The organism is uncultured Campylobacter sp. (genome assembly GCF_938017775.1).
In the GTDB taxonomy this organism is placed as follows: Bacteria; Campylobacterota; Campylobacteria; order Campylobacterales; family Campylobacteraceae; genus Campylobacter_B.
In genome coordinates this window covers 1-57404 of record NZ_CALIIU010000041.1, presented here as the reverse complement: position 1 = coordinate 57404, position 57404 = coordinate 1, and the positions used below count along the sequence as shown (strand labels likewise).

54 protein-coding genes and 1 pseudogene (1 of these 55 running past the window's edge) are annotated in these 57404 nt (G+C 48.6%); 25 read left to right on the top strand and 30 right to left on the bottom strand.

All coding sequences use genetic code 11. The annotated features are described in order from the left end of the window. A protein-coding gene (gene plsX, locus Q0537_RS06700) for a phosphate acyltransferase PlsX (RefSeq protein ID WP_177388473.1) crosses the window boundary here: on the top strand, positions 1-612 show its 3' portion. It extends 387 nt beyond the left edge of the window; the window shows 612 of its 999 coding nt (coding positions 388-999); its start codon lies off the left edge, out of view; its stop codon occupies positions 610-612. Further along, positions 609-1607 (top strand): beta-ketoacyl-ACP synthase III, encoded by a 999-nt coding sequence (locus tag Q0537_RS06695; protein ID WP_299226293.1) that lies wholly within the window; start codon positions 609-611, stop codon positions 1605-1607. Before plsX ends, Q0537_RS06695 begins: the two co-directional genes overlap by 4 nt. A gap of 969 nt (positions 1608-2576) precedes the next feature. Here Q0537_RS06695 and Q0537_RS06690 read toward each other — a convergent pair. After that, on the bottom strand, positions 2577-3500 hold the full coding sequence (locus Q0537_RS06690) for a methylenetetrahydrofolate reductase (protein ID WP_299226290.1): 924 nt from the start codon (positions 3498-3500) through the stop codon (positions 2577-2579). Between the two features lie 94 nt (positions 3501-3594). On the opposite strand from Q0537_RS06690, the gene Q0537_RS06685 reads away from it, so the two are divergent. From Q0537_RS06685 to Q0537_RS06655, 7 genes are all read left to right on the top strand, one after another. Further along, positions 3595-5886: a DUF87 domain-containing protein gene (locus tag Q0537_RS06685; RefSeq protein ID WP_299226287.1), complete on the top strand. Its 2292-nt coding sequence runs from the start codon at positions 3595-3597 to the stop codon at positions 5884-5886. 9 nt (positions 5887-5895) lie between these two features. Continuing rightward, entirely contained in the window at positions 5896-6552 is a 657-nt protein-coding gene (gene plsY / locus Q0537_RS06680) for a glycerol-3-phosphate 1-O-acyltransferase PlsY (protein WP_299226284.1), read from the top strand. Then, complete coding sequence (locus Q0537_RS06675) at positions 6549-6866, top strand: dihydroneopterin aldolase (RefSeq protein ID WP_298834727.1); 318 nt, start codon at positions 6549-6551, stop codon at positions 6864-6866. Before plsY ends, Q0537_RS06675 begins: the two co-directional genes overlap by 4 nt. A gap of 76 nt (positions 6867-6942) precedes the next feature. Continuing rightward, entirely contained in the window at positions 6943-7614 is a 672-nt protein-coding gene (gene hsrA, locus Q0537_RS06670; protein WP_005871260.1) for a homeostatic response regulator transcription factor HsrA, read from the top strand. A 38-nt stretch (positions 7615-7652) separates the two neighbouring features. Beyond that, positions 7653-8900: a HAMP domain-containing sensor histidine kinase gene (locus Q0537_RS06665; RefSeq protein ID WP_299226281.1), complete on the top strand. Its 1248-nt coding sequence runs from the start codon at positions 7653-7655 to the stop codon at positions 8898-8900. 49 nt (positions 8901-8949) lie between these two features. Further along, a complete protein-coding gene (locus Q0537_RS06660) occupies positions 8950-9195 on the top strand; it encodes a YfhL family 4Fe-4S dicluster ferredoxin (protein WP_005871264.1) in 246 nt (81 codons plus the stop codon). Next, positions 9196-10638 (top strand): Ppx/GppA phosphatase family protein, encoded by a 1443-nt coding sequence (locus Q0537_RS06655; RefSeq protein ID WP_299226278.1) that lies wholly within the window; start codon positions 9196-9198, stop codon positions 10636-10638. A gap of 97 nt (positions 10639-10735) precedes the next feature. Here the strand turns inward: Q0537_RS06655 and Q0537_RS06650 are convergent, their stop codons facing one another. The 4 genes from Q0537_RS06650 to Q0537_RS06635 form a co-directional block, all read right to left on the bottom strand. Then, entirely contained in the window at positions 10736-11824 is a 1089-nt protein-coding gene (locus tag Q0537_RS06650) for a hypothetical protein (protein WP_299226275.1), read from the bottom strand. A gap of 74 nt (positions 11825-11898) precedes the next feature. Further along, a complete protein-coding gene (locus Q0537_RS06645) occupies positions 11899-12204 on the bottom strand; it encodes a metal-sulfur cluster assembly factor (protein WP_299226272.1) in 306 nt (101 codons plus the stop codon). Then, on the bottom strand, positions 12201-13376 hold the full coding sequence (locus Q0537_RS06640) for a peptidase M50 (RefSeq protein ID WP_299226269.1): 1176 nt from the start codon (positions 13374-13376) through the stop codon (positions 12201-12203). Before Q0537_RS06640 ends, Q0537_RS06645 begins: the two co-directional genes overlap by 4 nt. 17 nt (positions 13377-13393) lie before the next feature. Further along, entirely contained in the window at positions 13394-13738 is a 345-nt protein-coding gene (locus Q0537_RS06635; protein ID WP_299226266.1) for a hypothetical protein, read from the bottom strand. A gap of 144 nt (positions 13739-13882) precedes the next feature. On the opposite strand from Q0537_RS06635, the gene polA reads away from it, so the two are divergent. After that, complete coding sequence (gene polA / locus Q0537_RS06630; RefSeq protein ID WP_299226263.1) at positions 13883-16699, top strand: DNA polymerase I; 2817 nt, start codon at positions 13883-13885, stop codon at positions 16697-16699. A gap of 639 nt (positions 16700-17338) precedes the next feature. Here the strand turns inward: polA and Q0537_RS06625 are convergent. The 18 genes from Q0537_RS06625 to Q0537_RS06540 form a co-directional block, all read right to left on the bottom strand. Next, complete coding sequence (locus Q0537_RS06625) at positions 17339-18475, bottom strand: PLP-dependent aspartate aminotransferase family protein (protein ID WP_297882923.1); 1137 nt, start codon at positions 18473-18475, stop codon at positions 17339-17341. Between the two features lie 25 nt (positions 18476-18500). Beyond that, on the bottom strand, positions 18501-19235 hold the full coding sequence (locus tag Q0537_RS06620) for an amino acid ABC transporter ATP-binding protein (RefSeq protein ID WP_297882925.1): 735 nt from the start codon (positions 19233-19235) through the stop codon (positions 18501-18503). Then, on the bottom strand, positions 19235-19903 hold the full coding sequence (locus tag Q0537_RS06615; RefSeq protein ID WP_005871287.1) for an amino acid ABC transporter permease: 669 nt from the start codon (positions 19901-19903) through the stop codon (positions 19235-19237). Before Q0537_RS06615 ends, Q0537_RS06620 begins: the two co-directional genes overlap by 1 nt. After that, positions 19900-20649, bottom strand: a complete 750-nt coding sequence (locus Q0537_RS06610; protein WP_297882927.1) for an amino acid ABC transporter substrate-binding protein — start codon at positions 20647-20649, stop codon at positions 19900-19902. The genes Q0537_RS06615 and Q0537_RS06610 overlap by 4 nt, the downstream gene beginning before the upstream one ends. A 93-nt stretch (positions 20650-20742) precedes the next feature. Further along, entirely contained in the window at positions 20743-21486 is a 744-nt protein-coding gene (locus tag Q0537_RS06605; RefSeq protein ID WP_297882929.1) for an amino acid ABC transporter substrate-binding protein, read from the bottom strand. Positions 21487-21871: 385 nt separating this feature from the next. After that, positions 21872-23131, bottom strand: a complete 1260-nt coding sequence (locus Q0537_RS06600; protein ID WP_299226258.1) for a glutamate-5-semialdehyde dehydrogenase — start codon at positions 23129-23131, stop codon at positions 21872-21874. A 9-nt stretch (positions 23132-23140) separates the two neighbouring features. Beyond that, complete coding sequence (locus tag Q0537_RS06595) at positions 23141-23896, bottom strand: CAAX protease (RefSeq protein ID WP_299226255.1); 756 nt, start codon at positions 23894-23896, stop codon at positions 23141-23143. A gap of 531 nt (positions 23897-24427) precedes the next feature. Continuing rightward, positions 24428-25549, bottom strand: coding sequence for a glutamate 5-kinase (gene proB, locus Q0537_RS06590; protein WP_299226253.1), 1122 nt, complete (start codon positions 25547-25549; stop codon positions 24428-24430). 282 nt (positions 25550-25831) lie between these two features. After that, positions 25832-26494, bottom strand: a complete 663-nt coding sequence (locus Q0537_RS06585; protein WP_297883246.1) for a NapC/NirT family cytochrome c — start codon at positions 26492-26494, stop codon at positions 25832-25834. Beyond that, complete coding sequence (locus tag Q0537_RS06580; protein ID WP_298022049.1) at positions 26491-26931, bottom strand: cytochrome c3 family protein; 441 nt, start codon at positions 26929-26931, stop codon at positions 26491-26493. The genes Q0537_RS06585 and Q0537_RS06580 overlap by 4 nt, the downstream gene beginning before the upstream one ends. A 274-nt stretch (positions 26932-27205) precedes the next feature. Then, positions 27206-28756, bottom strand: coding sequence for a flavocytochrome c (locus Q0537_RS06575; RefSeq protein ID WP_297963064.1), 1551 nt, complete (start codon positions 28754-28756; stop codon positions 27206-27208). A gap of 262 nt (positions 28757-29018) precedes the next feature. Next, positions 29019-29846, bottom strand: a complete 828-nt coding sequence (locus Q0537_RS06570) for a radical SAM protein (protein ID WP_297883247.1) — start codon at positions 29844-29846, stop codon at positions 29019-29021. After that, positions 29846-30622: a 4Fe-4S binding protein gene (locus tag Q0537_RS06565; RefSeq protein ID WP_297883238.1), complete on the bottom strand. Its 777-nt coding sequence runs from the start codon at positions 30620-30622 to the stop codon at positions 29846-29848. Before Q0537_RS06565 ends, Q0537_RS06570 begins: the two co-directional genes overlap by 1 nt. Further along, positions 30615-31472 (bottom strand): substrate-binding domain-containing protein, encoded by an 858-nt coding sequence (locus Q0537_RS06560; protein ID WP_299226249.1) that lies wholly within the window; start codon positions 31470-31472, stop codon positions 30615-30617. Before Q0537_RS06560 ends, Q0537_RS06565 begins: the two co-directional genes overlap by 8 nt. Before the next feature lie 71 nt (positions 31473-31543). Then, complete coding sequence (locus Q0537_RS06555) at positions 31544-32653, bottom strand: double-cubane-cluster-containing anaerobic reductase (protein ID WP_299226246.1); 1110 nt, start codon at positions 32651-32653, stop codon at positions 31544-31546. After that, the gene (locus Q0537_RS06550) at positions 32654-33421 is read right to left on the bottom strand and encodes an acyl-CoA dehydratase activase (protein ID WP_299226243.1); all 768 of its coding nucleotides are present in this window, start codon (positions 33419-33421) and stop codon (positions 32654-32656) included. Positions 33422-33575: 154 nt separating this feature from the next. Next, positions 33576-34508, bottom strand: a complete 933-nt coding sequence (locus tag Q0537_RS06545; protein ID WP_299226240.1) for a DMT family transporter — start codon at positions 34506-34508, stop codon at positions 33576-33578. Positions 34509-34514: 6 nt separating this feature from the next. Then, on the bottom strand, positions 34515-35420 hold the full coding sequence (locus Q0537_RS06540) for a DMT family transporter (RefSeq protein ID WP_299226237.1): 906 nt from the start codon (positions 35418-35420) through the stop codon (positions 34515-34517). 519 nt (positions 35421-35939) lie between these two features. Here Q0537_RS06540 and der point away from each other — a divergent pair. The 10 genes and pseudogenes from der to Q0537_RS06490 all read left to right on the top strand — a co-directional run bounded on the left by der (position 35940) and on the right by Q0537_RS06490 (position 43570). Beyond that, complete coding sequence (der, locus tag Q0537_RS06535; RefSeq protein WP_299226234.1) at positions 35940-37325, top strand: ribosome biogenesis GTPase Der; 1386 nt, start codon at positions 35940-35942, stop codon at positions 37323-37325. Continuing rightward, positions 37312-37806: pseudogene (locus tag Q0537_RS06530) on the top strand (shikimate kinase); the annotation flags it as partial. The gene der and the pseudogene Q0537_RS06530, both read left to right, overlap by 14 nt. Before the next feature lie 487 nt (positions 37807-38293). After that, the gene (gene trpS / locus Q0537_RS06525) at positions 38294-39265 is read left to right on the top strand and encodes a tryptophan--tRNA ligase (protein WP_299226232.1); all 972 of its coding nucleotides are present in this window, start codon (positions 38294-38296) and stop codon (positions 39263-39265) included. Positions 39266-39275: 10 nt separating this feature from the next. Then, complete coding sequence (locus Q0537_RS06520; RefSeq protein ID WP_299226229.1) at positions 39276-39776, top strand: DUF2628 domain-containing protein; 501 nt, start codon at positions 39276-39278, stop codon at positions 39774-39776. A gap of 51 nt (positions 39777-39827) precedes the next feature. Then, complete coding sequence (locus tag Q0537_RS06515) at positions 39828-40094, top strand: ACT domain-containing protein (protein WP_298956716.1); 267 nt, start codon at positions 39828-39830, stop codon at positions 40092-40094. A 9-nt stretch (positions 40095-40103) separates the two neighbouring features. Then, positions 40104-41441 (top strand): PFL family protein, encoded by a 1338-nt coding sequence (locus Q0537_RS06510; protein ID WP_299226226.1) that lies wholly within the window; start codon positions 40104-40106, stop codon positions 41439-41441. 24 nt (positions 41442-41465) lie between these two features. Then, positions 41466-41879: a hypothetical protein gene (locus Q0537_RS06505; protein WP_299226224.1), complete on the top strand. Its 414-nt coding sequence runs from the start codon at positions 41466-41468 to the stop codon at positions 41877-41879. Between the two features lie 480 nt (positions 41880-42359). Then, entirely contained in the window at positions 42360-42551 is a 192-nt protein-coding gene (locus tag Q0537_RS06500; RefSeq protein ID WP_299226221.1) for a hypothetical protein, read from the top strand. Then, the gene (locus Q0537_RS06495) at positions 42509-42718 is read left to right on the top strand and encodes a hypothetical protein (RefSeq protein WP_299226218.1); all 210 of its coding nucleotides are present in this window, start codon (positions 42509-42511) and stop codon (positions 42716-42718) included. Before Q0537_RS06500 ends, Q0537_RS06495 begins: the two co-directional genes overlap by 43 nt. 648 nt (positions 42719-43366) lie before the next feature. Continuing rightward, positions 43367-43570, top strand: a complete 204-nt coding sequence (locus tag Q0537_RS06490; protein WP_299226215.1) for a hypothetical protein — start codon at positions 43367-43369, stop codon at positions 43568-43570. 426 nt (positions 43571-43996) lie between these two features. On the opposite strand, the gene uvrB is transcribed toward Q0537_RS06490, so the two are convergent. Then, positions 43997-46015: an excinuclease ABC subunit UvrB gene (gene uvrB / locus Q0537_RS06485; protein WP_299226214.1), complete on the bottom strand. Its 2019-nt coding sequence runs from the start codon at positions 46013-46015 to the stop codon at positions 43997-43999. A gap of 27 nt (positions 46016-46042) precedes the next feature. On the opposite strand from uvrB, the gene Q0537_RS06480 reads away from it, so the two are divergent. The 3 genes from Q0537_RS06480 to Q0537_RS06470 are packed head-to-tail and all read left to right on the top strand — an operon-like array spanning position 46043 to position 47000. Further along, on the top strand, positions 46043-46303 hold the full coding sequence (locus Q0537_RS06480) for a hypothetical protein (RefSeq protein WP_005871316.1): 261 nt from the start codon (positions 46043-46045) through the stop codon (positions 46301-46303). Next, positions 46300-46536, top strand: coding sequence for a hypothetical protein (locus tag Q0537_RS06475; RefSeq protein WP_005871317.1), 237 nt, complete (start codon positions 46300-46302; stop codon positions 46534-46536). Before Q0537_RS06480 ends, Q0537_RS06475 begins: the two co-directional genes overlap by 4 nt. Beyond that, on the top strand, positions 46533-47000 hold the full coding sequence (locus Q0537_RS06470; RefSeq protein WP_299226213.1) for a hypothetical protein: 468 nt from the start codon (positions 46533-46535) through the stop codon (positions 46998-47000). The genes Q0537_RS06475 and Q0537_RS06470 overlap by 4 nt, the downstream gene beginning before the upstream one ends. A 475-nt stretch (positions 47001-47475) precedes the next feature. On the opposite strand, the gene Q0537_RS06465 is transcribed toward Q0537_RS06470, so the two are convergent. The 6 genes from Q0537_RS06465 to ispF form a co-directional block, all read right to left on the bottom strand. Beyond that, positions 47476-47958 (bottom strand): hypothetical protein, encoded by a 483-nt coding sequence (locus tag Q0537_RS06465; RefSeq protein ID WP_299226210.1) that lies wholly within the window; start codon positions 47956-47958, stop codon positions 47476-47478. Between the two features lie 57 nt (positions 47959-48015). Then, on the bottom strand, positions 48016-48198 hold the full coding sequence (locus Q0537_RS06460) for a hypothetical protein (RefSeq protein ID WP_299226207.1): 183 nt from the start codon (positions 48196-48198) through the stop codon (positions 48016-48018). A 498-nt stretch (positions 48199-48696) separates the two neighbouring features. Then, positions 48697-49233, bottom strand: a complete 537-nt coding sequence (locus tag Q0537_RS06455) for a phosphatidylglycerophosphatase A (protein ID WP_299226204.1) — start codon at positions 49231-49233, stop codon at positions 48697-48699. A gap of 701 nt (positions 49234-49934) precedes the next feature. After that, positions 49935-51848 carry a hypothetical protein gene (locus tag Q0537_RS06450; RefSeq protein ID WP_299226201.1) on the bottom strand — a complete coding sequence of 638 codons (1914 nt, stop codon included), beginning with the start codon at positions 51846-51848 and terminating at the stop codon, positions 49935-49937. Beyond that, positions 51826-52689: a response regulator gene (locus tag Q0537_RS06445; protein ID WP_299226198.1), complete on the bottom strand. Its 864-nt coding sequence runs from the start codon at positions 52687-52689 to the stop codon at positions 51826-51828. Before Q0537_RS06445 ends, Q0537_RS06450 begins: the two co-directional genes overlap by 23 nt. Continuing rightward, complete coding sequence (gene ispF, locus Q0537_RS06440; RefSeq protein WP_299226195.1) at positions 52686-53939, bottom strand: 2-C-methyl-D-erythritol 2,4-cyclodiphosphate synthase; 1254 nt, start codon at positions 53937-53939, stop codon at positions 52686-52688. The genes Q0537_RS06445 and ispF overlap by 4 nt, the downstream gene beginning before the upstream one ends. Before the next feature lie 217 nt (positions 53940-54156). Between ispF and thiC the strand changes: the two genes are divergently transcribed. Together thiC and Q0537_RS06430 are read left to right on the top strand one after the other, a co-directional pair. Then, on the top strand, positions 54157-55464 hold the full coding sequence (gene thiC / locus Q0537_RS06435; RefSeq protein ID WP_299226192.1) for a phosphomethylpyrimidine synthase ThiC: 1308 nt from the start codon (positions 54157-54159) through the stop codon (positions 55462-55464). Beyond that, positions 55461-56555 carry an Mrp/NBP35 family ATP-binding protein gene (locus tag Q0537_RS06430; protein ID WP_299226189.1) on the top strand — a complete coding sequence of 365 codons (1095 nt, stop codon included), beginning with the start codon at positions 55461-55463 and terminating at the stop codon, positions 56553-56555. The genes thiC and Q0537_RS06430 overlap by 4 nt, the downstream gene beginning before the upstream one ends. Positions 56556-57404 lie beyond the last annotated feature (849 nt).

Below are 57404 nucleotides of genomic sequence, written 5' to 3'. Positions count from 1 at the left end.
CCAAATTCCATAGGCGGTCGCACGCTTGTGCTGGATGTGGGCGCTTATGTGGATTGTAAGCCTGAGAATTTGTTTCAATTCGCGATTATGGGCGAAGCATACGCCAAGGAGATTATGGGCCTAAATGCACCACGCATCGGCTTATTATCCAACGGCGAGGAGGATAGTAAAGGCAACGAGGTAACAAAAGAAACCTTTCATATGCTTAAGAAGATGCAAAATTTTATCGGTAATGTCGAAGGCAATCAAATTTTTGACGGCTCCGTGGATGTCGTAGTTTGCGACGGATTTATCGGTAACATTATGCTAAAATCCAGCGAAGGCGTCGCGAGCGCTATCGGCAAACTTATCAAAAACGAAACAAAAAAATCTCCGATTGCTATCGCTGGCTCCATTTTGATGAAGCGCGTCTTTAAGATAATCAAAAAAAGCACAGACTACGACGAATACGGCGGCGCGCCGCTTTTAGGCGTCAAAGAGTGCGTCATCATAAGCCACGGCAAAAGCACTCCGAAAGCCGTTAAAAACGCGATCTTTCAAGCGCTTAAATTTGCAGATTCTAAAATCAACTCCGCGATAGAAAGCGAAATTTCTTCAAACGAGCAAAAATGAAAAAAGCCTCGATGATCTCGATCGCAGCATACGCGCCGAGTCAAATTTTAACTAATTTCGATCTTGAAAAAATGGTTGAAACGACTGATGAATGGATCGTCAAGCGCACAGGCATTCACGAACGCCGCATCGCAAAGGGCGAGACCACTAGCGATTTGGGTATGAAGGCTGCAGTGCTTGCGATCGAGCGTAGCGGTTTGCAAAAAAACGAGATCGATGCGATAATCTGCGCCACGATCTCGCCCGATTATTTCTGTATGCCCTCGACTGCGTGTGTCATCGCAGATAAACTGGGCTTAAATTTCGGTATCACGGCATTTGATATAAATGCCGCCTGTACTGGCTTCATCTATCTTTTAGAACTTGCAAAATCCCTCATCGAAAGCGGCGCCAAAAAACACGTGCTGATAATCGGCACGGAAAAGTTAAGCTCGATAGTCGATTGGAGCGACCGCGCTACGTGCATACTTTTCGGCGACGGCGCGGGCGCTGCGGTTATCGCGGCACGCGACGATAACGAAATCATTGACGTTCATACCGCTAGCGACGGCAGCAAGGGCGATCTTCTCATCACCGCAGCCCCAGGTAGCGTCAATCCACTCAGCCAAAAAATCATCGACGAAAAGCTGGGCTTCATGCAGATGGCGGGACGCGAGGTCTTTAAAATCGCGGTGCCGACGCTCAGCAACGACGTCGTGGAGATTTTGGAGAAAAATAAAATTTCGCCCGAGCAGGTTGATCTTTTCATCCCGCATCAGGCTAATTTGCGCATTATCGAGGCGGTCAAGGCGAGATTAGAATTTAGCGACGAGCAGTGCGTGCTTACGATCGGCAAATACGGCAACACGAGCTCGGCGTCGATTCCGATGGCAATAAATGACGCTTATGAGAGTGGCAGGCTCAAAAACGGCTCGCTTATGCTTTTAGATGCGTTCGGTGGCGGCTTTACGTGGGGCAGCGCGCTTTTGAAATTCGGTGGCAAGAGCATAAACTAGTGCTTTTTAAATTTCATTATCTTTGAATTTCGCCATATTTAAGAGTTAAAATTCCAAGCTTATTTACAAAACTAATTTCAAATTTATATTTATTCCGAGTTAGGTTTCAAAATTTTAAAATGAAGCGTTTGCGATTGAAAGCATATTATAATCTTGCGCAGTTTGCATATCGGCTTCTGCGTGAGATAGTAAAACGATGTTAGTCTTAGGTCTGCTGCTTTTTGGTGGTGGGCTTTTAGAATATAAAAGAAATCAAATATGCAATAGCTTAAATGGGCGTTAATTTCAGCCGTTCTGCATTAATGGCTTTTAATTAGCTGAAAAGCTCGGCAAGTATTTTTACGGCGGCGTATGGTGGATCTTTTGAGCGACCTACACATAGGCTGTAGAATAAAATTCAAATACCAAAACGCTCACAACAGCAAGCATTAAATTGCCTTAGATTTGAAATTTAGCATAAACGCCGGTAAATTTAAATCAAATACTACGAATGGAACAATAAGGGAGGCTATGTCATGAGTGCAGGAGCGTCGTATCTATATTGGGTTCGTTAAAACCTCCAGTTATCCCATCTCTCCGCTATACAATATTCTCTAAAAAAGGATAGGATATTAAAATTATCCCTGTGTAGATAGCGGCAAGCCGGAAGGTGCGGTCGCGTCGGCTGCAGACTAAAGGCGGTTAATGCACTTAGTTTTAGTGTGAAAACTACAGCGATTTATAGGTTTGATGATATGCCTAGCTCAATGCCATTGTAAGCATTGGGAAATTTTGCACGAAATATCATCTTGCAGTTATGGATGACAGTTATTAAAGCATATTATTGGGGCAATTTTTTATAAATTTTAAGTTCAAATTCCATTCGGATAAAATTTCGATTTATTTTTCAGAAAGCGATCTAAAATTATTTAAAATTCCTCCGCTAGCTTAGACTATCTAGCGTTTTGTTCGTGTACCCGATTTAAAATTTTAAATAACGTAAAATCCCAAATTCTCGTGCTTAAGGATAATTTTTTTGATCTCTTTTAGTAAGCTGAGCGAGGCTTCGATTTCTACGCGGCGGGTGCTTACGCTCTCGACGTTTGCGCCTACGCTTACACCTTTTGCGAGGGCGTATTTGTAGATGAAATCAAACATCTCTGCGCACAGCGCTGTTGAACTTTGCAAGATATCGACGCTGCTTTGCAGTCGCTGCTGCAGAAAATCTGGCACCGAGATGCCAAGCCATTTCATAAACTCAAGCGTCTTTAGGCTACCGCACGGCGTAAAAGTAAAGATTATCGGCACCTTTTTGCACTCCAAAGCGGCGTAATCGTCGATGAAATCTTTGGCATTTTGCACATTATAAACCGCCTGAGTGATAAAAAATTCGCACCCGTCTGCAGTCTTTTCTGCGATTTTAAGGTGCTCGTCGCGGCTCTTTTCATGGCGCTCGGGTATGCAGATGCCGCCTAGGCAAAGATGCGGCGCCACGAGTCGCTTGATCTCATAGGCGCGGCTTAGATGTAGCTTGCATTCTTCGTTTCTAGAGCTCGCCCCCACGAAAACACCCAGCCCGCTTGCGGCATGCCTTAGAATTTCGCAAAATTCCGCTTCATCATATTTGCCTACCGCGCGGTAGATGATCGCTTCTTTATCGGTGTGTAGATACTGCGTGTAATAGCGCGCAGGATCGATCGTATGCACAAAAGGGAAGGTCCGCTCATCTTTCGTGCGCGCACTTTCGTCTTGTAGATCGTAGATGACGATGCCGTCGCATTCGCATTCGCCTAGGCGCTGCGACCACGCCGTACCTAGGCGCTCGAGCTCGTCTTGAGAGGACGTGATTTTAGGCGGAACGATGCCGTAGAGCAAAATTCCGCTTTTTCCGTTTCTAATTTTTTCTTTTAACACTTGCCATTCCTTGATTTTTCGCACATTTTAGCAAATTTAAATTTAAAAATTTAAATGATATAATGCCGAGCAAATTGCAAATTTAAGGAACGCAATGAAAACGCTTCAAGAAAATTTAAAGCTTTTTTATCTGGGGCTTGAAAACAGCGAGCCGTTTTTGTATAAAAACAAGGATCTGACGACCCACGCGCTTATCATCGGAATGACCGGCAGCGGTAAAACTGGACTTGGCATCACGCTGCTAGAGGAAGCCGCGATCGATAATATCCCATCCATCATCATCGATCCGAAGGGCGATTTAACGAATTTGGCTCTTACCTTTCCGCAGATGAGGGCTGAGGATTTTGAGCCCTATATCGACGAGACCGAGGCGCAAAACAAAGGTCTTAGCGTGCGCGAGTACGCCGAACAGACCGCGAATACTTGGCGCGAAGGGATCGAGGGCTCATATCAAGATCTGGCGCGAGTACAGCTTTTGAAAAACAGCGCCGATTTTAGAATTTATACGCCCAAATCAAGCGCAGGGCTTGGGATCAGCCTACTAAGCGACTTTGAATCGCCGAAAGGCTTAAACGAAGAGGATCTGAATAACTACGTCGGCGGTATCGCCACTAGCGTGCTAAGCCTCGCAGGGATTAGCAGCGATAATCTCAGCTCGCCGGAATTTTTACTAATCAGCCAAATTTTGTCTTATCATTTCGGCAGGGGTGAGGGGGTGAGCGTGGTGGATCTCATCGCGCAGATCGGCAACCCCCCTTTCGATAAGATCGGCGTTTTTGACGTTAATACCTTCTTTCCGAGCGATAAGCGAATGGCGCTTGCGATGAAGATTAATGCGCTCATCGCAAGCCCGAGTTTTAAGCTTTGGTGCGAGGGCGAGCGGCTAAATATCGCCAAGATGCTCTTTGACGAAAACGGCAGGGCAAGGGCGAATATATTTTCCATCGCGCATCTAAACGACGATGAGAGGATGTTTTTCGTCACGCTGCTTTTGGGCGAGATGATCAAATGGATGCGCACCACCAGCGGCACGAGTTCCTTGCGCGCAGTACTTTATATGGATGAAATTTACGGCTTTTTCCCTCCAAACGGCAATCCGCCGAGCAAAACCCCGATGCTTACGCTGCTGAAGCAGGCTCGCGCATTCGGACTTGGCTGCGTATTATCGACGCAAAACCCGGTCGATCTCGATTATAAGGGGCTTAGCAATATCGGTACGTGGTTTATCGGGCGCTTGCAGACCGCGCAGGATAAAGAGCGCGTCATCAGCGGCTTAAGCGGCATCGGCTCAAATCCGATCGACAAAAGCGTGCTGATGGAGAAAATTTCAAATCTCAAAAAGCGAAGCTTTTTGGTAAAAAACATCAACGAGGACGTGCTGCGAGTGATCGAGACGCGCTTCGCGCTAAGCTATCTAAAGGGTCCTTTAAGCAATGAGCAAATTTCAAATTTAATGAAAGACAAAAAGGCTGAAATTTCATCCGTGCCGGGCGCCGCGCAAGGCGTCAAATCCGCCGGCGCCGCCAAACCCGTAGTTTCTGCTGAAATTTCGCAGCTTTACAGCTATGGCGCGAGCCTTGAGCTAAGCCCGTATCTTTATGCAAGCGCAAAGATGCGATTTTGCGACAAAGGAGTCGATTTTACGCAGCAGCGCTTCTTTTTGCTATCGCTTTCGGACGTAAGCGAAATAGATTGGGACGAGGCCAGCACGCGAGAGGTCGCAAATTTAAGCGGACATGAGCAGGCGGGCTCGCTCTACGGCGCGCTTCCTAGCTTCATCGCGGGCGCAAAAAATTTAAACGCTCAGCTTAAAAGCTTTAAGGAGTGGCTATATCGCAATGAAAAACTCGAGCTTTTTAGCGCGCTTGATCTGCTCTCAAAACCGGGCGAGAGCAGGGAGGAGTTTTTCGTGCGCCTAGGCGATAAGGCAAATGAAGCTCTAGAGGCTAAAACTGATGAGATTACGGCTAAATTTGAGAAAGAAAAGGCGCGCCTTGAGGATAAAATTTTGCGCGCTAGCGAAAAGTATGAAAAGGAAAAAGGCGACGTGCTAAGTCGCGGCGTGGATGCCGCGCTAAACATAGGCGGAGCGATCTTAGGCGCGTTTTTAGGTCGCTCGCGCAGCGCTAGCAATATCTCTAAAGCGATCAGCGGCGCCAAGAGCGCGCATAAAATTTTAAACGAACGAAGCGAAGCCAAAAATGCCGAAAATAGCCTAAGCGCGCTACAAGAGGAGCTGGAGGTGCTTACGCAGAAATTTGAGGCTGAAGTGGACGCGCTAAAACAGAGCCTGGATCTAAAAAATATTAAACTCGAAACGAAAGAAATTTCGCCGAAGAAAACCGACATCTACGACGAGAAAATTTCGCTACTTTGGAAGAGTTAAAGGGATTTTATGAAAAAATCGGGAATTTTAGAATTTTTACTTAGCATCGTTACGGCGCCTAATTTTTGGTGCTACTTCGCGGCGTATCTGATCGCTGCGATCCCCTTTGGGCTGCTGATCGGCAGATACCTAGGCGGCGTGGATATCAAAAGCGAAGGCAGCGGCTCCATAGGCGCTACCAACGTCCTTCGCGTCTTAAAAACTCGCGATCCGCAAAAAGCAAAAAAACTCGCGATCCTCACCGTCGCTTGCGACGCGCTAAAGGGCGTCCTGCCAATACTGATCGCGCGGGCTTTAGGCTTTGATGAAAACGTGCTATGGAGCATGGCTGTCTTTGCAGTGCTTGGGCATTGCTTTAGTCCGTATCTGAAATTTAACGGCGGCAAGGGCATTGCGACGGGAGCCGGCGTGCTTGCTTGCTTCATCCCTATCGAGCTTATCATCGCGCTTGCAGTTTGGTTTGTAGTCGGCAAGACGGTTAAAATTTCATCCGTAGCCTCGCTTTCAGCGGCGCTTGCGCTAGTCGTAGCAAGCTACGTGATCCATCCGCAGATGCCAGCGATCAACACTCATGCGCCGATCTTTCTGATAGTTTTCATCGTATTTTATAAACACGCGCCTAATATCGCTAGGCTGCTTAAGGGCGAGGAAAAGCGCGTAGTATGATTAAAATTTTAATCGAAAAGCTGGAATTTGGCGCGATAATCGGGACGCTGGATTTTGAGCGCAAGCGCGAGCAGCGCGTCTGGGTGTGGGCGAAGTTCGGAGCGGAGGAATTTATCGACTATGCGCGGGTTTGCGAATATATCAAAGCGGAGTTCCGCGAGAAAAAATTTCGCCTCGTGGAGGACGCGCTAAGATACTTCGCGCAGGAGTTTCACTCAAAATTTCGATCGATGGATTATTTTTATATGAAAATTTTAAAACCCGAAATTTTACAAGACGCGAGCGTCGGCGCAGAAATAGAGATAAAATTTTAAAATTTCTTTAAAAAATCTTGAAATTTTGCTTAAAATATGTTAAAATCGCCGCAAAATTTTAAGGCAAGGAAATTAAATGAGAATTTTAATAGTCGAGGACGAGGTGACTTTAAACAAGACGATAGCGGAGGGCTTGATGGAGTTCGGCTATCAGACGGATACTTCCGAGAGTTTTAAGGACGCAGAGTATTATATCGGCATTAGAAATTATGATTTGGTGCTAACCGATTGGATGCTAGCTGACGGCAACGGCATCGATCTCATCGCATTGGTTAAGCAAAAATCCGCGCGCACCTCCGTCGTCGTGTTATCTGCAAAAGACGATAAAGAAAGTGAGATCAAAGCGCTTCGCGCGGGCGCGGACGATTTTATCAAAAAACCTTTCGATTTTGATGTTTTAGTAGCGCGCCTTGAGGCTAGACTTCGCTTCGGCGGCTCAAATATCATCAAAATCGACGATCTTATCATCGATCCGGACGAGGAAAAGATCACATATCTAGGTCAAGAGATCGAGCTTAAGGGCAAGCCGTTTGAGGTGCTAACTCACCTAGCGCGCCACAGCGATCAGATCGTAAGCAAAGAGCAGCTGCTAGACGCCATCTGGGAGGAGCCCGAGCTCGTTACGCCAAACGTCATTGAAGTAGCGATAAATCAAATTCGACAGAAAATGGATAAGCCTCTAAATATCTCTACGATCGAGACCGTTCGCAGACGCGGATATAGATTTTGCTTTCCACAAAAAGCCTAAGAGTCCGCTTTGTAATACAATTAGCATCCGCTTCGTTGATGCTAATTGTTATTTTTTCGGTAATGCTCTATAATTATATGAGAATTACCATCTTCGAAACTCCAGTTCAAAATTTAATCCAAAGAGCACAAAAAATCGTAGATGCCTCCGTGCCGTCTGAGAGAATTTCATCTTTTTTACAAGACGCATCCGGCGAATACGAAAGCAAAATCATCGAAAACGAAAGTATCAATAAGCCTAAATTTATCGAAAGCTCCGAGGATGGCAGGAGCTATTTGCAGCTGCACTATCCCTACGACAAGGATAAAATTTTAAGCATCAAAGCAGATGTGAGCGTTTATGCAAACATTGTAAATCAAATACTCATCGACATCATTTTGGTAAATTTGACTATGATATTTTTAGTGGTATTTTACGCGATGTTTCTCTCGCGTATGCTGCTGATGCCGATTAAGCTGATCAGCCAAAGGCTCGCTTCGGTGGATGAAAAATTTTTAAAACCTATCGACGGAGCCGAAATTCCAAGCGAATTTAGCCCGCTTTCAAACAGCATAAACCGCCTACTTGAGCGCATTGAAACCTTCATTTTATATCAAAAAGAGCTTTTTATCGGTATCGCGCACGAGCTTAAGACTCCGCTTGCGGTGATGAAAACCAAAAACGAAGTTACGCTTCTTAAGCCGCGCGAGAGCGAGAAATATATCGAGGCGCTTAGAAACAATAATGACTCGATCGATAGTATGAATAAGATGATCAGCTCGATCCTGGAGATCGGGCGGCAGGAGGGGGCGCAGTTTGAGGCGCCCGAGCAGACCGATATGATCGCGTATCTACGGGAGCTATGCGTGGGCTTTAAAATTTTAGCGCGTACGGCGGGCAAGGACTTGACGATGGATCTTAAGCCCGAACAGCTTGAAATTTCGGTGCAGAAAAGCCTTTTTATGCACGTGATTCAAAATTTTATCCAAAACGCCATAAAATTTTCTCCGGACGGCGAAAAGGTGCTGATCGAGAGCGAAATTTCGGATGGGAATTTCATCGTGCGGGTAGCAAACAAAGGCGAGCCGCTTAACGAAGAGATTGATTATTTTGCCCCTTTTAAGCGCTACGGCGGCAAACCGGGAGCCGGGCTCGGGCTATTTTTAGCCAAAAATGCTGCTCAAGCGATGGGCGCGCAAGTAGATCTTAAAAACGACAAAGGGCGCTCGCTAATTGTCGCGATTTTCAAACTTCCGCTAAAAAATTTAAGAAATAGCCCGAAATTCCGCTATTTTAAAACAAAATGAAGCTTTTTATGGTATAAACGCCATAAATTTTTTCGTAAGGTAAAATTATATGTCATTGTTGATTACAAAAGAATGCATCAGTTGCGACGCGTGCCGCGAGGAATGCCCTAATGAAGCGATTTTTGAGGATGAGCCGATATACATCATAGACGCCGATCGATGCTGTGAGTGCGTAGATGATTACTCCGAGCCCGCTTGCATCGTGGTTTGTCCCGTCGAGTGTATCATCACCGATCCCGATAATATCGAGACGGCGGACGAGCTGAAATACAAACACGTCCATATGGAAATTTAAATGCCCAAGCGCGTCGCAGTCATAGATCTGGGCTCAAATTCCGCCAGAGCCGTGATTTTCGAGCGCACAAGTAGGCTCGGATTTTTTATCTTAGCAGAGCACAAGATCAAGATCCGCCTAGGCGAGGGCGCTTACGAAAACGGCGGAATTTTAACCAAAGAAGCGATGCAGAAATGTCTGCTGGCGTTTAAAAAATTTAAAACCCTCGTATGCAATTACAAGGTCAAGCGCGTGCTTTGCATCGGTACATCCGCGCTTCGCGATGCGCCAAACGGGAGCGAGTTTATAAATCTCGTCCGCAAGCAAACGGGCATTACGATCCGCAAGATAGACGGGCAGATGGAGGCGTATTTGGGCGCCTATGCCGCGCAGAATTTGCTTAGCGACTTTTCCGAGGGCGTTACGCTGGATATCGGCGGCGGCTCGACCGAACTTGCTTACATAAAAAACGGCAGGATAGAAAATAAAATTTCTCTAAATTTAGGCACGGTGCGGCTAAAGGAGCTGTTTTTTGACCGCGGCGACACAAAGGGGCTGGAGAAATACATAAATAGCGCGATCTCGCAGCTCGGCGCCGAGTTTCGCACGCAAAATTTAATCGTAATGGGCGGCTCTGCGCGAGCGCTATCGGGCGCCGTGATGAGCCTGCAAAACCACCCACTAAAAATCGTGCATAATTTCAGCTACGATTACGAAAAATACGCGCCGTTTTTTGCCAAGCTGATGAGCGCAAAGACGCTTGATTTGGCGAAATTCCCGATCAAAAAAGACCGCTACGACACGATAAGAGAGGGCGCCATTATCTTTGATAAGATCGTAAGGCGCCTGGGGGCGAAAAAGATCATTACCAGCGGCGTGGGAGTGCGAGAGGGGGCGTTTTTAAGCTCGATCCTGCGCGGCGCAAACCTGCCTCGAAGCTTTAATCCGAGCCTAAGAAGCCTCAAAGATCGCTTCGCTTCCGAGCCCAGCGAGGCCCCGAAGTTCGCAAAAGCGCTGTTTTGCGCGCTATCGCCTCTACACGGCTTGGGCGAAAAATATATTAAAATTCTACAAACCGCAGCATCGCTTTGCGAGATCGGGCGGGCGATCGGCTTTTACGCCAAGCACGAAACCAGCGCGGATATGGTGCTCGGCGGGCTGAACTACCGCACGACGCACAAAGAAAAGGCGCTAATAGCCGCGATCATCTCGATGCACGGAAAGCGCGAGCTAGGCGCTACGTTTGCGCCTTTGAGCGCGATTTTGCCTGATTCCGCCAAGCTTGCCTGGCTGAGCTATATTTTGGAGCTTGCGCGCCTCTTAAGCGAAAACGAGCTAAAAAATTTAGAATTTAGCTTTGAAAACTCCACTCTTAAAATTTCCGGCGCGGATAATTTGATAATGCTTAAAGGAAGCCTTAAAAAGCTCGCAAAACCCGCAATTTTTGCGATAAAATTTCTTTAAATAGCCACCTCTGCTTGTCGCGCAAGCTTAAGGCGGGCGGAGTTCGTTTAATTTTATGAGCTTGAAGCGGGCGATAAATCCCTATCAATAGCGTTTTTTAAATTTTAATTCCATTCTCGGCTAAAGAATAAATGCTAAAAAATCCGTAGTCGGTGCGAACATAAAGGCGCTCGCTCGAGATTTCAATAGCAGCAGTTTTGACGCAGTGCTCGCACTCAAACTCGCCTAAGAGGCGAAAATCCTCCAAGCTGAATGCTTTAAATCTACCGTAAAAGTATGTAAGAAAAATTTGATCGTTTGCGGCAAACCTCATTGCGCTTCTTGGCAAGCTTTTTGGTGCGATTAGACGCTTTTTGCTTGCTACGTTCCAAAAATACAGCTCATCAAAGCCGTTATTTAAGACCAAAATCGCGTCATTTTTGATAAGCCCCACGTTTAGGGAGTGGATATAGCCTACGTCGCATTCGATACGGCAAAGCTCGACGAAGTCTTTTAGGCGGTAGAGCCTAGCGATATTTTTGCCGCCTTCATCCCCACAGGCTACGCAAATTTTATTGCCGAAGCCTATGGCCTTTGCCGAAAAATCTGTTTTAAAATTTAGCTTCTTGTCGCTTCCAAAAGCTAAAATTCCATCCGTGCCGCAGGCTAGAATTTCGCCGTTGCCGCTTAGAGCAGAGCTAAAGCCTCCTCCTGTGATACCCCAGGCTTCAAAAAGCCTGCTGAATTTCTCTCCATCAAAAAGAAAGAATTCGTGGTCCAAATCAAGCACCAAAGCTTTTTCGGTGGCGGTCATTTTCCATGCTAAAATTTTTGGTAGCTTAATTTGCGCAAGAGTTCTTAGCTCGCCGTCCAACACGATTAAATAATCGCAGCCGTGCTCGTCAAAATTACATTTATAGACGTAAAATTTATCCTCAAACTCGGTAAATCCAAGCGCCCCGCTGTATCCGCCGCCGATATAGGCATGCGCTATTGCCTCGCCGAATTTTGCTTCTTTGTTTTCGTAGATGAAGCCCTTTTTTAGGGCATCAACTTGCTTTTTTACGAAAGCTTTTTGCAGAGCATCGTGGTTTGCGAATTCTTTAGAGCTTAGCCTTTCTTTGCCGTTTTGTAGCGTCTTTGAAATCAAACTAAGCCCTTGCGTTTGAAGTAGAATTTCTTTCTTGCCGTTGGTAAATTTTTTCATAGCAGCCCTAGGTATAAATTTGAAGTCTAATTTTAGAATTTTAGAGCTTAAACTACGGGGTGCGGCAAAGCTGTTTAAAATCTACCGAGCGCTTCTTTGACGTGATCTTCCGCCATATCGATATTCCACATCGGCTCAAAGACGAGATTGATCTCTACCTCGCCTATGCCCTCCACGCTCTCGGCACCCGCGCGCACCCATTCTACCATCATCTCATGCAGCGGGCACGACTGAGTCGATAGCGTCATCGTGATTTTGGCGTTGTTCGCCTCATCTACCGCTACGTCGTAGATGAGCCCCAGCGACACGACATCAAAGCCCACCTCAGGGTCCACCACGGCGCGAAGTGCGTCGTAAATTTGCTCCTTCGTTACTTTCATTTTTCCTCTCCAAATTTTATGTAATTAAAGATATTTACGGTGTTGATTAGCACCAAAATTATGCTTGCCGCTTGCAAGATAACCGCGGGCGTTAGCGCTCCAAAGCCCGCGCACGCAAGCGCTAAGACGTTCGGCGCGCAGGCTGCATAGGCGATCTTTTTGATTATCATATCCTCAAGCATAGGGATTTTGCGCTTGCCGACGAAGGGCGAGACGTAGTGATACCAGATGAGAAAGGGCGCGATTTTATAAAGGTGCGCGACGATGAAGGCGAACAAAAAGCCGTATAGCAGCCCAAACGCCGCCGTATCCGCGCGACCCATTAGCCAAAATGCCGCGCTAAATCCCAAGGCCGCCAGCGAGATATAGACGTTTAAATTCCAATAATCTATCGCTTTTCGCACGCGCCTGGCTAGGATATAGATCGCCTGAGCCGCAAAGCTCGCAAGCGCGGCAAAGGCGATGAAAATTCCAAAGTCTTTTAGTAAAAACGGCCCCGCGAGCAGATACAGCGCCAGTGAAGCTTTTGCTAACGCGAAGCTTAGATCGTGCGCCAGACTAAACATCGGCAGCAGCACGCACGCAGCGCCTACGATGACGAAAAACACAAAACCCAGCACGAAGTATATGTGATAGGATAAAATTTCTGAAAAATATACTCCGAAAACCTCCACGCCGCTAAGCGCTAGCACGAGCGCAAAGCCAAGGCTGATCCCTACGGCTAAAAACGCAGCCGAGATCGCAAGCGCAACGGCGGGGAAGCTCCATTTGGGCGTGCCGATGAAGCTTAGCGCGTAGCAGATCGTAAAATAAAATAGGCTAAGCAGCAAAACGGCGCCGCCTGCGTGCATCAAAGGGATGCTTGAAAGCAGCAATCCCGCGCTTAGCAGCGCCACGCCCGCGCCGTAGGCGAGGAGATTTAAAAACGCAAATTTGACGGTGAAAAATTCCTTTTGGATGATGACGGAGGTAAGCTGATAGAGCGCTCCGATGATTATGCTGATTACGAAACCCAGCAAAAATACGTGAAAAAAGCTCGCCGTCTGCGGCGCCTGGATCGCGCCGAAATCGGCCTTTAAAAAGCTCGCCGCGCTTAGCAGCAAAAAGATAAAGCCGCAGATGAAATAGCCGCCTACGATGCGAAACGGCGGCGAAAAGGTCGTGATATTCATCTAAATTTTAAAGCCCTTTAGCCGTGGCACTTCGCGTCGGTATCAAAGCCCTCATTGACCGCGCCGGGTTTTAGGCTGATGGTGAGCTTGACCGCGTCGCCGTCCAGATCCTCGCGGGCAATGTCAAATTTAGACTCGATTTTCGGGATCAGCCCCATTGGGAATTTATGATTGACCATAACGACCTTTTTGGTGCCGTCTTTTACGAAATTTAACGCCACCAGCGCATTTACCATCGGCTCGGGCGGGATGCATTTGCGCGAATCAAAGCCGATGTATTCCACGCCGCCCTGCGATTTTTTATAAAATTTCACCGTAGCACCCGCCGCGTCGAACTCCTGCCAGTCTGTGAAAAAATCCATACTTGATCCTTTTTTAAAATTTCGCGCGATTATATAGTAAATTTTAAAATTTTGAAATGAGGCAGATCAAGTCCTATTCGGAATTTGTAAATTTAGCCGAATTTTAATACACTACGCGTTAAAATTTTAAATCCGAGGACCATTATGCAGACCATCACGATCATCGATACGTTCGGCTTTTTTTTCAGGCTCTATTACGCTATGAGCGGGCTTAAAACCAAAGACGGCAAACCCAGCGGCATGGTGAGCGGATTTGCGAGCTTCATCGCAAATCTTTCGAAGGAATTTAAGAGCGATTATATAATTTTCGCTCTGGATAGCAAGGGCAAGACCTTCCGCTCGGATATCGATCCGAACTATAAAACTAACCGCCAAGCCCCGCCGCCCGCGCTTTTGCAGCAACTGCCGGTTTGCATCGAGATGATCGAAAAGATGGGGCTTTACTCGCTCGGATGCGAGGGCTATGAAGCGGACGATCTCATCGCAAGCGTCGTTAAAAAGCACGGCGCCACGCATAAAATCAACATCGTTACCTCCGACAAGGACCTCTATCAGCTCATCGGCGAAAACGTTAAAATTTACAGCCACGGCAAAAAGATGCTTTACGGAAGGGAGGAGTGCTTGCAGCGCTACGGCGTCTATCCCGAGCAGATCGTGGATTTTTTGGCGATCTGCGGCGACAGCGCCGATAATATCCCGGGCGTGCGGGGTATCGGCGATAAGGGGGCGAAGAAGCTTTTAGACGAGTGGGGCTCGCTCGATGAGATCTATTCAAATTTAGACCGCCTGCCGCAAAACAAACAGCGCGAGTATCTGATAGAAGGCAAGCAGAGCGCCTACATAAGCAAGCGCCTGGCTACGCTTTACGACGAGCTGGAAATCCCGCCTTTAGAGGACGCGAAATTTCCGCAGCAAAATCCGCTTTTTAAAATCCGCGAAATTTTAAAAGATTACGCGCTAAATAGGCTTCTTTCGGCGCTAAACCTGCAGGAGCAGAACGGACTTGATCTTTGGAGCGAGGACAAAGGCGCGGGCGCAAAAAGCTCCGTTTTGGGCGCGGGAGGCAAAGGCTCCGGCGCAGAGCCGTCTTGCGGCGGCTCTATCTTGGACGCTTCCGCAGGGGGGTTAGACGGGCAAAATTCTATCCCGGGCGGTTCTGCTTGCGGCGGACAAAGCTGCGAGAGCGCTTTTAAAACGCCCTTTGAGCCTATTTGTATCACTGATGCAGCGGAGCTTGCGAGGCTGTGCGAAGGCGTCAGCGCCGATACCCTAGTGAGCTTCGATACGGAAACCACTAGCATCGATAGCAAAAGCGCCAAGATCGTGGGCTTTTCATTTGCGTTTAATGAGGAGCGCGCCTACTACGTCCCGCTCGCGCATAGCTATTTGGGCGCTCCGGCTCAAATTTCTTCGGACGCCGCAAAGGCCGCGATCGGCTCTCTGTTTCGCGGATATGTCGTGGGGCAAAATTTAAAATACGATTTTGAGATCGTGAAAAATAATTTTAACATTGAGCCGCCTGCGCGCTTTGCCGATACGATGGTGCTAGCGTGGCTGCTCGATCCCGCAAACGCCGTGGGAATGGACTCTATCTCGCCGCGCTATCTTGGGTACGAGACTGTGCATTTCGGCGACGTCGTCAAAAAGGGCGAGACCTTCGCCTCCGTGGAGCTGGACGCCGCTACGATCTATGCGAGCGAGGATGCGTGGGTGACGCTGAGGCTGTATTTTAAGCTAAAGGAGCTGCTCGAACCCGCGCTTTTTAAGCTCGCACAGGATCTTGAGTTCCCGTTCGTGCGGGTGCTTTGGCAGATGCAAAGATGCGGCATCAAGATCGACGTAGAGATGATAAAGCGCCTTATCGCGCGCAACGAAAAGTCCCTGCGAGTGCTCACGGATGAAATTTACGAGCTTTGCGGCGAGCAGTTTAATATCAACTCTCCCGCTCAGCTTGGCGCCGTGCTTTTCGAGCGGCTCGGGCTTCCTGCAGCCAAGCGCACCAAGACGGGCTACAGCACCGACGAAAGCGTGCTGAAGGATCTTACGGCGCTGCATCCCGCGGTGGGTAAAATTTTAGACTACCGCGAGCTGTTTAAGCTGCAAAGCACCTACTGCGAGCCGCTGCTACAGCTTGCCCTTGCAGATCCGCAAAATCGCGTCAGATCGAATTTCTTACAGACCGGCACGGCCACCGGGCGGCTAGCGAGTAAAAATCCGAACCTACAAAATATCCCCGCGCGCGGCACGTTTGCGAAGGACGTGCGGGACTGCTTCCTAGCAGAGGGGGGCTACTCGCTGATTTCGCTTGATTACTCGCAGATCGAGCTGCGCCTGCTCGCGCACTTTTCGCGCGATCCTGCGCTTTTGGCGGCGTTTAGGGCGGATGAGGACATTCACGCGCGCACGGCGATCAGCATCTTCGGCGACGCGCAGCCCGCGCACCGCACGATCGCAAAGAGTATAAATTTCGGCCTCATCTACGGCATGGGCGCGGGCAAGCTAAGCGACAGCCTAGGTATCGCGCGCGCCGAGGCGAAGGGCTATATCGAGCGCTATTTCGCGGCGTTTTCTACGATCAAGGAGTTTTTGCAAAGCATAAAATCGGACGCGAAAGCGCACGGCTATGTAAGCACGCTTTTTGGGCGCAGGCGCTATTTCGACTTCGCAAATGCGCGCAACAACATGGTCTATGCGAGCTACGAGCGCGAGGCGGTGAATACGAAATTTCAAGGCTCCGCCGCCGATATCATCAAAAAGGCGATGGTTGAGATTTCGCCGCTGCTAAGCGGCGAGGCGCGGCTGATATTGCAGATCCACGATGAGCTGATCTTCGAGGTGCGGGACGATTTGGCGCAGAGCTTCGGCGAGCGCGCGCAGGAGATAATGCAAAGTGCGGCGAGCCTAAACGTGCCTTTAAAGACGAGCCTAAACATCGCCAAGCGCTGGGGCGAGCTGAAGTAACTCTGCCAAATTTAAAACGCGGCTAAAATTTAAGCGGAATTTAAACGGCGCGCAGAATTTTAAATTTTGAGCAAGACGGAGCCTAAATTTGTCCAGTTTAAAATTTGGCTCATCAAATTTTAAACCGAGCGATTGCAAATAGCTGGCGTGGTGCGGCACAGATCGTCGCCGTCTTTAAATTTTTGATTAAATTTAAGCTCTCCGCTTAGCAATATCAAACGGCGGTTAGATAGATTTATCCGAATTAAATTTAAACGATGCGTTTTAGCAAGAGGTCTGGGTAAATCTTGTCGTGCGTATAAATTAAAATTTCATTTCAACGGCGTAGTGGCAGAATTTTTAAATTTTACGCAAAGCCGCGCGCTTCGTAAAATTTAACGAGTGAAAATTCATACAAAATTTAGCCCGCGAGAAAATGGACATAGGTTTTGCAAAAAGAGATTTTTGTAAGATGAGATGATCGGCGGCGGGTCTTTTTAAACCCGCCCTGCGCGCCAGTTTGTAAAGACCGCTCCCTTATAGCCTCACGAGCGAAGCTATAAGGATTTCGGATTAAATTTTGGCATGAATTCTACCCGCCCGCGTAAATTTTACAAGCCTGCGTAGAAATTCCGCGAGCTTGCGCAAATTTCGCGCCGCCTATTTTTTAGATTTTTCTAGCGCGGCGGTAAGGTCGGCTATGAGATCGTCAGCGTTTTCGATGCCTATGGCTAGGCGCAGCAAATTTTGACTGATGCCGATGCGCTCTTGCAGCTCGCGCGGATAGCTCTCGTGCGTCATCGACGCGGGGTGGCAGATCAAGCTCTCTACGCCGCCCAGGCTCACGGCTAGATCAAATAGCTCAAGGCTGCGCGCAAAGGTTTTATAGTCGTATTGCGGCTTAAGCACCAGTGAGATGACCGCTCCGATGCCGCTAGCTTGGCGATTTTGTATCTCTTTTTCGTTAGCCGAATGCGAGCCTGCAAAATTTACCGCCTCTACCGCAGGATTGCTGCGTAAAAATTCTATTATCTTTAGCGTATTTTCACTCTGGCGGTCGAAGCGCACGCTTAGCGTTTTAAGTCCGCGTATTAGCGAATACGCGTCGGTAGGCGATAGCGTAGCGCCCAGAGTGTTTTTCATAAACTGAATTCTTGCGGCAAGCTCATCGTCGTTCGTCGTAACAATGCCGGCGATCAGATCGGCATGCCCGCCTATGTATTTGGTCGCGCTATAAACTACGACGTCTGCGCCGTGCTCTAGCGGGCGCTGATAATATGGGGTTAAGAAGGTATTATCCATCACCACAAGCGCGCCGTTTTTATGCGCGAGCTCGCTGATACGCTCAATGTCGGTTACGCGCAAAAGCGGATTTGAGGGCGTTTCGATGAAGACCATTTTAACATCGCTTGGAATTTCGGTGATCAAATTTAGATCGTCCACCAAGTCGTAATTGATCCCTTGATTTTTAAAAATCCTGCTTACGTAGCGATAGGTACCGCCGTAGACGTTGTTATTTAACAGCACGCGATCTCCGCTTTTAAGCAGCGCAAATGCAGCGCTCGTAGCCGCCATGCCCGAGGCTAGCGCGAAGGCGTATTTGCTGCCTTCAAATTTTGCAAAAAGCTCTTCAAAGGCGTTGCGCGTAGGATTTGCGCCGCGCGAATAGGCGTATTTGCCGAAATCATCCAGGCTTTCTTGCACGAAGGTGCTGGCTAGATATATCGGCGGAATCACCGCGTTGTGGGGGTTGGACTTAGCCTCTATGCCCTTTACGATTAGGGTATCTATTTTCATCTTTTCTCCTTAAAATTTAATGGATTTAAAAGCTCATCGCTCCGATAAATTTAGCTATGCGCTCATCGCTGCTACCGAAGAATTCCTCTGCGTCGCCGTCGAATGCGATAACTCCGCCGTCTAAGAATAAAATTCTATCTGCGATCTTGCGCGCAAAGCCCATATTGTGCGTGACGATGATAAGCGAGCGATCCTCTGCGGCAAGCTCGGCGATAGTCTTTAGCACCTGTGCCTCAAGCTCGGGATCAAGCGCGCTCGTAGGCTCATCCAGCAGCAAAAACTCAGGCTGCATCGCAAGAGCCCGCGCGATCGCCACGCGCTGGCTCTGACCGCCGGAGAGGCGAGCCGGATACGCGCCAGCTTTATCCGCCATACCGACTTTTTTTAGCAGCGTCATTGCATTTGCCTCGGCAAGCTCGCGTGGCTGCTTTAGCACGTGCACGGGTGCTTCGATGACGTTTTGCAAGACGTTGAGGTGCGGAAAGAGATTGAAGCTTTGAAAAACCATGCCCGTATGCGCGCGGAATGGATGATATTCGCTTGTTTTATGCTGAGCGTCGAAATTTATCTTAAACTCGCCTAGCTGTAGCTCGCCGCCGCTTGGAATTTCGAGCAGATTTATGCAGCGCAGCATCGTGGATTTGCCGGAGCCAGAGCTTCCTAAAATCACTGTCGTTTGCCCGTCGCGAAATTCTAAGCTTAGCCCATTTAGCACGACATGATCGCCGAAGCGCTTAGTTAAGTTCGTAAATTTTATCATCACACGAACCTTGAAAATCGTCGCTCTAGCTTGGATTGTAAGAACGTAAGAAGGGTGCAGACCGCTAGATAAAATAGCGCCGCCAGCACGTATAACGTGAGCGGATCGAATGCCCGCGCAGCAATACGTTGAGCGACCATAAACATATCGACCATCGTAATCGAGGCTACGAGCGAAGTGTCTTTAAGCGTAGAGATAAATATATTTGATAGCGGCGGCAGCGATATGCGAGCGGCTTGCGGAGCGATAATGCGGCGCAGAATTTGAGCGTAGCTCATGCCTAGCGAGGTAGCCGCCTCCCATTGCCCCTTTGGCACCGATAGGATCGCAGCTCGCACCGCCTCTGAAGCGTAAGCGCCGATATTTAGGCTAAAGGTAATGATCGCAGCAGCCCAAACATCAAGTGTGATCCCAACGATTGGAAGTCCGAAATAGACGATAAAAAGCTGCACCAAAAGCGGAGTGCCGCGAAAAATCCAAATATAAATTTCGCTTAGCTGCTTTAAAATTTTAAAATTTGCGATGCGTGCGACCGCCGTCAGCACCGCAAGCACGAGCCCAAGCAGAAATGAGATTATCGTAAGCGGGATCGTAACTTGCAGCAGGGCTAGCGCCATCGGCTCTAGCGAGCTGCTAACAAGCTCTAGAATTCTGCTTGTTTCGTTCATTCACTCACATCTTTGCCGAAATATTTAAGCGAAATTTCTTTTAGCTTGCCTTCGGCTTTGAGTTCGTTTAAGGCTTTGCTGATTTGATCTGCGAGCTCTTTATTGCCCTTCTGCACGATTGCAGCGCTATAATCGACATCTTTTAGCTTTGCGGCGATCTTAATCGGAGCGTCCGGGCGCTGCTTTAAAAAGTCGTAAAATACGGTATTATCGCGCACGACGGTATCTACGCGGCGAGCGATCAGCAGCTCCATACTTTTGGCAAAACTATCGACGGTTACGTTTTGCGCGCCGTATTTTTTAGCGACTTGTGCCCAGTTGCTGGTAGCGGAGTCTGCATTTTTTTTGCCTTTTAAATCCTCGAAGCTTTTAATGTCGTTGTTATCTTTATGCACGATGATAGCTCCGTAAACGACGGTGTAGGGCACTGAATATTCATATTTTTTCTTGCGCTCATCAGTAATGCTTACTTGATTAAACACAGCGTCTGCCTTGCCTGCATCAAATGCTGCAAGCATCGCATCCCAAGGCGCGGTTAGAAATTCTATTTTTAGACCAAGTTTTTCGGCGACTGCGCGCGCGACATCTACGTCGTATCCTACGAGCTCATTTTTGTCGTTATAATACGAAAATGGCGAAAAGGTGCCTTCAGTAGCTACTTTAAGCGTACCTTCGCGTAGCGTTTTGGAGTTTGCGACGCATATTAAAAGCGCGCACGCAAGCAAAGTTTTTATTAAATTTTTCATAATTCCTCCAAAATTTTATGAGCGAAATTTAAAATGCGAAATTCCGCCCAACCAAGTTTAAAATTCCACGCTTCAACTAAGCGGTTGTAGAATTTACTCCGTAATGTCTTTGCCAAAATATTTAAGTGAAATTTCTTTCAGCACGCCTTTTTGCTTTAGCGATTTTAGCGCGGAATTTATCTGCGCCGTCAGCTCGTCGTCCTTTTTAAGAAGCACAGCTGAATAGATCGGCTCATTGCCTTGAGCTGCGATCTTTAGCGGGGCGTTCGGGCGCTGCTTCATATAGTCGAAAAATGTGATGTTGTCGTTGATCGTAGCGTCTGCGCGACGAGCTATGATGAGCTCCACGCCCTTGCTAAATCCGTCTGCTGTAACGACCTCGGCGCCGTAGCTGCGCGCCATGTCCGCCCAGTTACTGGTAGCGGAGTGGACGCTTTTTTTGCCTTTAAGATCCGCAAAACTCTTAATCTCCTCGTTATCAGCTCGCACTACCAGCGCAGCATAAGCCACAGTATAAGGCTCGCTGAAATTATATTTTTTCTTGCGCTCCTGTGTGATGCTTACTTGATTCATCGCTATGTCCGCTTTGCCTGCGTCAAATGCCGCGAGCATCGCATCCCACGGCGCGGTTAAAAATTCCGCCTTTAACCCTAGCTCTTTTGCTAGTGCGCGAGCGATATCGACATCAAAGCCGGTAAGATTATTTTTCTCGTCATAGAAAGAATACGGCGAGTAAGTCCCCTCCGTGGCTATTACGAGCGTGCCCTCTTTGAGCGTCTTAGCGCTTAGGGTGGCGGTGATCAGCGCTGTTGCGAGCAGGGCTTTAAATATTTTCATTGCGTCTCCTTGAAATTTAGCTATCGCTCGCGTTGCGAGCAGATGCGCGATTATATCGTGCGGAATATATAATTTTTATTAAAAATTTTAAATTTTAGTAAGACGTGATACAAAATTTCGCCTGCATGACAAAACTTTAGCTCATATATTTTTAAAATTTTGACAGAGGTGATTTATAAAATTTCAAGTTTATTAGGTAAAAGTATCGCAGACCAAATTCAGCCTGCGATATAAAATAAAATTTGCAAGTATTTCGAGGCGATTTTTTTAGTTAGAAGCTAAAATTTTGCGCAAGCTAGACTTCTGCTTGCAGTTGCGAGCGCAAGAGAAGCAAAATTTCTCTCAAAAGCGCTCGCAAGATGATCCTTTTGAAAAAGACGAGCCGCTAGCGAATTTGCCCGCCTCCGCGGACGACGTATTTATAGGTCGTGAGCTCTCTCACCCCCATCGGCCCTCTGGCGTGCAGCTTTTGCGTGCTGATGCCGATCTCGCCGCCGAATCCAAACTCGCTGCCGTCGCTAAAGCGCGTCGAGGCATTGGCGTAGACGATCGCGCTGCCGACCTCGTTTAAAAACCGCTCGACGTTTGCGTAGTCCTCACTTAAAATCGCGTCCGAATGCCCGCTGGAATGCGCATTTATAAAGCTGATCGCCCCACCCGTATCCCGCACCGCGCGCACGGCTAGCACGAGATCCAAAAACTCGGCGCCAAAGTCGCTCTCGCCGGCAGGCTTGATGTTTTTAGCGGCGCGCAACTCCGACTCGCACGCATCTAGCAGCCGCTCGCTCACGCGAAACTCGACCTCGGGCATTTCGCGCACCAGCTCAGGTAAAATTTCGCCCGCCACGCGCTCATGCAAAAGCACGCACTCAACGGCGTTGCAGACGCTTGGGCGCTGGGTTTTGGCGTTTTTGATTATCTTTACCGCCTCGCTTAAATTTGCGCTCTCATCGACGAAGATGTGGCACACCCCCGCGCCCGTCATGATGATCGGCACGGTCGCGTTTTGGGCGATAAAATCTTTTAAGCTCTTGCCGCCGCGCGGTATCAAAACGTCGATATACTCGCTCATTTTCGCCATTTGCGCCACTACTTCGCGATCTGCGCTCTCCACGAGCTGCACTGCGCCCGTCGGTAAGCCGAATTTCGCCCCCACTTCGTTAAATAAATTTACTAAAAAGATGTTTGAATTTAACGCGCTAGCACTGCCTCGCAGGATCGCTGCATTGCCGCTTTTTAGCGCCAGAGCCGCCGCGTCGATGCTGACGTTTGGACGGCTCTCATAGATGATACCAAGCACCCCCAGCGGCACGCGCACGCGGCTGATTTGCATGCCGTTTGGATGGCTCCAGCCGCCTAGATTCTCGCCCACAACTTCGGCGAAGCCCGCCACATCGCGCACGCCCTGCGCCATAGCCTCGGTGCGGGCGTCGGTTAGCCTTAGGCGGTCCAGCAACGCCGCACTCAAGCCCGATTTCTCGCCGTTTGCAAGGTCTTTGGCGTTTGCCGCTTTTATCGCGTCCTTTTGCGCGAGCAGCTCATCCGCCACGGCGTTTAAAATTTCAAATTTAGCCTTGCTACCAAGTCTCAAAAGCTCGCCGCAAGCGGCCTTTGCGCGCTTACAGATATCTAAAATTTCGTTCATTTTCGCTCCTTAATCATATTTATATTTTAAGTTTACCATATGGTTTAAATTTGATATATTTTTAAATGCATCATTTAGGTTAAACCCCAGTCGTAATAGCAAAATTTCAATATTTACAGTTATTGATTTTGCTTTTGTTTTTGGCGGATTATTGTGAAAGATATCATTGCGTGCCTTACGAATCATAGAAAATACATTTAAAAGACTATTTTTTGTGCCGTATTCTGGCAACTTTTGCCCCTTGTATTCGCACATGCTTGCAAAAATATCTCTGAAATCGCTCCAATTCGAGTCTATGACGTTTTGCAAATCACCTAGCGTAAATAAATCAAGCACCTCAAAGCTATTCATTTGCTCTGTTAGATTAACCTTTTTGGTCTGCGCTATGTGGGCAGCTTGTTTTATTAGCTTCGCATTTTTTCCGTATAAAAACCAGTCGTCGGCGTTAGAATTTGAACTATAAATTTCAGATAGTACTAGTGCAACTTTAGAACGCAATGCCGTTTCAAAAATATGGATGATTAAAAACATTTCGTGGTGCGATTTTATGCGTTTATTATAGATTGAAATGACTAAATCAAAGATGTCAACATTATTTTTGCAATATTTTTTAATAATGACGGCAGCTTCTTTGCAAGCACCCAACAAATACTTATTGTGAAGTAGTGCAATAGAATTTTTAAGTTTACCAAAGCCCGGCATTTTCGTTGCATCACAGTCTAAGTTTTCACATAGTTTTTTACAGATTACACTTTCAAGATACATTTATCATCTTTTGTTATAATAGTACCAATTTGGAGGTCTCATCGCTATGAATTAAGCGAGTATCCGAAAGGAAAGACACTCCAAATTCTATATTTTCATTCAAAATTTCACTCATTGTGTTTCCTTGACTTATAAAAAATCGCAAGCTACGCGGGCTAGTCTAGCAAAGAATATCGCCACTGCCGTATTTGTGGCAGTATTGTAAAGTATGCTTTTATTCATTTTCTCAAAGATTTCTCCCTATGCTGTAAATTTACTATCAGCCAAACTCATGCCATAAATCCCTTCTTTAGCTATTTCTCGGCATTACGCCCAACCTTCTCATTTCAATTCGCGCATAGCGCTTTTACGTAATCCGCCGGCTCATATCCGCGCGGTTCAAAAACGTCTAGCTCGCCGTTTTTATCGGCGTCCGGTTCGTCAAATTTTGCCGTCCACGCCGCACCCGCCAAGAGTAGTGCAAAAAAATATAATCTTTTTCATCTACGCCTTCCGTTTGAAATTTTAAACGCACAGAACACGGCTAAAATTTCATTGTAGCGCTATATTATCCGCGTGGATCGCGTCATCGTCGCTTTTGTAGCCTAAAGCATGCTCTATCTCATCGCTTTTTGCGCCTGCTATGCGCGCAAGCTCGCAGCTTGAATAGTTGCTAATGCCGTGCGCCAGCAGCTTGCCGTCGGTCGCGTAGACGTTTACGATCTCGCCGCGCTCAAACTCGCCGCGCACCTCGGCAATCCCGACCGCAAGCAGGCTTTTGCCCGATTTTATCGCCTCTGCCGCACCCGCGTCGATAATCACCGCGCCTTTGCTAATCGCGCCGTATGCGAGCCAGTATTTACGCGAGCTAAGCCGCGCTGCGCCCGCGCTAAAGAGGGTGCCGACCTCGTCGCCCGCCGCTATTTTAAGCAAAATTCCGTCCGTACGCCCGTTTGCGATGATCAGGCTAGTGCCGATCTGATTTGCCATTTGCGCCGCCGCGATCTTGGTCGCCATGCCGCCCGTGCCGAATTTACTGCCCTCGCCGCCTGCCATTTTGACGACGTGCTCGTCGATTTTTTCGATAAAGCTTAAAAGTTTTGCGTCCGCGTGCTCGCTCGGATTTTTGTCGTACAGCCCGTCGATATCGCTTAAAATCACGAGCAGATCAGCATCGATTAGCCCCGCTACTAGTGCACTTAGAGTGTCGTTGTCGCCCACTTTCAGTTCATCTGCTACGACGGGATCGTTTTCGTTTATGATCGGCACGATGCCGCGCGAGAGTAGCTCCGCGCAGACGTTTCGCACGCTAAGATAGCGCACCCTGTCGCTAAAATCGCCTCGGCTTAACAGCAGCTGCGCGATAATGCGGTCATGCGCCCAAAACAGCCGCTCGTAAAGATGCATCAGCGCGACCTGTCCGACCGCCGCCAGAGCCTGCTTGCGGCTTAAAATTTTGGGTCTTTGCGCGATACCTAGCAGCCCCATGCCCGCGCCCACGGCGCCCGAGCTTACCAAAGCCACGCAAAAGCCCGCATCTTTTAGCTTGCAAATTTGCGCGACTAGACTTTTGATGAGCCGCTCATTTAGCGAACCGTCCGCATTGGTAAGCGTTGAGGTACCGATTTTTACGACGATACGTTTTGCGCCGCCCAGAAGCTCTTTTCTACCCATTTTCCGCTCCGAAATTTTTGAAAATTATATCGAAAACGGCTTATTTTAAATTTTATGTTTTGAGCTGAGTAGATGCGAGCTTTTGGTTTAAATTTATTCTCGAGTAATTCTAATAAAGCGTAGAGATAGTCTGTTTACGAAGATCGTAACGGGAGATAAACTCCCGTTATCGCGCGAAATTTTACTGACTTAAAATTTACCGGATCCTTGCTAAAGCGCGGCGTTGAGCTTTAGTTGCATCTCCACGTCGTCGCTAACGAGCAAAATTTTCTTCATTTTAGCCTACTTTTTGGTGACGTTATCCTCTTTGTTCTCTACCTTTGATGCTACATAATCCTCCCCGAAATATGCCTTCTTTATCTCTTCTTTTTTGATTGCGGCTTTCTTTTCGTAGATTTTGTATTCAGGCTTCCAGTAGTTTAGCATGTTGTTTAGTCCGCTGTGGCCTACCTCGGCGTGACAGCTAGCGCAGGTTAGTTGCTTATCCGTATTTAGCAAGCTTTGATAGTGAGCGTGCATCTTTTGAGCCTGTGCTGAGGTTAGCTTATTATCCACCAAATTCGTATGGCAGCTAACGCAACCGTTATCAAATACGAAGTGCTCTCTTTTCTCTCTATTTTTATGCCAATCTATAGCCTCCGGATCTTTGAAGAAATGAATATATCCCTCCATCAATCCGTTTTTGGCTTTAACTAGGACGTATTTGGCTAGGTTGTCGTGAGGTATGTGGCAGTCTACGCATTTAGCCCTTACTCCGCTTTTGCCTTTACCGCTATGTACGTCGTTGCTATAAGCTATAACCATAGGATCCATCTCGTGGCATACTACGCAAAACTTCTCTCCGCTAGTTTCTTCTAGGGCGTAATGCACGGGCAGTACAACTAAAAACCCTATAATGCCGCTTACTAATATAATAAGCGCTAGTACTTTCTTTGAAATTTTCATGGCGTTACCCCCATCCATTGCGGAACTTCGTGTTCGTGGCACTCCGTGCACATATTGGTTGATTTTTTATGCTCGTTGTGGCACTCGTCGCAGTATAGCGTAGGGCCGTCGTGAACCGAGTTGTGGGGATTTGCTTTTAGCAGATCCATGTATTCTAGTCTTTTAGCTATCTTTTTCTTGTCGCCGTGACAGGACAAACAGCCTTTATCGCCTATGGATTTAAATTTACTAGCGTCGTTTCCTTGTCCTTCGTGACAATCAAGACAGGTGAAGCTTAGCTTTTCGTGATGAGGTTTTAAAGGGTGTTTGGCTCGCAGCTCGTCGGTGACGTTAAGATCGACTAAAGACGTTATCTTTGCGCCTAAGGCTTCTGCGCTAAATGCAAAAGAGCATAGCAGCATAGATGCGCACAAGGCGAGAAACGCTTTATGTTTCATGCGAATTCCTTTCGGATGTCAAATTTACAAATTTAACTGCAAATTCGGCTTTAAATTTAAAAGTACCGCAAGCCGAATTTTCAAATTTAACTTTAAATTCAGCCTGCGATTAAAATAAAATTTGCAAGTATTTCGAGGCGATTTTTGGGGTTTTCTGCTTCGCAAGCTCGCAACTGCAAGCAGAAGAAGTTAAAATTTGACGAAGATAAGGCATGTAGCCCATCAAGTCAAATTTTAACGAAACCCACAAAAAGCGTCCGAAAGACGCCTCAAATTAGCCTATATTCTCACCAGCTATCATACCAAACGTTAAGCAATCAGCTATCGCCACGCTACCTAAGCGGCTAGCTCCGTGTACGCCGCCCGTGATCTCGCCTGCGGCAAATAGGCGCGGGATCGGCATCTCTGTTTGTAGCGAGATAACCTGAGCTTTGGTATTGATGTCGATACCGCCCATGGTGTGGTGGAGTTTTGGCGTACCTCGCATAGCGTAGAAAGGCGGTTTCGAGATATCTACGCCGTTTGTAGTGGTTTTATCCATAGGTTTGCCGAAGTCCTCGTCTTTGCCCGATTTAACGAAGCTATTATATCTCTCGACAGTCTTTTTTAGCTCTGCGGCAGGGATTTTATAAAAAGCCGCTAGTTCGTCTAGGGTTTCAAATTTCTTTAGTACGCCTGATTCTAGCGGTTTAGTGTAGTGCTCAGGTATGACCATATTTTTTACGCCATCACTATCGCAGAAGTTGATCGGATAGATATCGGCTTTTGCGTCTATTACTTTAAACATAGCTTGAGAGCGGGTGCGGCGGTCCGCTAGCTCGTTCATATAGCGTTTGCCGGTTCTTGGATCTACTGAAATTCCGTAGCGGAAGCTTCCGTTTACGTTAAACATAGAGCCTACGCCAAAGCCTTTTTCATCAGGGCATGCCCATGGACCAAACTGTATCCAGCTTAGCTGCACCGGAGTTGCGCCGATTCTAAATGCCTCTTTCATAGCGCCTGCGGTTGCGCCAGGGTGGTTGGTGCTATCTGTGGTTGGCAATATAGATGGATCTTGGACTTGTCTAAAAAATACGTCGCGGCAAAATCCGCCCGCAGCTAGTACTACGCCTTTTTTAGCTTTTATAGTCTTTTTAGTTCCGGTAGTGTTTTCGGCGTCGTCTTTTTGGCTTTTTGGATCAAATTTATAATCCTCTCTGATGATCACGCCGTCTACGCCGCCATCTTCGCCTAGGACAAATTCGTCAAATTTAGCTCTTTGTCTTAGCTCGCAGCCTTGTAGGTTTTTAAAGTATTCTACCATCGGCTGAACGATACCTGAGCCCGAGCCGTTAGCGGTCTGAAGCGATCTAGGCACGCTGTGTCCGCCTGCGTGAGTAACTTTATCTATGTATTTAGCGCCGCATTTTAGAGTTAGTTTATATGCATCTTGCGCGCGAGTAGCGATGGTGTCGATTAGATCTACGTGGTTTAGGCCGCGGCCGGCTTTTAGGCAGTCTTTGATAAATAGCTCGTTGCTATCTTTGATGCCTTCTGCTTTTTGTTTGTCGCTGTTTGGAACGGCAAATATTCCGCCGTTAATTACGGAGTTACCGCCTACGCGTCCCATCTTTTCTAGGATTAGGACTTTATTGCCCTTTTCGGCTGCAGTGATACCGGCTGCAAGTCCTGCAAAACCGGAACCAACGATAACTACGTCCCACTCTTCGTCAAATTTGACGTCTTTAGCGTTAACCGCAGCATTTGCGTTTACGGAGCCGAGCGCTAAAGCACCCGCGCCAACTAGGCTCATTTTGAGCAGATCACGTCTTGAAACGTTTTCCATGATGTCTCCTTTATTTTACCGTTATACGGTTTTTTTGATGCCTAATTTTGGAGTTATTGTACCAAAAGTTAAATAAAAGCAAAATAATATTATTTAAAAATTGTCTTTAAATTTTAGAAAACCGCCGCCGCTAAAAAGCCGCTTATCGGTTGCCTACTAGCTCTAAATTTAGACAAATTTTAAATTTAAATCTCTACATAAAATTTTGTGCGCTATGAGAGTGTGTATCCTGCGCCGGATAAAGACCTGCAAAAGCAGGTCTTTATTTCTCGCAAAGCTTGCCGCACGCATCGGCGCGGCATCTGCTGCAGTGAGTCATTTGGTGAATGGAGCCGCCGATTAGCTTTCGCATGCTGCGAATTTCTTCGTTTGAGGGCGATTTGATATTTGCAAAAGGGGTGCCATGCACGGGGATCATCGCCATGCAGTTCATGATATCGGCCTGCCACTCTTTGGCCTTTTTCGCGATTTGCGGGACGTGATCCATATTTACGCCAGGCATTACGACCGTATTGATCTTTACGATCATGCGAGCTTCTTTTAGCTTGCGAATCCCTTCCTCTTGGCGCTCCGCAAGAATTTTAGCGCCCTCTTCGCCGCGATAAATTTTGTTTTTGTAGCGCACCCACGCATAAATTTTGCCGCCCACGCCCGGCGTTACGGCATTAACGGTCACCGTCACGTGGCTCACGCCGATACGCACGATATCGTCCACATGCTCGGGCAGAGCTAGGCCGTTTGTGGATAGGCAAAGTAGGGCGCGAGGGAAGCGGGCTTTGCATTTTTCAAAGGTAGCTAGGGTCTTGTCGGCATCGCACATAGGATCTCCGGGCCCTGCGATACCGATGACCGAGATATCCTGTCTAAATTTAAATAGATTTTCCACGTATAGCGCGGCCTCGTCCGGGCTTTGCACCCTCCCCGTTACGCCGGGTCGATTTTCGTTTGCGCAGTCGTAGATGCGGTTGCAAAAATTGCATTGGATATTGCAATTCGGCGCTACGGGAAGGTGCACGCGCCCGTAGGCGGCGGACGCTTTTTTGCTAAAGCAGGGGTGATTGTCGAAGGAGGGTTTGGCGAAAAAATTCATCAATCTTTTTTCCTTCCGAATTTGATGGCATCCGCGTGGCAAACATCCATACAATCGCCGCAGTTCGTGCAGTTCATCTCGTCCGGTCTCGTGCCCATTTCGCATTTGCGCAAACAGGCGTTGCAGTTATCGCAGGCGCTCGTTTTATAAACGCGAAATATTGAAATTTTACGCAGCAGCTCCATTATGCCGCCGCTAGGACAGGCGAAGCGGCACCATAAATTTGCGACGATCAAGGACGCAGCGATGAGGGCCACGACTACGGCAGTGCGAACCGCCCAGTACCAGTCGGAAAATTTAAAGGACATGATAACGGCGTTTAGATACTCGTCGCTGGTGCGGATAGGGATCATAACTCGAGGGTTGCCGTAGATAAAATACACGCCCGCGCTAAGCAAAACGGCTAGAACCATGCCTATCTGCGCATATCGTAGCTTTCTGTTATTTTTTAGCTTGAGCTTAAAAGCGGCAAATTTGCCGAGCATTTGATTGACGAATCCGCCCGGGCAAATCCAGCCGCAAAACGCGCGCCCAAGGAAAATAACCAGCACGGGTACAAACAGCCAAAAGCCGAAAAACACGGTCGCGATCCGCCCCCAGCACGTAACGATCGGACAGGATTGGCAGTTTACGAAAGGCACGATAAATGGGCATCTAAAAATCCCGTAATACGCCCATTGTCCGATCGCGCCTATAAAAATCAGCTGCACCAAGCGACGAATTTTAGTTAGCCTAGAGACTTTTTTCATCTTTGCCATATTTACTATACTAAACATCTTTTACACCAAACCTTTCTATGAGTTCAAGCCCGCGCGCTGAATGGATGGAGGTAAAGCCGTGTCGCTCGAAAATTTCCTGCCCGTCCGAGCAGACGAAGTCTGCAAAGTCATCGGCAAGCTTCTCGTCTTTTACGTATTTCATGATATTTAGCGTAAAGGTAAGCGGCCCCGGCGGGATGAGTTTCTCGTCGATAGGCATATATTCGATTTTGTCTTTAAATCTATCGTGCGTCGTTAGGCGCTTTTCGATGATGGACGCATCACCCTTGCCATCTAGCAGATCGCACATCATGGTGATTACGCATGAACCGTTGGCGACCATATTTTTCATGACCGGCTCAGTAAGGCCGGAATTTTTCAAAATTCCCTTTACCGGTCCGCTACCCGGAGGCGATGCCCTTAGCGGCAGCATCACCCGCACGCCGGGTTCTGCTAGATCTTTTAGATCGCGAATGCCCGCGGGATTTCCTTTCGGCACCACTAAGACGTAGTCGGTAAAACACAGCGGTCTAAAGCGAAGGCTAAGGCCAGCCTTGCGTAGTTTTTGGCTTAGCTCCAAAACGCGAGCTCCGAAAACCTCTGTCTTGCCCTGCAAGGCCAGTAGCGACTTTCCGAGCGCACCCGCAAAGGCGCCGGTGTACTGGATATTATGCCCCGTTTTGGACTCGTACGCTGCGTTTATCTGCGCAAAAGCCTCAGATAAACCTCCGCACGACCAAACTTGCAGCGAATCAGGCTTAAACGGCGTGAAGCCGGCGAGCATCGATTCGGGTCTGGCGATGGCTGCCGCTGCCAAAGCTCCTTTTAAAAAGCCGCGACGAGATGCGTCTACTTCTTTAAATTTCATCTAACCTCTCCTTTCTTTGGTTTGTTTTTAAATTTAGAAAATTCTTCATTTTAAAATTTCGAGCCACCCGCTTAAAGCAGTTCTATAAACGCTTCTAGACGCGTTCGGATTTGCCCCACGTCCTGTTTGGAGTAGTCGGTCTCCAAGCTCATATAGTTCGCTCCCGCTTCGCGGCTCGCCTCTTTGATCCTGTTCGTTTCGATCGCGTAGGTGTGGCAGCCGCTTAACACGACGTCAACGACGCCGTCTGCTTGATACTCGCGGATAAATTCCTTGATAATATCGCCTCTGGCGTCGTTTTGATACATCACCGAACATGGAATTTTAAGGTAACGCTCGGCGATATTTGCGACCAGATCGCCCTTTGTTTGCACTTGGTTTTGATAGCCTTTGGTGCCGGAGCAGTTTTCAAAGGCTACCACGTCCGCGCCCAGCTCCTCTATCTGCTTGATAACCTTCTCATACACGCCCCCGCTTGGACAGCCGGTGATGATGATCCGCTTTTTGTGCATTTTAGGCGGCGTCATATTCTTCGCGGCGGCTATGTAGGCGCGTATCATTTTAAGCTTCTCCTGCTTGTCGTATATGAAGTCGCTCGCAAATGAAATTTGATGAATTTCGCTGCCTGCTACCGGCATCGGATTTAGTTTGCCAAGCTCTAAAAGCTCCAACATCACCTTGCGCTCTTCGTTGTAAATTTGCACCGCATCGAGCAGCGCTTCATCGGTGATTTTCGTATCAAATTTTTGCTCTAAAACTTTACGAAATTCCCTAAGCTCGTCGGTAAAAAGCTCCAAGCTCTTGCCGTCTCTCATATTCGGCAGTTGCAACACGTGGACGTCCTTGTGCTTTGCCAGCAGCTCATACATCTTTTTCTTGCCGTCGCAGGTCGTTTCGCCTATGACGAGATCGCTGGCGTTCATATAGGGGCATTTTTTCGTAACCGCGTAGCCGTAGCTTGCTTTGATTAGCGGGCAAAGATTGCGCGGAAGTTTGGCGTGAGCGGCGTCTATCGGGCTCTCGTCATAGGCGCAAAGCCCAACCGGCACGGCGCCCGCGGCGTAAATAAGCTCCTTCGGCGAATAGGTGCAAAACATTCCCACTACGTGTTTGCCTTGCTCTTTTAGATCGTGCAGAGCCATTGCGTTACGCTTTTTAAGCGCGTCAAAATCCATCTTCATCTATTTTAAAATTTCGTTTGCTTTGCGTGCACCGATAAGCGCAGCGCCCATCGCGCCGCAGTAGATTGCGTTTTCGCAAGTAAAAATTTCAGCCCCCAGATGCTCGCCTAGAAGTTGTTTAAAGAGCGGTGCGTTGCTAAGTCCGCCGCTTAAAAAGTAAATTTGATTTTCCAGCCGTTTGATGAGTGAGGCGACCTTGTGCGCGGAGGAGTCGAGGGTATCGTAGGCGATCTCGCTAGTTTCAGCTCCGTTTGCGCTTAGCGAGACGATCTCGCTTTCTGCAAAAACAGTGCAGGTCGAGCTAATTTTAATCGCGGGATTTTTTCGAGCGGTCTTGTAAATTTCGCTAAGTTCAAGCCCCAAGCGGTCTGCGCTAATCTCTAAAAATTTGCCCGTGCCCGCCGAGCATTTGTCGTTCATGATAAAATCCACGGGCTTGCCGTTTTCTATTTTGATAGCCTTGGTGTCCTGCCCGCCCACGCCCTCTACGGTGCAGTCTTTCTCGAACAAAAAGTGCGCCCCAAGGCCGTGGCATGAAATTTCGCTCATGCTAAGCTGTGCGTAGTCCACGCTGACGCGCCCATAGCCCGTAGCCGTCACGAAGCCATTGCCGTAGCCTTTTTGCTCCAAATTTTGCTTGATCTGGCGCGCGACCTTGACCGCGCTAAAGCCGCTAGGCAGTAAAAACAGCTCGCAAAATTTGCCGCACTCATCCATAACGGCGACCTTTGATGAGGTCGAACCGATGTCGATACCGATAAAATGCATAAAATTTAAATCCGTCGAAAAATATTTCTACGCCGTAGAACTTTATCGCAATCTTAGCTTTTTAAGACTTTTATATCGCTGAAATTTGGCGCGGGCTCGGTGCGTATTTTAAATTTAGCCTCGCACCGCGTTTGAATCGGTTTTAAATTTAAATTTAGCGCTCGCGGGCGATTAAAATTCCGCTTAAAATCACCACCGCGATGCCCGCTAGCACGATCGGGCCAGGTAGCCGATCGCCTAGCATAATTCCAAGCGCCATACTAAAGAGGATATCGCTGTAGCTGATCGCAGCGACGATGCCCGCTTTGCGCGAGGCGGCGTAAGCGCGCGTCATGTAAATTTGAAAGTAGATCCCGCTGACGCCCAGAAGCGCCACTAGCACCCAGCCAAAAAGGCTTGGCGGGTTGAAATAAGCGAGCTTCGCTAAATCCGCCCCGCTGAAAAGTCCTAAAATTTTAACCTCGCTACCTTCAAGCGCCCAGCCCGCAGCCATCATCATCGCGCTTAGAAAGGTAGCGGACGAGACAAAAACCAGCACGATGAGGTTGGTGGCGTAGTGCTTGCGCAGCTCGCGCACGCTCGTGTATGCAAGCCCCGCGCACATGCCGCCGAAGATTCCCACCGCATCGGTTACGCTGATGCCGATGTGCGGGCGCACGACGAGTAAAATTCCGCCAAATCCGAGCAGTATCGCAAACCAACCCTTAGAGCTTAGCTTTTCGCCTAAGAAAAATGCCGAAAATAGCGCGGTGAAAATGGGCGCCGTCTTTTGGAAGGTAAAAGCGGTGCCAAGATCGATGTGAGCGATATTGTAAAAGGTCGCTAATATCCCGCAGCTGCCGATAAAGCCGCGAAACGCGAGCAGCCACGGCTTGCCGCCCGGGCCCAGGTTTTTTACCCGCCGTAGCGAAAATAGCACGATCGCGATGCCTACGACGTTGCGGAAAAACACGATCTCGGCGCTACTCATATGCTCTGCCATGACCTTGGCTAAAGCGCCGTTTAGCGCAAAATAGAAGCTCGCTACGAGCATATAATAAACGCCCAGATGTTTCAGCCAAAACGCGGAGTAAAGCTTCTGCTTCATCGCGCGCTACTTTCGGTTCGCCACAAGTGTGCCCGCGGCGATGATGAGCGCCATACCTCCAAGCGCCATGAAACTGGGCAGGGCGTCGCCTAGCAGCAGCCCAAATAGCGTCGAAAAGATGATATCTGCGTAGCTGATCGTAGCTACTATGCCCGCTTTGCGCGTCGCGGCGTAGGCCTTGGTGACGTAGGTTTGATAAAACAGCCCCAGCAGCCCTAAAAGCACGGTAAAGAGCCAGCCCTGCGCGTTTGGAATTTTAAATTTAGAAAGCATAAAGCTCAGCGCGGGCGCGTCTATAAATTCCGCCGCGATCATAAGCACTACGGGCATCAGCGTGCCGGCAAGAAGCGCCGAGAAGATGATCGTATCGGAGCTATAGTATTTACGTAGCCCGCGCACGGAGGTAAGCGCCATTGCGGCGAATAATCCGCTTAAAATTCCAAAAATATCGCTCGGCTGCAAGCCAAACTGCGGCTGAATCACCAAAACGATGCCCACAAAGCCTAGGCAGACCGAAAACCAGCCCATCGCGCCGAATTTTTCGCCGAGGGTAAAGTACGCGATGATCGCCGTCCAAATGGGCGCCGTTTTTTGAAAAGTAAATGCCTCGCCGAGGCTGATGTTAGCGACGTTGTAAAAAAACACCATTAGCCCCAAAATCCCGATAATGCCGCGAAACGCGAGCGTAAAAGGATGACCGCCCTTGTTTGCGAAGCGCGCCGCGCGGGGACGCGCCTTGATTTTATAAAGCAGGATCAAAAGTCCGGGCAGATTGCGAAAGAGCACGACCTCAAGCGATGAAATTTGCGCGCCCAAAAGCTTGGCAAAAACGCCCGTAAGAGAGTTGTAAAAGCACGCCATCAGCATATAATACACGCTTAGATGGTGCAGCAAGAAGTTGTTGTATTTCATCGCGCCCCTTTAAATTTGCGGAATTATACACGCATAATGATTAAATTTTAATATTCCGCCGTTTTTACACCCTCGCCGCTCCGTTGTTTCTAATCCTCGCTGTGTCATCACTTTTAATCTTGCCACGCCGCCTGTTTTTGAGCGCCTGGCGCGACGGCTCGGTTTTGTACTTCGGCGCTTGAATGCGCAAAGCAGCCAAATTTGCCCAGCTGCGGGTTTATATGCTTTCGCGCGTCCTCGCCCGTTTTTGTGCTTCAACCGCTAGCTTTCGCGCTCGTGTTTCGGTTTTAAAATTTTATAAAATTTACGCATCGCCCCGTTCCGCGCCGTCTAAGGCGATGGCTCGCGCGTTTTGATGCCTTGCGTCCGTGCGGCGTTCCGCTAGTGCCGCGATAAATTTCGCTAAATTTGGCGCCTAAATTTCATAAAATTTCGCCGCTTAGCTCCGCGAGCGAGCGCGTAGAATTTGGCTTTAATCTATTTTTGGTTATAATCGCGCCAAAAACTACAAGGACGAACGTGAAAAGTTTGATCATCATCGGGCGCCCCAACGTCGGCAAGTCGAGCCTTTTTAACCGCCTAGCGGGCGCTCGCATCGCCATCACGAGCGACGTTGCGGGCACGACGCGCGATACCAATAGAGCCGAAGCCGAAATTTTCGATCGCCGCGTGCGCGTGATCGATTCGGGCGGCTTGGACGACGCCTCCGAGCTGTTTGCGCGCGTGCAGGCTAAGACGCTAAGCGAGGCAAAGAGCGCGGATTTGATAATCTTTATGACGGACGGTAAGCTGCTTCCGAGCGATGATGAGCGGCGGATATTTTTCTCGCTGCAAAAGCTCGGTAAGCCCATCGCCCTAGCGGTCAATAAAATAGACGGCAAGCGCGATGAGGAGCGCAGCTGGGAGTTTAACGAATTCGGCGTTAAATTTTTCCCGATCTCCGTTTCTCACAACAGCGGCATCGACGAGCTCAAAGATTGGATCTACGGATTTTTGGACCCTGCGCCCGCGAGGCAGGACGAGGATGAAATTTTTGATGATTTTATAGAGGGTTTCAACGATGAGGGCGAGCCGAAAGAGGGGCGCGACGAGGAATTTTATGCAGACAAGACCATCTGCGTAGGCATCATCGGGCGGGTAAACGTCGGCAAATCAAGCCTTCTAAACGCGCTTGTGGGCTCGCAACGCTCGGTCGTGAGCGATTATGCGGGCACGACGATTGATCCGGTGAATGAAAGCACGGAATTTGGGGGACGCACGCTTGAGTTTATCGACACGGCGGGCATTCGCCGCCGCGGCAAGATCGAGGGCATCGAGCGCTTCGCGCTAAATCGCACCGAAAAAATCTTGCAAAACTCCGACATCGCGCTTTTGGTACTTGACGCAAGCGAGCCGCTAAACGAGCTGGACGAGCGCATCGCGGGGCTTGCGGCTAAATTTGAACTCGGGCTCATCATAATTTTAAACAAATGGGATCTTTGCGAGCGCGATTACGACGAGTTTTGCCGCGATCTGCGCGATAGGTTTAAATTCCTTTCCTACGCGCCGATCATCAGCGTCAGCGCGACGGACAGGAAGCGGATCCATAAAATTTACCCGCTCATTTTGGAGGTTTATTCAAATTTCACGCGCAAGCTCGGCACCTCAAGGATCAATGAAGCGGTAGAAGCCGCGATAAAGGCGCATCCGATACCTCGCGAGCGGGGCAAATCGGTTAAAATTTACTACACCGCGCAGATCGGCTTTGCGCCGCCGAAGATCGCTCTTGTAATGAACCGCCCGCAAGCGCTGCATTTTAGCTACAAGCGCTATTTGATGAACAGGCTGCGCGCGAGCTTTGCTCTTTCGGGAAGTCCGCTAGTGCTGCTGCCGCGCAAAAAAGGGGAGGGCGATGAAGAGCGGTAATATCGTACTCATCGGCTTTATGGGGGTCGGCAAGGGCACGGTAGCGCGGGCTCTGGCTGCACAAAGCGGGATGTTTGCGCTTGATTGCGACGATATGATCGAAAGCTACGCCAATAAAAAGATCGGGCAAATTTTTAAAGAGCAGGGCGAGCAGAGCTTCAGAAAGATGGAAGAGAGCCTTGCGAAATTTTTAGAAAAGTCCGTTCGGAACGCCGTGATCTCCACCGGCGGCGGCTTTTACGCCGTGAAAAATTTAAACAAAATCGGCACCGTCGTGTATCTTAAATCAAGCTTTGAAGGGATTATTGAGCGCTTAAAAAACAGCGAAAACGCGGAGAAAAAATTTGCCAAGCGCCCGCTGTTAGCGGATCTGCAAAAGGCTGCGGCGCTGCACGCCCAAAGAGACGGGGCGTATGAAAAAAAGGCCGACATCATAATCGACGTGGAAAATAAAAGCGTAAAAAAGATCGTAAAAGAAATTTGCTCCGCCTGCGACGGGCTAAATTTAAAGGGGAAAAAGATGTCTAAGCAGAAGTGCTCTGGCGGCGGCAAAAATTCCGAGCCGCACGGCAAAGAGGGTAAAAACGATAAGCTTAAAAAGAAAGAGGCGCTAAAGCAAAAGCTGCGCGAGCTACTAGAGGGCTTAGAACGCGAAGAAATTCCAAAGCGGGTGATCGCATGGCACTTCGATCTTTACGAACCTTATGCGCTGCAGCTCGCAGGATCGAGCAGCTACGACGGGGATGACGACGACTGGGCGTGCGAGGACGAGGATGAATTTTATCCGCAAAGCTCGCGCTTGCAGCTTGATTTTTTAAGCGAGCTTTCGTGGCGGCAGGTTTTAAAACTGCTCGTGCAGGCTCTGCGCGAGCTGCGAGAGCAGATGCCAGATGCAAAAATTTTTAAGTGCAAGTACATTGCCGTGGGTTTTGTGGACGGCGATCTGATTTTGATTTAAAGGAGCAAGGATGAGAATTTTAACGGGTCTTCAGCCCAGCGGCAAGCTGCATTTGGGTAACTACTTCGCAAGCATCAAACAGATGGTGGATGCGCAAAACGCGGGCGAGCAGATGTTTATGTTTATCGCAAACTACCATGCGCTCACGTCTGTAAGCGACGGCGCAAAGCTAAAAAACTCCACCTACGAGGCCGCCGCGGCGTTTTTGTCTCTCGGGATCGATCCGAAAAAGACGGTGTTTTGGGTGCAAAGCGACGTGAAAGAGGTGCTGGAGCTTTACTGGATTTTAAGCGGATATACGCCGATGGGGCTGCTCGAGCGGGCGCACGCCTACAAAGATAAGATCGCCAAGGGTTTTGAGAGCAAACACGATCTGTTTAGTTACCCCGTACTGATGGCGGCGGACATCCTGCTATACAGCGCGGAGGTCGTGCCCGTGGGCAAGGATCAGATCCAGCACGTCGAGATCGCCCGCGACATCGCGCTTAAATTTAACAACGCCCACGGCGAAATTTTAACTATTCCGCAAGCGCGCGTAAATGATGAAGTGGCGATCGTGCCGGGCACCGACGGCGCGAAGATGAGTAAAAGCTACGGCAATACGATCGATATTTTCTCAGATGCCGCGACGCTAAAGAAGCAAATTTCAAGTATCGTAACGACCTCCGAGCCGCTGGAGGCGCCTAAGCAGTGGCGCGGATGCAATGTCTATAATATCGCGAAGCTGTTTTTAAGCGAGGCGGCGGAGCAAGCGGCGCTGCGGGCTCGCTACGAGCGCGGAGGCGAGGGGCACGGGCACTTCAAGGCGTATCTAAACGAGCTCGTGCTTAGCTACTTCAAAGACGCGCGGGATAAATTCGAATACTATCAAAGCCACCGCGAAATTTTAGACGAGATGCTAAGACAGGGCGCGCAAAGGGCGGCTGCGACGGCTGCTTCATTGATGCAAAAGGTTCGCGCCGCCGTGGGGATTTATCGCTAAGGAGAGTGAGATGACGGATTACGCTAGAGAAATTTTATCTGACGGCAAGCTGCTTCGGCAGAAGCTGGAAATTTTCTTGCAAACTCCTAGTAAGGTTGAAATTTACGCACGTGCCTGCGAGAAATTTTTCGCCGCGGGCAAGCAGCGCGAGTTAAATTACGTAAGTACGTGGAGCTGGTGGGGATTTTTCGGTACGCTGTTCTTTTTTCTGTACCGCAAGGAGTATAAAATTGCCGCAGCCCTATTTGCCGTTATGGTAATTTCTTGCTTCGTTCCGTTTTTGGATGGACATGATAGAACTATAGGAACGGCGATTAGCGTCAGTAGCGGGACTATGGCGAAATATTACGTTTGCGATAGTTTTGTTTCATTGTTAGATAAGCAGGACGACGAAGCCCTAAGACGGGGCGGCGGCGTGAATAGATGGGCGATATGGCTCGCGGTAATATTTTACGCTTTTGTCGCAATTGTGTTTGCGCTAATAATTTCAAACGGCGGCAAAATTCAGTAGTTTTAAAAGGCTTCCGCGCTCAAAAACGCTAAATTTTAAAAAGGAGTAAGAATGAAAGCGATCGTAACGGTGATCGGTAAGGACAAGGTTGGCATTGTGGCGGGCGTTTCGGCTAAGCTCGCGCAGCTTGGGCTAAACATAGACGACATCAGCCAGACGGTTTTAAACGAGTTTTTTACGATGATGGCGGTGGTTTCCAGCGAGGAAAAGCAGGACTTCACGGCTCTACGCGAGGAGCTAAACGAGCTAGGCGAAAAGCTAAAAGTTAAAATCAACATCCAAAGCTCGGCGATATTTGACGCCATGCACAACATCTAAGGCGCACAGATGGATATCAAAAACGTAACCGAAACGATCGCGATGATCGAGGAGCAAAATTTCGACATCCGCACGATCACGATGGGCATCAGCCTGCTTGACTGCATCGATCCCGATATGGGCAAGGCAGCGGAAAAAATTTACGCAAAAATCACAGACAAGGCGCACGATCTGGTAAAGGTCGGTAATGAAATTTCAGCAGAACTCGGCATCCCGATCGTAAATAAACGCGTCTGCGTAACGCCTATCGCCATCATCGGCGCTGCGACGAACGCTACTGATTACGTCCCGCTGGCAAAAGCGATGGACGAGGCGGCGCAAAAGGTCGGTATCGATTTTATCGGCGGCTTTTCGGCGCTAGTGCAAAAGGGCTACGCAAAGGGAGATAAAATTTTAATTAACTCCATCCCTGCCGCGCTCGCCGCGACGCAAAAGGTCTGCTCGTCGGTAAATATAGGCTCGACCAAAACGGGCATAAATATGAGCGCGGTCGCCGACATGGGGCGCGTGATCAAAGAGACGGCGCGGCTTTCCGATCTTGGCGCCGCCAAACTCGTCGTGTTTGCCAACGCCGTCGAGGATAATCCCTTTATGGCGGGCGCATTTCACGGCGTGGGCGAGGCCGAGGTCGTTATAAATGTGGGCGTATCAGGCCCTGGCGTCGTTAAGCGCGCGCTTGAGAAGGTGTGCGGGGCGAGCTTTGACGTGGTCGCCGAGACCGTAAAAAAGACGGCGTTTAAGATCACGCGCATCGGACAGCTTGTAGGCCAAATGGCGTCTGAGCGGCTGGGTGTAAAATTTGGCATCGTCGATCTATCGCTAGCTCCGACCCCGGCGGTGGGCGATTCGGTCGCGCGCGTGCTTGAGGAGATGGGCTTAGAGCGCGTCGGCACGCACGGCACGACGGCTGCGCTTGCGATGCTAAACGACGCGGTCAAAAAGGGCGGAGTGATGGCTTGCAACCAAGTAGGCGGGCTTAGCGGCGCGTTTATCCCCGTCTCCGAAGACGAAGGTATGATCGCTGCAGTGCGCGCAGGCTCGTTAAATTTGGAAAAGCTCGAAGCGATGACCGCGATCTGCTCGGTGGGGCTCGATATGATCGCGATCCCCGAGGATACGCCCGAGCAGACGATCGCCGCGATCATAGCCGACGAGGCCGCGATCGGCGTGATAAATCAAAAAACGACCGCCGTGCGCATAATCCCAAAAGGTAAAGAGGGCGACACGCTGGAGTTTGGCGGGCTTCTTGGCAGCGCGCCGGTGATGAGCGTAAATAAAAACTCCTCGGCTGACTTCATCGCCCGCGGCGGCCAGATACCGGCTCCTATTCATAGTTTTAAAAACTAAATTTAACCCGCTTAGGGAGGAAAAATGAGAGCGTTTGCGTTATTTGCGGCAGTTTTGCTTTTTAGCGGCTGCTCCATAATCTCGGCATTTTATAGCAAGGAGAAAAAATTCGAGCTGGCGGGCTTGGGGCAAGACGGGGTTTATAGGACTTCGGACGGCAGCGGAGATACGCTAATAAAAATAACGTCCGCCCGCACAAAAGAGGGCGAGCCGTATCGTATAATCCACACGCTGGAAATTCCTAAAAATTCTACCCAGACGGATTTTGATAGCAACGATAAAGAGGTATTTAAAATAGACTGCTCCAAGAATCGTTGCTCGCCCGAATATGACAGGGAGCCGAAAAGAATCGCCATTTCTTGGCCCGCGCCGAATGGGGGCGGCGTTTTTGACGGCGCCATATATCTAAAAAATTTACGGCTCGTAAAGGCGTATTAAATTTGTGGATTTAAAAGCGCGCAAAATTCGTAAAATTTAGCGAGTAAAATTCTAAGTCGCCACGATGGAATTTTTGAGCTTTAAATTCTGTGCTGCAGGCGTGGAATTTTGAGTTAAAATTTCGGCGCGGAATTTCGCTTTTAAATTTTACGGCGTGAAATTTTACGGTGCGCTGTCTCTACGGCGCGCGATCCCCACGGCGCGCTAAAATTTTAAAATTTCGCCGTAAGACGCGGCATTAAAATTTCATCGCCGCGCGAGACGGACAGCGGCGGGTCTTTTGAAATTTTAAATTTTAAAGCGGCTTTCATTGGAATTTTAAAATTTAAAAGTAATTTGCTTCGTTATCATTGCCCGTCCGCCAAGAAGCAGGTAAAATTCTATTTCGGCGCGGATTTAAACATGGCGCGCAAAAATGGGCGCGGCATCAAAATTTTAAAAGACGACACGCAAATATGGGGCAGAAATAAAATGCAAAAAATGGCTTGGAAATTTGGCGAGCTTGAAAAAGTCGCGACAGACGAGGGTTTTATTTGGTACGCGGAGCTGGCACTAAAAAGCGAAAGCTTCGGCGAGGTGCCGTTTTGTCTTGTGTCTGCGGATACGGCGGATGTGGACGATGAGGGGTCTTGCTCGCGCAGCGCATCGCCCGAGACATCGATCGGTACGTAAAAGACGCTCTTGTCTTCCTGCGAGACGAGCTTAGACGCGAGTATTGTTTGGGCGAGGATGAGCTTAGGCTGCTTGACGTGCTCGTTTGCGATCTGCCGTTTGAGCAGCCGCAATGCACGTTTTACGCGCGCGATACACAGTGGCTGCTGGGGTCCGGGCGCGCTTGATATTTGCGAGCCTTTCGGCATCGAGGTGATTTTCAAGGGTGAAAGACCGCTGCGCGTGGAAAATCTAGAGCTTTGTGGGGAGTATTAACCGCGGAAAAATTTCAAATTTAGAGACGATTTTAAAATTTACGCAGCGCACAAATCGGCGCATTATGACGCGCTCTCGCGGATAAATTTAATCGCAGCTCGTTGTCCTTTTTGAAATTTTGTGGCGCACTGCGGCGGCTAAGATACGCTTTGGCAAGGCGGCGTTTAAATTTCATTTCCCGCGCCGTGCAAATACTTCGTTCGTGCCCTTAAAAGCGAGCGTTTATGACGGCGGCGCGAATGTAGGTGCAGGCAGGCTTGGAATTCTACGAAAAATTTTGAAAGTATCCGCGCACAACGGCGCGTAAAAAACACGCGAAAATTCGGCGTCTGGGCGCATGTCCGCTCATAGCCGCTGCGGATTGAGAGAGTTAAGCTACAGAATTTAAACGCAGGGCGCGCAGGAAAAAGTCGAAGATAGGTGCGGAGACATGCAAAAAAAGCGAGAAAAAAGCGTAAAGGCGCGCGGCGGTATAGAGTAGGGTAGTGCGGGCTGCCGCAAATCAGGCTCGCAAATTGCGGATCGAAAGCAAGTTAAAACAAAAAGCTCGGTGCGCGGATTTGCAGATCTGGCGTCTAGGAAAGGATGGGACGCGCGTCGCGAATTTAGCGATTTGGCGCGCAGAACGCGAATCAAAAAGCGCCGTAAGCAAAGAGGCGCGCAGCGAAATTTTGCCGCAAAATTTACGCTTTTTAAAATTCTATAAAATTCTGCTTGCAGAGCTTGCCCGTGAAATTTTTAAAGCTCTTGGCGGTCTGTTTTGAAATTTATAAAGCAGATTGCCGCGCAAGCGCCGCCGAGTAAAATTTGAGATCAAAGCAAGCTGAAAGTAGAAATTTTAAGCGCGAGTAAATCGGGCTCGCAAATTGCGGATCGGGCGTCTGCGAAGACAACGGCGCGGAGCGCAAATTTAGCGAGAAAACGAGAAAAATGATGTATAAATTTCGCGCGCAAACTATCCTAAATTTAACGAACAAATTTTAAAACCGCTCTCGCAGAATTTTGCGACTAAATTTTACGCTTTGCCTCGCAGTATTTGACGCGCAGATCGCGCAAATTTCACGTTTTGCTTTACGGTATTCGGCGCGCAAATTCGCTCTGTATTACGCGCACAAATTTTACGCTCTGCCAAGTGGAATTTAACGCGCAAATTTCACGACGAAATTTCAGTACGTTTCGAGTCTCGCGATTTACAGCTTCCTAAGCTTCGCGATCTCATCGCGCAGTGCTGCGGCCTTTTCAAACTCCAGCGCGGCCGCGGCGTCGAGCATCTGCTTGCGGAGCTCCTTTACGATCTTGGCGCGCTCGGCGGCAGGCATTTTTTCGAGATTGGCACCCTTTCTTAAAATTTCGGTTCCGTCCTCGATCTTTAGGCTCTCTTCGATATTGCGGCTCGCAGAATGCGGGGTTATGCCGTGAGCGCGGTTATATTCATCTTGAAATTTGCGGCGTTTTTGGGTGATGTCGATCGCCTCTTGCATCGAAGCGGTGATCTTTTTGCAAAACATCACGACCTGCCCGTGCACGTTTCGCGCGGCTCGCCCCATCGTCTGAATGAGGCTCGTGCGCGAGCGCAAAAAGCCCTCCTTGTCGGCATCCATGATCGCGATAAGGCTTACTTCGGGCAGATCGAGCCCCTCGCGGAGCAAATTTATACCGATTAGCATATCGTATTCGCCGCTGCGTAGACCGCGGATGAGTTCGTTGCGCTCGATCGCATCGATATCCGAGTGCATATATTTGACCTTAAGCCCAAGCTCCAGATAGTATTTGCTCAGCTCCTCCGCCATCTTTTTGGTTAGCACGGTCACTAAGATCCGCTCGCCGCGCGCGATGACATCCTTTGCCATATCGTGTAAAATTTCAACCTGATTGTCGCTGTCTTTTAAAATAATCTGCGGATCGAGTAGTCCCGTCGGGCGCAATATCTGCTCATATACGGCGCCGCGGCTAAGATCCAGCTCGTAATCATTAGGTGTTGCGGAGACGAATAGAAATTTAGCCTTTTTATTGATAAACTCATCAAACATCAGTGGGCGGTTATCAAGTGCGCTAGGCAGACGGAAGCCGTACTGCACGAGTGTTTCTTTACGGCTGCGATCTCCTGCGAACATCCCGCGAAACTGCGGCAGGCTCACGTGGCTTTCATCGACGATGACGAGATAGTCCTTGCCCTTGCTCTCGTAGTAATCAAAGAGTGAATAGGGAGTCTCGCCCGGCTTTTGACCGGTCAGATAGCGCGCGTAGTTTTCGATCCCCTTGCACATCCCCGTAGCGCCCAGCATCTCAAGATCAAACTCCACTCGCCCTTTCAGCCGTTGCGCCTCGACGAGCTTGCCCGCGTCCTCGAAAAATTTTAGTCTCTGTTCAAGCTCATCCTCGATCCCTTTGATCGTTGATTTCAGGCGCTGCTCGCCCACGATGAACTGGCTCGTCGGATAAAGGATAAATTTTTTGACGCTCTGCGTCTTTTTGTTTTCGAGCACGTCTAGATGATACATTGCCTCTATCTCGTCGCCGAAAAACTCGATCCTAAACGCCTCGTCGTTAAAATACGCGGGATAGATGTCGATCACGTCGCCGTTTACGCGAAAATTCCCGCGATCAAAAAAATCGTCGTTGCGCTTGTAACCCATATCGACGAGCTTGCGAAGCAAAAATTTAGTGCTAAATTTTGATCCGATCTCAAAAAACAGCACCATGCCTTTATATTCGGCGGGATCGCCCAGACCGTAGTTTGCCGAAACCGACGCCACGGTGATGACGTCATCAAAGCTCAGCAGGCTCGCAGTGGCGCTTAGCCGCAAGCGCTCGAGCTCTTGGTTTACGTCGCTGTCCTTTTCGATGAAAAGATCCTGCCTGGGGATGTAGGCCTCGGGCTGATAGTAATCGTAGTAGCTGATGAAATACTCGACGTGATTTTTCGGGAAAAAGCCCTTAAATTCGCTATAAAGCTGCGCCGCGAGAGATTTATTATGCGTCATTACGAGCGCAGGAATTCCAAGGCGCTTGATGATATTTGCCATGGTAAAAGTCTTACCCGAGCCGGTAACGCCGAGAAGAGTTTGGTATTTGTTGCCGCTTTGAAAGCCCGCGACGATGCCTTCGATCGCTTTTTCTTGATCCTCACTCGGAGAGAATTTGCTCTCGATTTTAAAATTTTGCAAAATTTTTCCTTTTTTAAAGCCAAAATTGGGTAATATTTTCATTTAAATTATATCAGAAAAGGCGAAATAATGGAATCAATCTTTGACGAAGAGAAAAAGGTCGAGGGCTTAAGCAATAAAGTAGCTGAGCTGATTAGACGATACACCGAGGCTAGAGACGAGAACGAAAAGCTACGCACAGAGCTAGCGACGGTCAAGGCGCAAAACGAGGCTTTGGGAATGCAACTCGGCACGCTTGAAAACGATCTGGCATATCGCAAGATGAGCGATGAGGATCTAAGCAAGCAGATCGACGATATTTTAGCAGGCGATAATTTAGGCGAGAAATGAAAGAAATTTCGGTTCAGCTGACGAGTAAGTCTTTGACGAAGAAATACGCGATAAGCCTGGATGACGACTTTGCAAAGGTCTTCGGCAGAGACTGGCGGATTTTAACTCGTGGCAGCGATCATCTGGATGCGGGCGAACTGCTTGAAGCCTATATCCAAAAAAGCTATGAAAATTTTATGCTTAATAAAAAAATAGATGCCTTGGTAAAAGACATCGACGAAGGAGTAAAATGATGAAAATGAGAAAGGGTGCGGCAGTAGGCGGCGGCGTAAGTGGGATAATATTTTTAGCTATTATAATCTTCGTGATAGTAAAAATAATATATCCTAAATTAAGCGGTGCTAAGGATGAGGTTCTTGCTAAAGCCTATGCAGTCGAGCTTGAAGGCGTATTTAAAGATATACAACGCGACTACTTAAATCAAGGGGGCTTTCGCGAGCTAAAGAGCATGACGGGCTCCAAACAGTTTAGCGATAGCGATCTAGAAAAAACCGTCACTTTAAATCAATCCTTTGATTACGGCGTAGGACCGAAGCCCAAAAACGATATGATCTTTTGCGCGACGATCACCTTGCGTCAAGATAGTGATGGCTATTTCTTCACAACCGAAAACATCAACCGCAACAGGGAGCGCTGCGAAGCATTTCATAAAGATACGACCTATATGAAGCTAAATGGCTTTAGGATAGGCAAATAATTTTTAAAATTTAATCGCGCTACTGCTATGGATTCGTAAAGCATCCGTGCAGCATAAGCGCGATAGTACTAGTGAAGTGCGTAGCCGTGCGTCGGCTCGCACCTCGTGCCAAAAACATGCTAAGTCTCAAGAATTCATCTTTATAGGTATTTTTTTAAAATTTAGCTTTAAAATCGACATTTTTGCATTTATATTGACAGCTTATCGGCTAAAATTTTAATCATATTTTAGTTTATAATTTATAGCGGTCGTGATTTATGCTATTGCGGTTAAATTTATGAGATGTGTGCTTTGAAGCCATACCCCTTGAGCGACGGTGATGCGAGCTGAGATTTACGAAAAGCGCCTTATAAAACAAGCGTATTAAGGTAAAATATCAAGATCATCTTAAATTTATGAAATTTGTACCCCGAAAACGCGCGGAATTTTATCGGCGCGGGCTTGAGCACGAGTTTTAAAAGTCTTTTATAGAATTTTATTGCCGATTCTCAACCGCCGATTTGATCCATCTGCGTAAATAATCTAGCTGCTGCGGCGTATGAAACCAATGTTCGCCGTTTTTCATAATGTTTAAGGTGCAGCCAAATTGTTGCGCAAAATTTTTGACGATCTTCAGAGGCGTCATATCGTCGTTTTCTGCATATAGAATTCTACTGGGCGTTTCCCACTTAGTGATCGGATTATTCAAAACAAAACTCCAATATTCCCAAAAAAGCGGTTGCCCAGCAGGGGTCAAAATCATCCGCTCTTGCTTCAATCGCTCTTCGCTGACGCTAGCCTTACGCATAATATTTGAAATAACGTATTTCATATCAAGTATCGGCGAGAGGAAGAGGCAGTCGCTAAGCTTTTCGTCGCGGAAGCTTTGCAGGCCGAGCCATGCCCCTAGGCTAACGGCAAACAGCGCGACCTCGTCCCAGCGTTTCTTTGCATACGATAAAATTTCGCGAAATTCCAAAATAGCGCGCCTCGGATCATAAAAAATAGACTCGCAAGAGACGGGCTCGTGCCGCCTCTATCCGTGCCCGGGCAGGTCAAAGCTAATTACCTGCCAGCCTTGCTCACAAACGACGGAAGCCAAGAGCTTCGCATCATCTTTGCTTCCGCCTTGCCCGTGAGCGTAGATATAAACCTTTTTCGAGCGGCTCCCCCAAATGGCGGCGGGAATGCCACGTATCTCAATCGCGCTCTTTTGCATTTTTCGTTCCTTTAAATTTTTTGCGTCGGTACCCGCATTTTGCGGCAATGTTACAAGAAAAACCATAAATATTGCTGAAAATTTAATAGCACGCCCTGTTAGACTGCCTGCGATTAGCGATAAATTTTAAATTTTACGCACGAGCTGCGCCTACCGCTTTGTTTTAAAATTTAGCCGCACAAAATTTAAGAGGCATAATTTTGATTCTTGCAGCGCAATTAAATTTTTATGTCGTAGAATTTTGCAAGCTGCGAAATTTAAAATTTAAGACCACGCAAATTTTATCGAGACTCCTGTAAAATTTTAAAATTTTACGTATGCTTTATTTGCAGGCTGCGCGAATAAATACCGCTAAATTTTAATTTCAAGCGGGCTCATGCCTCAGAATTTAAAATTTGCGCTAATTCATAAGCCCCGCTCAAGATGCGGCTTTTAAAATTTCGGTGCTTGATAGCGCCCGCAATCGCGCCGTGTTTGCTGCAATCGCGCCTTAAAAGCTTAAAAAATCAATCCCGCGGCGCCGAGCCTGATCCCTAAAGAGATAACTATCAAAACCCCAAGCCCCGCGAAAAAGCCCGCCAGCACGTCATCGAGCATCACGCCGAGCCCGCCTGGTACGTCGCGATCCACGCGCCCGATGATCGAGGGTTTGCAGATGTCAAACGCCCTGAAAAACAGCAGCGCCAAAATCATCGCGACGATCGATATCCTGCTGCTCTCAAAGCCCGCGATCAGCTCCCGCAGCGGCAGTGAAAAGATCTCGCCCACGGGCGCGGCGACGCACATCGCGATCCACACCCCCACGACCTCGTCGATGACGATCTCGCTGTTATCGTGCGAGCAGGTCCGCTTCTCATAATCGCCTACGATCTTAAGCGAGACGAAAAAGACGAGGCCGGCGCACAAAAACAGCGTCACCTCTCCCGCCAGTATCAAGATTGCAAGCCCCGCTATCCAGCCGGCGATGCTGCCCCAAGTGCCCGGCGCGGGCTTTAGTAGCCCCGCGCCGAAAAATGTAACGAAAATTTTATCCATAATTGTCCTTTTAAATTTTGCTTTTTAAAATTTTACCGCTTATTTTAATTAGGGCATCTGCTCGCGTGCGAAAATTTTAAATTTCGTTCGTGCATGTAGAATTAATTTGTCCGCCTACACGAAATTAATTCTACTCGCTCACTAACGTATGAATTTTAAAATTTTAATCATTTGCGTAAAAATTTTAAAATTTTGCTCGCCTGCGTGGAGATTTCAAACCCGTCCGCAAACGCACGGCATTTTGCGCGAGCGAGCAGTCGTTGCGCTGCATCCGAGTTTTGCGCTGTAACTCGCAGCAACTGCTTAATTTTAAAATTTTAGGTTCGCTTGTCGAAAACTTAAAATTTAGATTTGCCGTGCTGCTTTACATATCCATCGCGCCTTAAAATTTTAAATCCGCTTCGCCGCAAAATTTACTGCGCCGTTATAAATTTGCTACGAAGCCAAGACTTTAAAATTTAAAGCTCGTTTTATCGTACCGCTGCTAATGCTCTAAAAATTTAGCTTCGTTGTACCGCAAAATTTTACGTCAAATCTGCGTCCGCCGCTCTTTATTCTACAAAATTCCGCGCAGTTCTTTCTTTCCGCACTATGAAATTTTACTTTACGTCTAGCCGCCGTAAATTCTAACGCCGCGAAATTTTACCTTCTGCCTAGCTTCCGCAAATTCCACGTCATTTTTTGCGTCGCGCCCTCGAGAGCTACGTCTTTAGCGCGCTGGTTTGGTACAGCTGCATAAGCTGCTCGTAAAACTCGCTCTCGCCGTGGCTCTGCAAGATCCCGCTGTTTGGAAAAAGCTCGTCGTAGAGCTTTTGCAGATCTGAAAATCGCGCGGGAAAGAGCTCGCTTAAAATCATCGCCGAGATCTCTTTACGCATAAAAATCGCGGGCGGTAAGATCCCCGCGCGCAGCAGTGCTTTTAGATTTTGCGTGCGGTAATGCACGTGATGATGAGCGCCGTGAGGACAGTTTTTGGTGCTTACGAGCACCTTGCACTTCTCGCAATAGACGTATTCCGGCATAAGCAAAATCTCGATTTCGCCGCGTTTTTGATACTCGTCCAGCACCGAATGCACGCCGCCACCTTCGAAAAACAGCTCTATATTTGCGTGATTTTGCCCAAAAATTATTTTGTTTATACCTAAATTTTTTGCGATCGCGCACTGCAGGGCGGGCTTGTCGTCAAAAATCGCAAGCGAGCCCAGATCGATCATCATGGCGCGTTGCGCAACCAAAAAATTTTGCAGCAAATAGCTTAGCGTTTTTTTGCGTAGTTCGTAGGGCAGGGCATCCGTGCTATTCGTGCCGGTTAAAAAAATCACCACGAAATCCGCCTTATCGATCATATGCCTAATCAGCCGCTCATGTACGCGGTGGATCGGATCGGCGCAGGTAAAAAACGCTGAAATTTTAGGCGCGGCAAGCGAGCTTGCGACTTTTTTTATGCGCGCGATTTGCTCTGCAAGACCATTTTTTAGCAGCGTGATGCGCCCCTGCACCGCAGTTTGCTCTGCGTATACGTTTTGAAACACCGAGTCTGCGACCTCGCTTGCGCTTGGAACATAAACGTCGCTAACGTCTATGCGCGCGACAAGCTCACAATAGGCGGGATTTTTGATGAAATTTTCGGTGGAATTTGAAATAAAATTTCCCGCCGAATTTGCTACGGATTTTGCATCTGTGCTGCAAACGCGATTGATCGCAGAATTTTCGGCAAAGCTCCGCGCGGAATTTACCGCAGAATTTTCACTGGAGCTTTTCGCCAAATCCAAAGCGGCGTTGTTTGCAGATTTTACATCTGTGCTGCTAGTAAAAGTTTGATCATAGCTCGCAGTAAGGCTTTCTATATGGTCTAAGCCTTCGCTTGTGGCGTTTATAGCGCTTTGCGCACTTGTAGTGCGCGCGAAACCTGCGCCGCTTTTCGCAAAGCTCTGCTCGTTTTGCGCCACAGCAGAAACTCCATCCTGCAAGTTGCGTGATTCTTTAGCTAGCAAATACGCACCACTTTCGCCGCTAAGCGAATTTTTGGTGCGTTCGGCTATGCTGTCCTTGCTGAGATAAAGCTCCAAAATATCGCCTTTTTTTGCGTCCGCGCAGGAAAAAACGAAATTTATGCCGCATACGCTTAGCTTGCTTGGGCGCAGTAGCTCGCAGCTCTTGCCGAAAGCGCCGTTTGCGAGTAGGCTCAAGACGTTTAGGTCGGAGCGCGAGATCACTATCTTGCGGATTTGCGTTGCGCTATTATTTGCGCCTTTGCTCTCGCTTCCGGCTTGCTCTGCTTTTAAATTTCTTGCCGCGCCCTTAGCTCGCGCCTCATCTTTTCTGGCATTGCTCGCCTTTGACATTTTTAAATTTCGCATCGTTTTTAAATTACGCTTTGCTTTTGAATTTTGTCTTGCTTTTGAGTTCTGCGATGCTTTTAAATTTTGCTTTGCCTTTAAATTTAGCGCCGCGTCGCTCGAAGCTTTTGTAGCGTTTAGAGTTTTTATGCCGCTTAAAATTCCTTCACTTTCAAGCGGTTTTATTTCGTTTAAATTGCTGGTATCGCGTGAAATTTCTGTCCCGTCTGCGATCCATACCGAGCGCGCGCGGCTATTTTTTTCTTGCGATGCCATATTTTTTCCTTTTCTCCCAAAGCGATTTTCGAGAAATCCCAAGTGCCGCCGCCAGATCGGAGTCGAAATACTCGTCTTGGTGCGCTACGATCGTGAGCTTTACGTATTCTTCGATGCTTAAAATTTCACTACGTTCTTTGCTGCTGCCAAGCGTAATTTCGTCGTTAAAGCCCTTTTGCGCGCCGATGGATCCGGCAATTAGGCGCATGGATTTGGTTTTGCTTAGAAATTTTTCCTTCTGTGCGCCGCTTAGGCTATCAAAACCTGGTGCGTAAAAAATCTCCGCGCCGCGTTCTAGCAGCTCAGGGCTTTGCGCGGATAAAATTTTAAGGCGCGATTTTAGCGCGAGTGCGATCTTAAATACCGCCGCTGCCCGTGCTGTCGCATCGCCGCGCAAAAGAAGCGGAAATTTTATCTGCGCTAAACGCGCGGGCGGTATTTCGCACGAAAGAGAGATCTCTTTAAGCAACACTTCGTAGGCTTCGTTTTGCGATTTTAGCGAGCGAAACTGCGCGTAGTGCTCGATCTTTTTTATGAGCTCCTCTATCATAAATGGCTTTTGGATATAATCCGTTGCGCCCGCTTTTACGGGGTTTAGCACCGTTTCGCTATCGACGTAAGCGACCATCAAAATTATGATCGAGCGCCTAAATTTCTCGATCAGCGGATAAAAGCTCGCGCCGCTCCAGCTCGTAGAGAGTAGCACCGCCTCAAACTCCTCCGCAAGGCTAGCCGCGGTCGCCAAACTCGCCGCGTTAGTGCATTCATGCCCCAGCGCGCCAAGCTTGTTTGCGATACTTTGAGCAAGATAGCTTTCGCTCTCGATAATTAAAATTTTCATACGTCCTGCGCCTTTGCTGCGTGCTTTTGCCAGTCGTAAAATTTCAAATTTACCGCAGCCTGCGCGGCGATGCCCTCGCTTCTGCCCGTAAATCCTAGCCCTTCGGTCGTGGTCGCTTTGACATTGACGCGCGCGCAGTTTAAAATTTCGCTCAAAACCTCCTGCATCTGCGCTTTGTAAGCTCCGATCTTCGGGCGCTGCGCGATGATCGTAATATCGGCATTTACGAGCTCGTAACCGTAGCCTTTGACACGTCGCATTACCTTTCGTAACAACTCCTTGCTGTTCGCGCCTTTAAATTTGACATCGCTGTCGGGAAAGAGCTCGCCGATGTCGCCCAGCATCGTCGCGCCGCAAATAGCGTCGATTAGAGCGTGGATCGCCACATCGCCGTCGCTGTGTGCGATCAGCGCGAACTCGCACGGGATCTGCACGCCACCGAGCACGATACCCGCGCCTTTTTCAAGCGCATGCACGTCGTAACCTGTGCCGCAAAAGATATCGCGCGAGCAGGGTTTTAAATTTAGCGCCGCCAGATCGCTTGCGCGCGTGATCTTAAGCGCGCCCGCTTCGCCTTTTATAAACTCCAATCGTCCGCCCGCGCTGCCGACCGCCGCGCTGTCGTCGGTAAAAATTTCGCTTCCATCAAGCGCCTTTTTAAGTAGCGCCGTGCGCGAAAGCTGCGGCGTTTGGATGAGGCGCAGCTCCTCCCTCCTCACTATACGCTCGCCGAGATAGGTCGTATCATTTACGCCAAGATATGGGCTGATGCAATCGGCGTCCGCGCTTGCGGCGATGAGCGCGTCTATCGTGCGTGGCGAAATTTGCGCGCGCGCCACGTCGCTTACGAGCACGAGCTCGCTATCTACGAGTTTCAGAGCGTTTTTTAGCGAGCTTTGACGGTTTGCGCCGCCCGGGGCGAAGTGAAATTTTAAATTTGAAGAGCCGCATTCATCTGCGCCGCATTCGATCCCGCCCTGCTTTCTTTGAAATTTATACTCGCTCGTGTCGCACTCCGCGCTTTTGCCGCGCGCCGAGGCCAGGCTGCACGCATAGAGGCGCTCGCAATAGCTCACGTCCTCCTCGTTCACGGCGATTATGATTTTTTTAAATGGGTGCGCCCGCGCGATATTTTGCGCGACGTATTGCCAAAGCGGCAGCTCGCCCACGCGCAGCCACTGCTTTTTGACGCGCAGCTCAAACCTGCTCGAATCGCCCGCGGCGAGCAAAATCAGCGATATATCTTTCAAATTTTATCCTTGAAATTTTGTTACGAAATTATACGTATTAAAAATGAAAGCAAAATTAATCGCGGCTTGCGCGCTGAAATATCTTAAGCTTAGGTGTAAATTTACGCGGCGAGGCGGTAAAATTTCAGCCTACGTTACGAAAATAAACGGTAAAAGAAAAGTAAGGATTAATGAAATTTGTTATATTATACGCGCATTTTTAAGAAGCGAGGCGAAAATGACCGAAAGCTGCGTATCGCAGATCTATTTTGCAAAAAGAGGCGAAGTGACGCCGCAGATGAGAGAGGTCGCGCAAAGCGAGCACATGGACGTGCGAGCCTTGTGCGATCTGATCGCGCAAGGAAAAGCGATCATCCCCGCAAACGTTAATCACAAAAGCCTAAAGCCCGTCGGTATCGGGCGCGCGCTGCGGTGCAAGATCAATGCCAACATCGGCTCTTCGGGCACGACGAGCGATATTGAGGGCGAGCTGGAAAAGCTTGAAGCGTGCTTAAAGTACGGCGCCGATACGGTGATGGATCTAAGCACGGGCGGCGATTTGGACGAGATCCGCGCCGCGATAATCGAGCGCTCGCCCGTACCCATAGGCACGGTGCCGATCTATCAGATGATCCATGAGCTGGGCGATATTAAAAATTTAAAAACGAGCGCTATTCTTAGTACGATCGAGAAACAGGCGCGGCAGGGAGTGGATTATTTCACGATCCACGCGGGCTTTAAGCTCGAGTTTATGCCGCTGCTGTCCCGTCGCAAGATGGGTATCGTAAGCAGAGGAGGCTCGCTGATAGCGTCGTGGATGATGAAATTTCATAAGCAAAATCCCTTCTACGAAGCGTTTGATGAAATTTGCGATATCTGCGCCGCCTACGACGTATCGCTATCTCTGGGCGACGGCTTGCGCCCGGGTTGCTTATACGATGCGACCGATAGGGCGCAGCTTAGCGAGCTTGAAATTTTAGGCGAGCTGGCCCTGCGCGCGAATGAAAAAAACGTGCAGGTGATGATCGAGGGTCCGGGACACATCCCGTTTAACGAGATCGAGCTAAATATGCAGCTAGAGCGCAAGCTCTGCCGCGACGCGCCGTTTTACGTGCTGGGGCCGCTTCCGACCGACATCGGCGCGGGCTATGATCATATCAGCTCGGCTATCGGCGGGACGATGGCTGCGTATCGCGGTGCTAGCATGCTCTGCTACGTAACGCCCAAGGAGCATCTGGGGCTTCCTAATGCAAAAGACGTCAGAGAGGGCATCATCGCGCACAAAATTGCCGCTCATGCCGCGGACGTCGCGCTAGGCAAAGCGGGCGCGATAGAGCGCGATCACGAGATGAGCGATGCGAGGTATAATTTTGATTGGAACAGGCAGTTTGAGCTTAGCTTTGATCCTGCGCATGCGCGCGAACTGCACGACGAGAGCCTGGGCGATGAAATTTACAAGGGCGCGGAGTTTTGCTCGATGTGCGGGCCGAAATTTTGCGCATATAAAATCAGTAGAAATTTAACCGAAAATAAGGAGAAGGAATGAGTAAAGACGAAGTCTTAAATTTGCTTAAAAGCGTGATCTATCCGGGCTTTTCTAAAAGCATCGTGGATTTTGGATTTGTAAAAGAGGTCGAGATCGGCGATAGAATTTTCGTAGGGATCGAGATCCCCAGCGCTAAGCCGGAGATCGCCGCAGAGCTCAGATCGGCGGTGCAAAAGGTGCTCGGCGCGGACGTGGAAATTTTAATCAAACAGCCTAAGATCGCCGAGGAAAAGAGCAACTCTCGCAGCGGCAAAAATATCGCGCCGCAGATCAAGCATTTCGTGATGATCAGCAGCGGCAAAGGCGGCGTAGGCAAGAGCACGACGACGCTAAATTTAGCCATCAGCACGGCAAAGCTCGGCAAGAGAGTGGGGATTTTGGATGCCGATATTTACGGACCGAATTTGCCGCGAATGCTGGGCGAAGATAAAACGCAAGCAAGCGTCGTGGGGCAGAAGCTAAAGCCGATTTTAAGCCACGGCGTGGAGATGATGAGCATGGGCGTGCTGATGGAGGAGGGCGCGAGCCTCATCTGGCGCGGCTCGATGATAATGAAGGCGATTGAGCAGCTGCTAAAAGACGTGGCGTGGAGCGATCTGGACGTGCTGTTTTTGGATATGCCTCCGGGTACGGGCGATGCGCAGCTTACGCTCGCTCAGAGCGTGCCGGTGACGGCGGGCGTGTGCGTCACGACGCCGCAGACGGTCGCGCTGGACGATAGCGCGCGCGGGCTTGATATGTTCGAAAAGCTCCACATCCCGATCGCAGGCCTTATCGAGAATATGAGCGGCTTCATCTGCCCAGATAACGGCAAGGAGTACGACATCTTCGGTCGCGGCGGCGCGCAAAAGCTGGCGCAGCGATACAACACCGAAGTAATCGGCGAGATTCCGATCGAGATCGCTATCCGCGAGGGCGGCGACAGCGGCAAGCCGGTGAGCTTCTATGCGCCCGATTCTTTGAGCGCGAAGCGCTATGAGCAGGCCGCGCGCAAGCTGTGGGAGAAGATCGAAAAGATCGACCGCGAGGAGTTGGCGGACAACTCCGCGATCCAGCCGGTGATGGACGGCAAGAGCGCCTGCTCAAATTAGGATTTTGCAAGCTTGCGCGGGTAGGGTGTCAAATTTCGCGTGGAATTTCTCTTGAATTTTGCAGATTGAAATTCAACGTGGAATTTAATAGTTTGGAATTTCACGCCTAATTTCGCTGCAAATTTTATAGTGCTCGCAAAATTTCGTTATACAAATCCGTCATAAAATTTTGCCCGTAAATTTCGCGGGCAAAATTTCACGCGGGTTTCGCGGCTTGGAATTTCATGCTGAATTTTGAAGCTCGAAATTTTGCGTTAAAATTTCGCTGCGATTTTGCCGCGAAATTTTATAGCGCCAGTAAAATTTTTGTGTATAGAATTTTGTGCGGAGTTTCGTAGCGCGAGTTTTCATACTAAATTTTAGAGCTTGAAATTCCGCTTTGATTTTGAGCAAATTTATAGCGCTTGCAAAATTTGGGCAAACGAAATTTCGTAGTTTGAAATTTCGAGCTAGAATTTTACCCAAGCTTCGTTGTGTGAGGGTTCAGATAAAATTCTAAGCGCAGAATTTTACGGCGAAAATTAAATTCTAAACGCGCAATTCAGCGAGGTAAAATTTGCCGTAGAATTCTGCCTTGGAGTTTTAAATGTAAAATTTTAAGCATAAAGCTTTGCCGTAGAATTTCAAAATGCAAAATTTATCGCTAAAACTTTGTTTTAAAATTTTAAGATGGGGCTTTAGCGATGAATTTTAGGCTTGAAATTTTACCGCGTCTAGCTTTTAGTGATAGCCGTAGCATTGCGCTAGTTTAAATTTTATTTCGCCGGGCCTTATGGCGGTGGAGTTTATCTGCGAAAGCCTCTGTAGAGTTTATTTGGGATGGAATTTTATCTGTAGTGATTACGGAAG

Bases quoted from the DNA above. Each gene is read 5' to 3' on its own strand.
- Q0537_RS06695 (WP_299226293.1), top strand. From the start codon at position 609: ATGAAAAAAGCCTCGATGATCTCGATCGCAGCATACGCGCCGAGTCAA.
- Q0537_RS06685 (WP_299226287.1), top strand. From the start codon at position 3,595: ATGAAAACGCTTCAAGAAAATTTAAAGCTTTTTTATCTGGGGCTTGAA.
- plsY (WP_299226284.1), top strand. From the start codon at position 5,896: ATGAAAAAATCGGGAATTTTAGAATTTTTACTTAGCATCGTTACGGCG.
- Q0537_RS06675 (WP_298834727.1), top strand. From the start codon at position 6,549: ATGATTAAAATTTTAATCGAAAAGCTGGAATTTGGCGCGATAATCGGG.
- hsrA (WP_005871260.1), top strand. From the start codon at position 6,943: ATGAGAATTTTAATAGTCGAGGACGAGGTGACTTTAAACAAGACGATA.
- Q0537_RS06665 (WP_299226281.1), top strand. From the start codon at position 7,653: ATGCTAATTGTTATTTTTTCGGTAATGCTCTATAATTATATGAGAATT.
- Q0537_RS06660 (WP_005871264.1), top strand. From the start codon at position 8,950: ATGTCATTGTTGATTACAAAAGAATGCATCAGTTGCGACGCGTGCCGC.
- Q0537_RS06655 (WP_299226278.1), top strand. From the start codon at position 9,196: ATGCCCAAGCGCGTCGCAGTCATAGATCTGGGCTCAAATTCCGCCAGA.
- Q0537_RS06650 (WP_299226275.1), bottom strand. From the start codon at position 11,824: ATGAAAAAATTTACCAACGGCAAGAAAGAAATTCTACTTCAAACGCAA.
- Q0537_RS06645 (WP_299226272.1), bottom strand. From the start codon at position 12,204: ATGAAAGTAACGAAGGAGCAAATTTACGACGCACTTCGCGCCGTGGTG.
- Q0537_RS06640 (WP_299226269.1), bottom strand. From the start codon at position 13,376: ATGAATATCACGACCTTTTCGCCGCCGTTTCGCATCGTAGGCGGCTAT.
- Q0537_RS06635 (WP_299226266.1), bottom strand. From the start codon at position 13,738: ATGGATTTTTTCACAGACTGGCAGGAGTTCGACGCGGCGGGTGCTACG.
- polA (WP_299226263.1), top strand. From the start codon at position 13,883: ATGCAGACCATCACGATCATCGATACGTTCGGCTTTTTTTTCAGGCTC.
- Q0537_RS06625 (WP_297882923.1), bottom strand. From the start codon at position 18,475: ATGAAAATAGATACCCTAATCGTAAAGGGCATAGAGGCTAAGTCCAAC.
- Q0537_RS06620 (WP_297882925.1), bottom strand. From the start codon at position 19,235: ATGATAAAATTTACGAACTTAACTAAGCGCTTCGGCGATCATGTCGTG.
- Q0537_RS06615 (WP_005871287.1), bottom strand. From the start codon at position 19,903: ATGAACGAAACAAGCAGAATTCTAGAGCTTGTTAGCAGCTCGCTAGAG.
- Q0537_RS06610 (WP_297882927.1), bottom strand. From the start codon at position 20,649: ATGAAAAATTTAATAAAAACTTTGCTTGCGTGCGCGCTTTTAATATGC.
- Q0537_RS06605 (WP_297882929.1), bottom strand. From the start codon at position 21,486: ATGAAAATATTTAAAGCCCTGCTCGCAACAGCGCTGATCACCGCCACC.
- Q0537_RS06600 (WP_299226258.1), bottom strand. From the start codon at position 23,131: ATGAACGAAATTTTAGATATCTGTAAGCGCGCAAAGGCCGCTTGCGGC.
- Q0537_RS06595 (WP_299226255.1), bottom strand. From the start codon at position 23,896: ATGTATCTTGAAAGTGTAATCTGTAAAAAACTATGTGAAAACTTAGAC.
- proB (WP_299226253.1), bottom strand. From the start codon at position 25,549: ATGGGTAGAAAAGAGCTTCTGGGCGGCGCAAAACGTATCGTCGTAAAA.
- Q0537_RS06585 (WP_297883246.1), bottom strand. From the start codon at position 26,494: ATGAAAATTTCAAAGAAAGTACTAGCGCTTATTATATTAGTAAGCGGC.
- Q0537_RS06580 (WP_298022049.1), bottom strand. From the start codon at position 26,931: ATGAAACATAAAGCGTTTCTCGCCTTGTGCGCATCTATGCTGCTATGC.
- Q0537_RS06575 (WP_297963064.1), bottom strand. From the start codon at position 28,756: ATGGAAAACGTTTCAAGACGTGATCTGCTCAAAATGAGCCTAGTTGGC.
- Q0537_RS06570 (WP_297883247.1), bottom strand. From the start codon at position 29,846: ATGAATTTTTTCGCCAAACCCTCCTTCGACAATCACCCCTGCTTTAGC.
- Q0537_RS06565 (WP_297883238.1), bottom strand. From the start codon at position 30,622: ATGTTTAGTATAGTAAATATGGCAAAGATGAAAAAAGTCTCTAGGCTA.
- Q0537_RS06560 (WP_299226249.1), bottom strand. From the start codon at position 31,472: ATGAAATTTAAAGAAGTAGACGCATCTCGTCGCGGCTTTTTAAAAGGA.
- Q0537_RS06555 (WP_299226246.1), bottom strand. From the start codon at position 32,653: ATGAAGATGGATTTTGACGCGCTTAAAAAGCGTAACGCAATGGCTCTG.
- Q0537_RS06550 (WP_299226243.1), bottom strand. From the start codon at position 33,421: ATGCATTTTATCGGTATCGACATCGGTTCGACCTCATCAAAGGTCGCC.
- Q0537_RS06545 (WP_299226240.1), bottom strand. From the start codon at position 34,508: ATGAAGCAGAAGCTTTACTCCGCGTTTTGGCTGAAACATCTGGGCGTT.
- Q0537_RS06540 (WP_299226237.1), bottom strand. From the start codon at position 35,420: ATGAAATACAACAACTTCTTGCTGCACCATCTAAGCGTGTATTATATG.
- trpS (WP_299226232.1), top strand. From the start codon at position 38,294: ATGAGAATTTTAACGGGTCTTCAGCCCAGCGGCAAGCTGCATTTGGGT.
- Q0537_RS06520 (WP_299226229.1), top strand. From the start codon at position 39,276: ATGACGGATTACGCTAGAGAAATTTTATCTGACGGCAAGCTGCTTCGG.
- Q0537_RS06515 (WP_298956716.1), top strand. From the start codon at position 39,828: ATGAAAGCGATCGTAACGGTGATCGGTAAGGACAAGGTTGGCATTGTG.
- Q0537_RS06510 (WP_299226226.1), top strand. From the start codon at position 40,104: ATGGATATCAAAAACGTAACCGAAACGATCGCGATGATCGAGGAGCAA.
- Q0537_RS06505 (WP_299226224.1), top strand. From the start codon at position 41,466: ATGAGAGCGTTTGCGTTATTTGCGGCAGTTTTGCTTTTTAGCGGCTGC.
- Q0537_RS06500 (WP_299226221.1), top strand. From the start codon at position 42,360: ATGGCTTGGAAATTTGGCGAGCTTGAAAAAGTCGCGACAGACGAGGGT.
- uvrB (WP_299226214.1), bottom strand. From the start codon at position 46,015: ATGAAAATATTACCCAATTTTGGCTTTAAAAAAGGAAAAATTTTGCAA.
- Q0537_RS06480 (WP_005871316.1), top strand. From the start codon at position 46,043: ATGGAATCAATCTTTGACGAAGAGAAAAAGGTCGAGGGCTTAAGCAAT.
- Q0537_RS06475 (WP_005871317.1), top strand. From the start codon at position 46,300: ATGAAAGAAATTTCGGTTCAGCTGACGAGTAAGTCTTTGACGAAGAAA.
- Q0537_RS06470 (WP_299226213.1), top strand. From the start codon at position 46,533: ATGATGAAAATGAGAAAGGGTGCGGCAGTAGGCGGCGGCGTAAGTGGG.
- Q0537_RS06460 (WP_299226207.1), bottom strand. From the start codon at position 48,198: ATGCAAAAGAGCGCGATTGAGATACGTGGCATTCCCGCCGCCATTTGG.
- Q0537_RS06455 (WP_299226204.1), bottom strand. From the start codon at position 49,233: ATGGATAAAATTTTCGTTACATTTTTCGGCGCGGGGCTACTAAAGCCC.
- Q0537_RS06450 (WP_299226201.1), bottom strand. From the start codon at position 51,848: ATGGCATCGCAAGAAAAAAATAGCCGCGCGCGCTCGGTATGGATCGCA.
- Q0537_RS06445 (WP_299226198.1), bottom strand. From the start codon at position 52,689: ATGAAAATTTTAATTATCGAGAGCGAAAGCTATCTTGCTCAAAGTATC.
- thiC (WP_299226192.1), top strand. From the start codon at position 54,157: ATGACCGAAAGCTGCGTATCGCAGATCTATTTTGCAAAAAGAGGCGAA.
- Q0537_RS06430 (WP_299226189.1), top strand. From the start codon at position 55,461: ATGAGTAAAGACGAAGTCTTAAATTTGCTTAAAAGCGTGATCTATCCG.